Origin of the sequence: Enterococcus sp. 1001283B150225_161107_E12 (assembly GCF_015556925.1) — a bacterium.
In the GTDB taxonomy this organism is placed as follows: domain Bacteria; phylum Bacillota; class Bacilli; order Lactobacillales; family Enterococcaceae; genus Enterococcus_B; species Enterococcus_B mundtii.
In genome coordinates, this window is record NZ_JADNNI010000005.1 from 57,672 (window position 1) to 115,342 (window position 57,671).

The window sequence follows — 57,671 nt, forward strand, 5'->3', positions numbered from 1 at the left end:
TTGTATCCACGATTCGAAAAATTCGAGAAACTAAATTCCCGGATTCTAAATTGATATATTTCTCAAATTTTAATGTATATATTTTAGATAATAGAGTGGAAAAGGAAGTTAAATTGAACTTTTCTGCAAAGTTTTCCCGATAAATGATCAGACAGACTTGGAAAATATATGAAAGTGTCATAGCACCGATTATTAGGAAAATAATAGAAAATATAGAGGAAGCTTGGTAGCTTTGGATACTGTTCAGTATAAATGGTGCAATCAAGGTGGTTAGTACAGTTACTAAGACTAACAACGTTGATATAAAGATATAAATATAGCTTTTCTTTGTAAGGAAGTTCATTTTTTTCCGCCCCTTAAGTAAATGTTTGACAAAATTTTATAAAACATATTATACTTTAGTTAGGAAAAAAAGTGAACTATATTTTCATTTTTTTTCTTAAAGCAGAAGGTAAGTGGTAGATTAGAAATTTAATCTGAAAAAGAAGATAGTTTCTGTTACTCCTTATTCTTGTGTTTATTGTATGTCACTAGTTCATAACATAAAGGAGGGGTGCAAATGTTTAAAAAACCTGAATTGAAAAAAATTGTGGGAGCATATACAGCTCCATGTGCTTGTGGTGTTATTTCTGGTCAAGGATCATAAGTGAAAAAGAGAACATGACAGTGATGTCTCTTCCAGACAAGCAAGCTGAGGTCTGCGAAATTTTTTGTGGATTTCAGCTTTTTGAAAGGGCTTTTATCAACACTTCCTACTTATTTTTGGTGCAGAAAGTGGGCGCTCCCTTCGGTTTACCCTGCGAAAACGAACTTGTGGTTTAAAAAATGAGGTGATTTTATCCGAATCAAAGAGAATCTTCATGCCTATCGATTCAATGAACAATTTATCGTACATAATGTCCTACGTAGTACATGGATATTAGTTGATCAAGAAGAATTAAACAAAATAAAAAAGCAAGATTACAAGCATCTACCAATGGCGACCCAGAAAAAAATGGATCTGTTTCAAATCCTTTTAGAGGACCCGATTGAAGTAGAAAAAGCGGAGCATGGAATACCAGAGACAGCTTATTTAGTTATGACCCATCAATGTAATTTGAAGTGTGTTTACTGCTATGCAGAAGCCAGTCCTGAAAAGGAATATGAGGATAGTTTAAACTTTGTCGAATGGATTGACGTTCTCAATCAATTGAAGGATTGTGGTGTAAAGAAAATTATCTTTACTGGCGGTGAGGTTGGGTTAAGTAAGGATGCGCTAAAATATATCGATTATGCCAAAAAAATTGGTTTAACTATTGGTTTGATCACGAATGGGACTTTAGTACGGAATGCAAAAGATGCAGCATTTCTAGCTGAAAGATGTGATTCGATCACCATCAGCTTAGATTCGATCGACCAAGTCGCAAATGATAAAAATAGAGGAAAAGGTTGTTATCGCATAGCAATGAGAGGGATTCAAAATCTATTAGACTTGAATTATCCAAATATTGCAGTCAATACGATTATTACCAATAATAATTTCAATAATATTGATGAAACGGTGGCATTTTTAAAGAAGAATAACATCAATTATAAATTAGGCGGATTCAGTGAACTAGGACGTGCAAAAATGGCAGAGATTTCTTTAACTGAGAGTGAGAGAACGGAAATCGAGTTAAAACAAAAGAACAAAAATCGGTCGCCATTTTTAAAACCCTTCGCCATCAAAGAATCCTGTGGACTTGGTGTTGGAGAATTTGCAATCAATCCTGTTGGTGATATATTTGCCTGTAAACTGTTAGAAACTGCTGACTACAAACTGGGAAATATTAGAGAAAAGCAACTTAGCAAGGTTTTTGGCGAAGAGAATATTGCTTTTATTCGCTCTCAAAGCATCAATCATTTAACAAAATGTAACGATTGTTCATTCCGCTACTTATGCGGTGGAGGATGTCGTGCACATCATTATTATGCAACCAATGATACCCAAGGTGTAGACGAAGCCGAGTGTAATTTGATCAAGGAAATCCTAAAGCATCAAATGGTTCGTAGCTGTACAAATGAATAACGAAAAGAGTGGAAGACATGAAACTCAATGAGAACATTACTTATGAAAAAATGGGGAATGACTTATACATCATGGTTGAGAGTGAACGTTTTGTTTTAGACAATGACGTAGCAATTGATATATTTGATTTGTTAAAGGCTGAATCGACGAAAGAAAACATAAAAGCCTTTGTGCGAAACAAGTATCGTTTAGATAAAGAATTTACAGATGAAGAAAAAGATGCTTATGTAGAGGAATTTTTGACCGTACTTAAAATTAATGGAATTATGACTGGATCTTGACGATCGTTGAATCTAGCAAAAAAAGCAGCAGCCTATCAAATTTGACGGGCTGCTGCTTTTTTTCGAGAGTAAACAGTTTTGTTCTGCTCTCGTTTTTAGTGTTGCTAAAAGTGGCACATCATTAACACTGTATGGACGAAAAGTACTAAAAACTACTTCCCCAAACAATTTTCAGTCCCGATTATTTCATCCATAATAATTGTATCCAGGATAGCTGTCATTCGTTCATGTATCAATAATCTAATTTTTGATACCATATAAGATAACGAACCAATCTATAGTGTATCATTAAATAAGCCATCCAATATCCAAATTATAACATCTTTTTACTTTCGCTCTATTTATTATTTTTTCTCAAATTAAAAAAAATAGTATACTAAATCAATTTGTTTTTAGATTTGATAAATTATGGAGTTCACCCATAAAAAATATATTTTAATCTCAAGATAGACTGGTCGAAAATGAATAAGTAAGCTATCTTTTATGAGCTTACTAGTACAGAAATAAAAACAGTACATATTTATTGGTGAGTAAAAAAGTTGCTTTTTGCTTTCTTTTAATAGATTATAAAAATAGAAGTTTTTGTACTTTATTTACTCTTTTAAAAATTCAGATAAATCTTTGGTTAACAATAAAATTAATACAGTTTTTTTCTTTGTGTTAATCTTTTAATTGCATTTATAGACTGGAGGAAAAATGTGATCGAGCTAGTAAATGTGTCGAAGCAGTATGAAAAGACCAAGTCGTTGCATAAGATTAGTTTTACGGTGAAACAAGGGGAAGTGATCGGGATTGTTGGGAAAAGTGGTTCTGGGAAATCGACCTTGTTACGTTTATTGAATTTGATGGAAACGCCTACTGAAGGTACGATCAAACTAAATGGTGTAGATGTTCAGTCATTATCAAAAAAAGAGCGCCGACAGCAACAACAGAAAATAGGTATGATTTTTCAACATCATAACCTACTTGAAAATTTACGTGTTTACGAAAATATTGCATTACCTTTAAAGTTACAAAGGAAGAAAGAGCCTAAAAAAATCAATGATCTACTCGATTTTGTTGGCATGAGTCATAAAGCAGAAAGCTATCCAGTCAAACTTTCTGGAGGTGAAAGACAACGGGTTTCTATTGCAAGAGCGTTAAGTAGGGATCCACATTTGTTACTTTGTGATGAAGCAACGAGTTCTTTAGACGAAGAAAATACAGAAAGTGTAGTTCGTTTATTACATAAAACACATGCCGAGTTTCAACCGACTATTTTTTTTGTTAGTCATGAACTGGAAACCGTCAAACGCTTATGTAAACGGATCTTAGTCATGGAAAATGGGCATCTGATCGGTGAATTGACGAATGACCCAAAACAGTACGAGGAAGAGGAACTAACCTATTTTGAAAAAATAAAAAGGAGTTTGACTGATGAACTTGCCCACAGCATTGATTGAATATTGGCCGTCTCTAATCAATAGTTTGAAAGAAACGGGCATCATGATGGCGATTTCCATGTTCGTTTGTGTGTTGGGAGGTTTGCCAGTAGGATTAGGTCTATATTTGACAAATCCTAAGGTTAGAGGGACCCATCCTTGGTTATACTGGTTGCTCAACTTCATCGTGACGGTCGTTCGCTCGTTTCCATATCTTTTATTAGTGATTGCGTTGATCCCAGTGACGCGATCGATTTTAGGAAAGGCCTTTGGACCTGTTCCTTCATCTATACCACTTAGTATTGTGGCAGTCGCAATTTTTGCTCGTTTAGTGGAGCAAGTGTTGTTAGATGTACCGGAAGAGATCTATGCCTTATCAAATTCATTAGGCGCTTCCCGATTTCAATACATCTGGCACTTCTTATTTGTTGAAGCGCGAAGCGGCTTAGTGTTGGCTTATACCACGACAACAGTTAGTATGATCTCTTATTCTACCGTCATGGGCGTCGTAGGTGGGGGCGGGATCGGTGATTTTGCTGTCCGTGTCGGCTATCAACGGTATGAGTATGGAGTCATGTATGTTGCTATTGTGATCATGATCGCTTTGGTCTTTATTTTACAAATGTTTGGAAACTTTGTCGCACAATCATTAGATAAACGAAAGTAGGAGAAAAGTTATGAAAAAGTTTTATTTATTTGCATTTGCTTTAGTTGGTGTTCTAGGCTTAGCAGCCTGTGGTGGAAGTAATGAAACCGCAGAAAGTAAAAAAGAAATCACTGTAGCGGTTCAATTGGAATCCTCAAAAGATATTCTAGAAATTGCTAAAAAAGAAGTAGAAAAATCAGGCTACACGATCAATATCATGGAAGTCAGTGATAATGTTGCTTATAATGATGCCGTCCAACATAAGGAAGCAGATGCAAACTTTGCGCAACACGAACCCTTTATGGAACGATTCAATCAAGAAAAAGACGCTGATTTAGTAGCTGTCCAACCAATCTATTATTTTGCTGGCGGATTTTATTCAAAAGAATATGATGATGTCAATGATTTACCAGAAAACGCTAAAGTGGGCATTCCTAGTGATCCAACAAATGAAGGTCGTGCGTTAGCGATTTTGAATGAGAATGGGGTCATTCAATTGAAAGACGGAATCGGTTTTGATGGTACAGTCGCAGATATTGTAGAGAATCCTAAAAATCTTACCTTTGAAAGTATTGATCTTTTGAATCTAGTAAAAGCTTATGATGAAAGTGACATTGCGATGGTCTTTTGTTATCCAGCATATTTGGAACCAGCAAACTTGACGACAGAAGATGCCTTGTTACTCGAAGACGAAGCAGCAAGCAAACATTATGCGTTGCAATTAGTTACTCGAGAGGAAGAAAAAGATAGCGAGAAAATCAAGGTGTTGAAAGAAGCGATGACTACACCAGAAGTCGCTGACTACATCAAAAATAATTCAAAAGGCTCAAATATCCCAGCATTTTAAACAACGTACTAACCATAACAAATAATATTATGAGTGACACCTTCATGCGTTATGTTCTGATAGATGACCTTCTTGAATGATCTCTAAAATAAAATTCAAAAAAATACAGCTTTGTGCTGTATTTTTTTATTTTATCCAAGAAAAAGAATAATTGAAATCATTCGATAAATCTATTGGGCTATTGATTTTTTTGCAATTATTATCCATTACATATTTTTGTTCAGTGTTATGTTTCCATAAAAATATTTTTCCGGAAAAAAGTGTTTTCTTGTTGAGATATTTATCAGTTATTCTTTTTAGAGAGCGAGATAGATTATGTTTTATGGTTCACTGTATAACGAATTATCCGCTAAAAAAATAAATAAGGAGCTTGAGATGAAAAAAAACAACTTGAAAAAAATTGCAGCAACAAGCATGTTACTTCTTACGTTAGGAGGACCGGTCGTGACATCTGCGACAAGCCAATCAACAGGCGATTCGGCGAATGTCAGTAATCAGGTAGAAGAACAGTTAACAATCAAAAACGGTGACTTCAATGATGGTTTGAACCATTGGATCGTGTCTAGTCCAGGTACACAGAATCCAACAATCGAAGAGTTAAGCGGAAATAAATATGCAGTTGCTACTTATGGAGAAAACATTCATCAATATTTGGCACTGAAACCAAACACGACCTATACATTCGGCTATGATGTAGCAGGTAGCGCTGATTTTCCAGCAAAAGTTGAATTTGGTACGATGAATCATGATGAAGGTTTTATTTCGTTAGAAGAAACATCACACAACAATGAAAACTGGACACGTAGAGAATTTACATTTACTACCCCTGATACAGAGAATACATACATCATTCGTTTTTCTTCGACAGGAAATGGTTGGGCGAAATTTGACAATATTCAAGTAGAACCAGAAAAAACAGAAACGAGTTTATTGACTGTAGGAACACAAGATCGTGAAGCTTATGCGTATTTAAATTTAGATGCAGAACGTTTTAACAGTTCAGAACGATTGATGGTCTATGTTGATGGTCGTTATCATTTTGAAACCTATAAAGGTAAAACTTACTATTCATTTACAAGCAAAACCGATGAAGGTACTCAAGTACGTCGTAGCATTTCCGGTGTCAAAGGACAAGTAATCGAAGTCTATACCGCACCAAATTCACCTGGTCACAGCTCAACAGGCAAGCGCTTGTTAGAATCGATCACATTAGAAGAAGATTTAGCAGTGGACACTTCTTTATTAGAACATGCGGTGAAGAATATTCAATTAACAGGAAACAGATTAGACGTTGATTTTGATCGTGCAAGTTTCGAAGGAAACAACCGAATGTTCATTCGTAAAAATGGTGCCTATGTCGCAGAAATCTATAAAGGTAAAGTTTATTATGGATCAGTTCGTGAAAGAGCAGAGGACAACGTAAAAGTTAGTAAAACAATTGATTATAAATCTGGCGATGTAATCTCAGTTGAATTAAGCAGTGGAACACCTGGTGGTTCATCGAATGTGTTGCAAGTATTAGCAACGTATGAAGTAGAATAAATCGATCAGAAGCTGAAACAATAGGAGGTATCCTCCAAACAATAGGCGGCAACTACAAAATCTTTGTAGTTGCCGCCTTATTTCTCGGGAAATGTGAACAATTGTAATGATATAGGTAGCTTATAAAAGCAAGTGTCCAATGGATTTACTGTCATTATTTTGTCGGAAAATCAATCAATGACGCAAACCAAAATAAAAGATAAGGGAGTCAATCGAAGACTAATGCGTAACTGGAAGTTTAAATTTTATTGAATTAAAATCTTGGCTATTTGGGTTAAGTAAATCAAGTAGTTTCATTTCAAAATAGTTAAGTGTACATGTAAATTTCTTCGATTAGTTAAACTAAAAAGTTATTAATAATATACGTTATAATAATACTGATAAATTAAATAGAGGTGTTCAATATGAAAAAAATAGTACCAATCAGTATTTTATTATTAATTCTTCTCACAGGATGTGGCTCAAAAAATAATGAAACCGTTCAATCCACCAATGGTCAAATAATTGAAAGTAGGAATAAAAAAGAATCTTCATCTAATACAAGTGAGAATCATTCACAACAATCAACTGTTCAAAAATCAGAAGAAACAACTTCTACTCTTTCAGAAAGCAAGACAATAGAGTCTACTGTCTCAGAGAGTGAAATAACTGAAAGCGAACAGTCAACAACGATTCCAGAGGATTCAGCAACATCCTCAACAGTACCCTCGGAATCCATAAATGATCCGTTAAGTGTTTACTCAGATGAACAAATTGAATATGCACGCGTCTGGTTAACTACTAATGGTACAGCTTATAAAAATGATTTAGGTAATGCAGGTTTTACATTAACTGTTAACCATTCTCCAGCGGGTACAAAAATTAATCCTTATGATGAGAATAGTATAGTTTATCCTCAAGAGACGGTAAGCTTAACGGGAAAATATGGGTATCAAGGGTTAGTTGTTTATTCTAGTAACCATGATGGTTCAATAATGTATTATCCTGTACCAAGTCACTTTCAACAGTCAGATGATCCAGTTATTATGAAGCAGGAAGAACAGAAAATACTCGATAATGCGCAGAGAATAAATATACCTACGGGAAATACAGAAGATATCCAGATGTTGATTAGTGCGATGAACATCTTTAACTAATTAAAAAATATCCTATACTAGCTTTACTGATATATTAAAAAATAATATATATAAATATAAACAAGTACCTTGTTAAAGAACAAGGTACTTGTTTATTGTTTGTTAGCTTAAGTGAGATTTTATTCATAATATCAATGCGTAACTGGAAGTTTAAATTTTATCGAACGAAAATCTTGGCTATTTGGGTTAAGTAAATCACGTAGATAATAGTATTCGATATTAATTGTTTGGACATTAGTGTTTTTCATATCTTCATCTAGCACAAAGTAGGCCTCGACAACACCTGTTGCGCCAACTTCTAATGGATCAGTTCCCGGTTGATTGCCTGGTTGGTTCTGCATTGTGGGATCGACATGGATGTTCTCTTCTGTAGTAATCTCAAAGTTTCTGTAGAACTTCGATCCATTATTAAAATCTTTTATTGAATGGTTTGTCATGCGAATATCAAGTCTAATGATAGTATCTATAGGGTAAGCCAAGTACTCTTGTTCTTGAATGATATCATTAGGTTGCGCACTAGCTTTAATAATTTCGATAGTAACTGCAGGTTCTCCATTTAAGTAGATTGTGGCCGGATCGTTTAGACCGTGAAGTGTTGTCGTATCGTTTGTCGATTTGCTCTCTGAATCTGAGTGATCAGAGGGTGTTGCGGATGGTTTATCTGCTGTAGTTACTGTACTAGCGATTACCGAAGAGTTTGTATTTGTGGTACTTGTTGATTTGCAGCTTGTTAACGTAAACAAAAAAAATAAACTAATCATTGCTAAAAAAAACTTGTTTTTCATATACTTGTTAACTCCTAAGTGATAGATATAGTTTGAATACATATTATTATAACATCAATAATTTAAAGTAAAGAATAAACTAGGATGCTCACATCTGGTAAATGAAGAGAAATAAATAAGTATTATCCTAGATTATCTATAAAAGAAATATCGACTAAAAAACTTTCTCCAAGTTTTAAGTCGATATTTCTTTATATTCAGTAACTATCTATGAGAGTTGTCCTAGTCTTTTCCACTATCGTTACTGTATGAGGTGAAAAAGCTGCTGGTAACAATCAAGAGATAGACTCATATATTGGTGAAATCGCACATTTTTTTCCGATAACCTGTCGGAGTCATTTGCGTTTCGCGTTTAAACAGGCTAGTGAAGTAATTAGGGTCTTCAAAACCGGCTTCCAAGGCAATATCAATGATTTTCAAATCTGTATGCAGTAACAGGTACTCGGCTTTTTTGATGCGCATTTGATTTAAATACGTGAAAAAAGTCATACGAAAATGTTTTTTAAAAAAACGACAGAAATGCTCTTTGCTATAGCCAATATGACGACTGATTGCTTCAAGAGTGATCGTGTTTTGGTAATTTTCTTCAAGGTATAGAATGATTCTTTTACAGCGATAGGTGTTGAGTTTATTTTTACTAGCAACTAATTTTGCAGGATTTACCTGAGTACTACAGCGCGAAAAATGTTTGATCAGTAAGAATAATTGTGCTTTGATCGTCAGTTCAAAGCGAGATTCTTTCAAGGCAAATGTATCAATGATCGTGATCACAAGTTGTTGGATCTCCGCAATACTTGAGCAATCATTTGTAAAATGGATCGCTACTTGTTCTGGTGAATGGAGCAATGGATCAAGGTAAGTTTGCTGGATATGATCGGAAACGCGACTTTCAATGAATGAAGCATCAAACACGATGGCAAAGAAAGCACAGGCATTCATTTGATGATTGAGTGCTTCATGTAATTGATTCGCAGGAATAAACATGACCTCTCCTTCGTGAACAACGTAAGATACTCCTTCTATTTTGACTTCCATGAGTCCTTGATAAACATAAAGAATCTCTAGTTCTCGATGCCAATGGGGGTGGATCATATTTTCTTGATGGGCGGGGTGATTCGTATAGTGAACGGCAATTGGAAATAAACTATCCCCATGTTCGGTCATTTCCTTTAGTGTCATATCAATATCTTGTTGACTGGGATTGGGGGTAAAAATATCGTTTGGTCTAAACATCACATTTCCTCCATTTTGATCAATATTACAAGGTATTTCGATTAAGATAGCGATTACATACCGTTGTAAATATCAATATAATCAATTTGTGAATAAGAGGAGGAATGGTGATGAAGAAACAACGAAGATTTTTGCTACTTGCTTTTGTTATGGTGTTAGGAATTACTGGTTGCGGTACGGCACAAAGCGGGTCTTCAGATGATGGTAGTGTAACATTAGAGATTTTCAATATCAAGACAGAAACAGCCGAGCAAATGGATGCTTTGGTAGAGGATTTTGAAAAAGACCATCCGCAGATCAAGATCAACTTGACGACGGTTGGCGGGGGAACCGATGCGACAGCAGCGTTGCAATCAAAGTTTTCCTCAGGGGATGAACCAGATATCTTTATGTTGGGTGGATTAGCAGATACGCAGATTTGGCAACATAAACTCTATGATCTTGGGGAAACGACGTTAGCTAAACAAGCAATTGAGGGAACATTAGAGGGGGCTACACTCGACGATACGGTCTATGGGGTGCCGATGAATATCGAGGGATATGGCTGGTTGATCAACCAGAAGATTTTTAAACAAGCTGGCATCGATAGTGGATCGATCAACTCATTTGAGGCATTTGAAGAAGCCGTTCAATTATTGGATAGTAAAAAAGATGAACTTGGGCTACAAGGCGTATTTGGTTTTAGCGGGGCAGAAACGTGGGTATCCAGTCAATATAGTTCAAATTTTCTTGCTCCGGAGTTTGATAACAGCTTAGAAATGACCTATGAGGCACCGGAATTAAGCATAGATTATGCCGAGCAAATGAAAAACTACACCGACTTGGTCATTAAGTACAATGCACAACCAATGGAGGCAATGGATTACAGTACATCTGTTGAAGAATTATTTGCCAGTGAAAAGGTGGCTATCATCCATCAAGGAAATTGGATCGTACCGACATTGGATAGCTTAGATGAGACGTTCACGAAAGAAAAACTAGGGATTCTTCCTATGCAGATCGAAGCATCGGGAGAAAGCAACATCGTGGCGGGGCCAGCTTGGTATTGGGGGGTCAATAAAGACAAAGACCAAGAAGTCATTGATGCGTCGATCGAATTTTTAACGTGGATGTATACGGATGATCAGGCGATGACAGCAATCATCGATGAGTTTCAATTCATTCCGGCGTATACCAACTTTTCGAGCGAAGCGATCAATGATCCGTTATCTAAGGAAATCTATACGTATTTAAGCGAAGGTAAAACCGTTCCATGGGTCCATAATTCCTATCCAGATGGGTTTGGACAAAATATATTTGGTGTCCAGATCCAAGCGTATGCAGCCGATCGAATCTCTTGGGAGGAATTTATTGATACCTTGCAAACCAATTGGGCACAAGAAAGGAAGTAAGCGGTGAACGGTTGGTTTTTATCTAGTGAGATACAAGGAGGGTTCTCATGTTAACAAATCGCACAAAAGCTTTTTGGTTATTACTTGCACCAGCGTTATTGGCGTTAGCGATCGTTTTGTTCATTCCATTACTGACAGGTAGTTATTATTCACTGACAAACTGGAATGGCAATACAGTAGGTGAATTCGTTGGATTTGAAAACTATCTTCGGGCATTTAATGATCAAGGATTTATCGACAGTTTACTGTTTACCGCAAAATTCTCATTTTTCAGTGTGATTTTGATCAACATCGTGGCTTTAGGTCTAGCGATGTTCGTGACACAAAAATTAGGTAGATGGACGACTTTTTTCCGTACGATCTTTTTCATGCCAAATTTGATTGGAGGGATCATCCTAGGATTTATTTGGCAGTTTATTTTCAATAAAGCATTTGAAAGTCTGGCGACTATGACGGGCATTGATTTTTTTGCCGGTTGGCTGAACACGCCGGAAACGGGGTTTTGGGGGCTCATTATTTTATTTGTTTGGCAAATGAGTGGCTATATGATGCTGATCTATATCTCATTTCTCAACAATATTCCAGAAGAGATTTTGGAAGCGGCAGATATGGATGGGGCGAATCCTTTGCAAGTCTTTTTCCGTATCAAATTACCCATGTTGATGCCAGCTTTCACCGTCACTTTGTTCTTGACGTTGTCCAACGCATTTAAAATCTATGATCAAAACTTAGCACTGACACAAGGTGGTCCGTTCAATTCCACGCAAATGGTGGCGATGAATATCTACAATGAAGCATTTGGGATGCGAAAGATGGGGTATGCACAGGCGAAAGCGGTGATTTTTCTTGTCATTATTGTGATCATCTCAGTGGTTCAAATCTCACTGACACGGAAAAAGGAGGTCAGCGCATGAAGCAATCAAAAGTGAAACATCCACGACAGGTTAAGAAGTCTCTACTGATTTTTAGTGGATTGGTGCTTGCAAGTCTGTGGTTTTATCCGTTTTTCTTAGTGGTGATCAATTCATTCAAAACCAAAGCAGAGATATTCCAGAACACACTCACTTTACCAACTGGGCTAACACTTGATAACTATATCGAGTCGTTCGAGCGATTAGATTTTTTCAAAAGTGCAGCTAATTCGTTACTGATAACGATCGGATCTTTAGTATTGATTGTGTTTGTTTCTTCCATGGCGGCCTATGCGTTATCGAGAAACACGAGTCGCTTAAGTTCATTTCTTTATTTTATTGTCGCAATTGGCTTATTGATTCCTTTTCAGGGAATCATGATTCCCTTGATTTCACTTTTTGGGCAAGTCAGTATGCTGAATCAACCAGGCTTGATGGTGATGTATCTAGGATTAGCAACAAGTATGTCGACCTTTTTATATTACGGTGCTTTACGAGGGATTCCGAAATCATTAGATGAAGCGGCATTGATCGATGGGGCAAATACCTTCCAAATCTATTGGCAAGTCATTTTTCCTTTGCTGAAGCCTACGACAGTGACAGTGATCGTGTTGAACGCCTTATGGTTTTGGAATGATTATCTGTTGCCTTCATTAAGCATCAACAAAGCAGGGATGTATACAATTCCTTTACAGATGTTTTATTTCTTCGGCGAATTCAATAAGCAGTGGCACTTGGCACTGGCTGCGCTAGTGATCGTCGTCTTACCGATTATTATTTTATTTGTTGTCTTGCAAAAACATGTCGTAAAAGGCATTTCAGATGGCGCAGTGAAGTAGGAGGAAAATAAATGAAGTTTACAAACGGCTATTGGTTGGCAAAAGAAGGGTTTCATCTTGAACACCCGAACCATGTCTATGAAGCTCAAGTGAAGGAGGATAAGTTAACTCTTTTCTTGCCTTATAAACCGATCCAGACAAGAGGGGATACCTTGAATCTAGGGATGACGACCTTGTCTTTTGAATCACCAAGAGAAGATATTATCAAAGTACAACTGGTGCATCATGACAAAGCACAAACCGGTCCTCATTTTCAACTCAACAAGCAATCATCTTCGGTCATGATCGATACAGAAAATGAAAAATTTTATACGTTCCAATCAGGACAATTAGTCGCACGAGTGCCGAAAAACGCCGCATTCCAAATTGATTTTCTCGCGGAAGGGAAATGTTTGACTTCTTCTTTGCCAAAAGCACAGGCGTTGGTCAAAAGTAGTGACGGCCTGTATTACATGCGAGAACAGTTATCATTAGATCCGTATGAATATGTCTATGGCTTAGGTGAACGTTTCACCCCATTCATCAAAAATGGGCAAATCATTGATTGTTGGAATCAAGATGGCGGTACTGGTAGTGAACAAGCGTATAAAAATATCCCATTTTATTTAACGAACCAAGGGTATGGTGTCTTTGTCAATCATCCTGAAAATGTCTCATTTGAAGTTGGTTCGGAGAATGTTTCACGCACACAATTCAGTGTAGTAGGTGAACGATTGGAATACTATATCATCTATGGACCCGATATGAAAACGATCTTAAGAAAATACACTGATTTAACGGGCAAACCCGCATTGCCACCTGCATGGTCGTTTGGTTTGTGGTTATCAACTTCCTTTACGACGGACTATCGTGAAGAAACAGTCATGGGATTTATTGAAGAAATGCAGACACGAGAGATTCCGTTTGATGTCTTTCATTTTGATTGTTTTTGGATGAAAGAATTCGAGTGGTGCGGTTTTGAATGGAATCGCGAGCTGTTTCCAGATCCGCAACAACTGATTGAAAAAATCCATCAGAAGGGCTTGAAGGTCTGCGTATGGATCAACCCGTATATCGGACAAAAAGCGGCGGCCTTTCAAGAGTGTAAAGAGAAAGGCTATTTCATCAAAGATAAACATGGCGAAGTTTGGCAGTGGGATCTTTGGCAAGCGGGTCAAGGAATCATTGACTTTACAAATCCAGAAGCGCGTCATTGGTACAAAGAAAGGCTGAAAGAACTCATAGAAATTGGCGTCGATTCCTTCAAGACGGATTTTGGTGAACGTATACCTACGGATGTGAATTACCACGATGGTTCTGACCCGCAAAAAATGCACAACTATTATGCGTATCTTTATAACGAAGTCGTCTTTGAATTATTAGCAGAATTACGCCCAGATGAAGCGGTCGTATTTGCTCGTTCTGCTTCGGTTGGTTCACAAAAATTCCCAGTTCATTGGGGTGGGGACAACTTATCGGAATACCCGTCCATGGCGGAATCACTGCGGGGTGGACTCTCATTTGTGTTATCCGGCTTTGGCTTCTGGAGCCATGACATTGGTGGATTTGAAGAGAATGCGACAGCGGATATTTATAAACGTTGGACACAATTCGGATTATTATCTACTCATAGTCGCTACCATGGTAATATTGAATACCGAGTACCGTGGAACTTTGGGGAAGAAGCGGTATTGGTCAGCCAACGATTTTCAAAATTAAAAAATCGCTTGATGCCTTATATCTATGAGCAAGCGGTAGAAACAGCGCAAACAGGTATCCCGATGATGCGTCCAGTGATGCTGGAATTTCCAGAAGACTATACGACGCATACGATCGATAAACAGTATATGTTCGGTGAACGGCTGTTGATTGCACCGATTTTCAATGGGCAGGGAAAGGTCACTTTTTATTTACCAGAGGGACGTTGGACGAATTATTTAGATAATCATGTATATGAAGGACAACAATGGTACACACAGACCTATGATTACTTCCACTTACCCCTCATGGTCCGTCCTAATTCATTGATCATCGAAGGTTCCGTGGATACGACCGCTGCATACGACTACACGAAAGACTTGACTGTGCACGTTTTTGAACTGACTGAAAAAGTGACGCAACAAGTGGTAGATCAACAGGGGCTTGCAGTTGGTACGATCACTGTCATACCCGAAGATGAGAGCTATCAAATCAAGACAGAAGGGTTATCAAACGTCCAAGTGGTGTTTAGAAATCGAAAAGTTCAAGGAGCAAACGATCATCCGCTGGGGTGTTCCATTCTCGTTGACCACTAGAAGAACCATTTGATTTCAGACAACAAAAAAGACGAAACGACACCTTCACATCAACCAATGGGAGTAGGTAGGATGTGCGTGCTGTTTCGTCTGTTTTGTTTAGCCATCAATGGTGGTTCCGAATGAATGGGAAATCGAAAGCGAGAAGTTACTCTCCCATCACCATGACGTGACAGGTTCGGTTTCGTACACGGTTTTGGTCAAAGTCTACGAAGTAAATATAGCCAACAGAGCCAATCTCTAATTTTCCTTCGCTCAAAATAAAACTTTCGCTTGCACCGAAAAAGGAAGAGCGGATGTGAGCATCGCCATTTAAAATCGTTGCAGGATCGGTTGGATAGTTAGGATCATCCAGACCCATCAGGAATTCTAAATGCTTCGGTCCTGGATAACGATAATTCGTGTTCTCAGATAGCTCTCTCGGAATGATTTTATCTAAAATACGATTTAGGTCTACTTGTAGAAATTCATCGCCATTAAAATCGGTATCGTGCATATACTCTTCAAAAATCACTGAGCAAGTCGTATGAGGAGATTGAACGAGACAAATACCATTCGTGATTTGACTTTTCTCAACGATTGCTTTGACCTGTTCAGTAATATTATGATAAGACACACGATTACCATTTGAAGTCAAAGTTAATTGATCTTTTGCGAATTTCATCTATTTAAGCTCCTTTTTTAGTTCTGCTACTTTCTGGATCATATTCGTCAATGTTTGAGCAGGGTCGTCAGCCGCCACTATACCGCTTGTTCCCCCAGTACCATCTGCACCGGATAATAACGCTTTTTCTACATCTTCAACAGTAGAAATCCCCGCTGCTTGTAAGAGCTGGATGTCTGGATTGATTGCGCGAACCGCATCATTGGTTGCTTTCATGTAAGAAATATCACTGGATTGACCAGTGCCAATCAACTCCGTCGGTTCACAGACCATCACATCAGGATGAAGTGTTGCCACTGCTTGTGCTTCTTCAATGGAATCTGCACAAACGATCGTAAGGATGCCTAATTCATCTGCACGTTTTACTGCTTTTGTAAGTTCATTGACAGTCATTGGATGTTCCGCATGATTTAAAAACGTAGCAGTAACCCCAGCTTCAGCAACTGCTTCAGGAAGAATATATCCCATGCCACGACCGACTTGGAGGCCATCCAAATGTTGGACAGTAATAAATAAATTAGAAGTTTCGTTTTTGATTCGGGCAGCATCGACATGCTGGACAGTGAATAAAATGTCAATATCGTGTGTAGCAGATAGTTCATCTGCTACCTTGGCTAAGGCAAGTGCTTGGTCGCCATATAAATAAGCTTTCGGATTAACAACAAAGAATGGGGTACGTAAGGTTCTTTTTTGCATAATTACACTCCTTTATTCATGAGAAGCTGTGTGGAAGACATTAAAATATTGCTCTAGAGTTTTAGCGATTGCTTCGTTTGCATCATGGATCAAGTCAAAGTAATTTTCTGGTTGCTCTTCACGGATCTTATCCATTGCTGCTGTGATAAAGTCGGTAAAGATATTGATTTTACGAATCCCGTTCAGCGCACATTTCTCAAGATTTTCATCCCCAGAAGAAGAACCACCGTGTAACACTAAAGGAATAGCTAATGCCTCATACAGCTGTTGTAGAACATCGAAATTGATTTTAGGTGTACCTGTATAGTGACCGTGGGCGGTACCGATAGATACTGCCAATGAGTCTACGCCAGTTGCTTCTGCAAATTTCACAGCTTCACTAAATTCTGTATAGATGGAGTCACTTTCCTCTGATTCCAAGCTATCTCCAGCGCCGACGTGACCGATTTCTGCCTCAACAACCACACCGAAAGGATGAGCATAATCAGCGATCGCTTTTGATCGGCGAACGTTCTCTTCGAATGAATCTTCTGATGCGTCGATCATGACCGAAGTAAATCCTAGATCGATTGCTTGCTTGATGATTGCTTCGTCTTGACCATGATCTAAATGTAAGGCGACAGGTGAAGTACTTTTTTCTGCTAAGAATTTACCAATCAAAGCGGCTTCTTCTAACGACATCATATTCATATGAGACTGGGCAAACGCCAAGATCAATGGTTTCTTTAATCGTTCAGCTGTTTTTACGTACGTTCTTGCGCTATCTAAATCGAAGAAATTGGCAGCAGGGATCGCGTAATTGTTTTTATCTGCCTGTTCAAATAATTCTTTTGTGGTAACCAGCATGTGGATTCTCCTTTATTCGTTGATTTTCTTCTCGATTTCAGCATACATCGCTTCGGTACCGATACCTGTCAACAAAGGCAGACCCATAATGACACGATCTTTGATTGAATCTGGCACGACTGTCGTACTGACAACAATGTCATATTCATCGATTTTATTCATTTCGTCGGCTACTTTTGATTGATACAACTTTACTTGCTCCGTTAGCCCATTTTCTTTTAACCATTCTTTTACTTTGTTCGTTACAACGGTAGAAGTTGCAACACCTGTACCACACATAATCAATAATTTTTTCATTCTAGTTTCCTCCTATTCAGCTGTTTTAGCTGCTTGTTTTTTTGGTAAAATTTTGTTGACGTAGATCAATCCGAAAAGAACAACTGCACCGATGATCGCTAAACCACCCCAGCTTAAAACTTTTGTTAGTCCGACATACATCCAAGTGGTCCAAAGACCGCCTTCTGCCATCGCAGTAATCGTTGAGTTTCCTTGTAAATCAAAGTTTGCCGAACGAGCAGCTGTTGTGACTAGTGGGGCAACCCAAGATGTGATGTAAAGAATACTTACCATATAGAGTGTTCCAGCGATTACTGTTCGAATAATGTTTCCTGCAAAGACTGCAGCCATCAAACAGATCAAGAATGGAATCGTTGCTAAGTCACCAAAAGGCAAAGTTGTATTGCCGGGTAGGATAACCGCTAATAAGATCGTAATCGGCACGAGTAATAAGGAAGAAGAAAGAACAGCTGGATGACCTACAGATAACGCAGCATCCATTCCGATATAAAGTTCTCTTCCTGGGAAACGTTTTTTGACAAATTCATTGGCAGCTTCTGATATTGGAGTAAGCCCTTCCATTAATAAAGCAACCATTTTAGGCATGATCACCATAACTGCTCCTGTTTGAACCGCCAATTGACCAGTACCTGCAACATCATAGCCAGCTAAAATCCCCATCACCAAACCAATCAGAAAGCCCATTACAGTTGAATCACCAAAAACACCGAATTTCTTTTGAATCGTTTCTGGGTCAGCTTTCCAATCTTTCAATCCTGGGATACGGTCAAAAATCCAGTTCATTGGTAATGCAAAGACAAATCCTGGAGCTGCTGTTCCATGAGGGAACGTAATATTCGGGAATCCATAAAATTTGTTGATAATCGGACCTAAAATATCGCCCATCAAAAGGATCATCATCAAATAAATCACCGTTGCAACGATTCCCATAGCGAAATCACCGGTCAAAGCAAAAATAAGTGAAGAAATAAATGCAGCATGCCAGATATTCCAGATATCAACATTCAATACTTTCGTCAAGCCGAGTAAAATCAGTACGATATTCAATACCACACCGATTGGAATAGCGAGACTCCCCAAAATCGTTCCATAAGAAATTGCTGCGGCTGCTGGCCAACCGACATCGATCGTGGTCAAGTTTAACCCTAAACGCTCAACCATGTGCTGTGCCGCTGGTCCCAAGCTGTTTCCTAGTAAGTCAATTACTAGATTCAATCCGACAAAACCAACACCAACTGTCAACGCCGAAGTAAATGCTTTTCCTGGTTTTGTTCCTAAAATGATTCCGAAAATAAAGATAAGGATAGGAAGGACAACAATCGAACCTAAATCAACAAACCACTGTAATGCGTCTAACATAAATGTTCCTCCTTAATGTAAGCCATATTTTTTGATAATCGCTAGATATTCTGTTTCTGTAGTGAGTGTTAAGAGTTCCTCTAAAACGCCAGGTTTCTGGAACATCTCAATCAATTGTTGCAACATTTCCAACTGTTCATGAGGTTCTTTCAACGCAAGCATAAACAACAATGAAACATCTATCTCTTTATCATTGGTGCCCATTTCAATAAATGGTAATGGTTTTTTGAGTGACATGAACGCCACTTGTGATTCATTGACATACTGGCTATCTGTATGTGGAATCGCAACGCCTATACCGTTGATGGCTAAACCTGTCGGAAATACTTCCTCACGTCGAATAATATTTTGATAGAAATCATCCGTGACACATTGTTTCTTTCGTAGTTCTTCTGATAGCTTTTGCAACGCTTCTTCTTTCGTTGCGAATGATTGATTCAATAGTGCAAGTTGATGATCAAAAAACAAGCTCATTCCCTCCTCTTAAAAGTCTGTGATAAAGTTCATCTGGTGTTTGACTCGCTACAATCCACTGGATTTCTTCTGATGAATTGAACAAGTCATAAATTGAAGCGATCAATTCTTTTGCTTCGGTCATATTTTCTTCAGCGATTGCTAATAAAACAATCAATTGGATCTTTGTGTCTCCCCAAGCAATCGGTGAAGCAAGTGTGACAAATGCCAATTTTGTTTCTTTCACTGTATGTGGATCAGCATGAGGGATGGCCACCCCGGTTTTTAGTCCTGTACTACCTAATTCTTCTCGATCAAATAAAGAGCGTTTAAAACCGTGGCTAACTAAGTCTTTTTCCAAGTAATCATTGGCTAAAAAAGACAAGATCGCTTCTTTTGTTGAAAAGGGCTTTTGTATATAAATGAAATCTGGGTCAAGATATTTTTTTAGTAAAGTGGGCGATTGATATTTTTTTGAATGGAATTTTTTTTCATTTTCATTCAAATTAGAAATTCTTGCTGAAATGTTTGTGATTTCCTCGGTAGTTGGTAAAGCAGACACGTACATAACAGGCGGTTCTACTTCTTCTAAAGGGATTGTTGAAATGATTAGATCAACCATTTCCAAAGAAGTATGAGAGAGTTTGTTTGATTGAATGATTTCTAAAACCGTATTCGCCGAAATGGTCTGCTTGATCCGATTGAAAATCAATTCTGAAGTGGCAAGGCCAGAGCGACAAACGATGAGGATATGATTTGTCATCTTTCGCTTTTCAAAAGCCAGTTGGAAATGAATCGTGAGAAAAGAGACTTCATCCTCTGTTAAAGAACAGCGGAATTCTTTCTCTAACTCGCTAATCGCATACTTGGTCAATGTGAACATCGTCGAATATTGTGTTTTGATACTTTTAAGCAAAGGGTTCTTGATCAACATACCAGTTTTCAGACGATGGATCATGGGTACGATATGTGAGAGCAAAGCTTGTAACAACAGTTCATCTTGTGTCAGATCAATTTTCAATAAAGTCGACATTTTATCAATGATTTGTTTTGTGGAAACAGTGATGACTGAATCAGGCTTATCCGTACTTTGGACATAAGGTTCGATCCCATGAGCAAGTAAGAGCGAACAGATATATTGGATATCTGACTCCTGTAATGAAATAGACAAGGATTCATTAACCATTTCGGCAAATGAACGGGCAATCATATACAGTTTCATTCGTTTCAATTCATCAAAGACTAGCTGTTCTTGCTTTTCGATGTGATGATCTAAAAGAAGCCTAGATAAAAAAATCTGTAAGGATAAAGATAATGATTCTACAAAATAGTTATTAATTTGCCGTCCAATTTGCTGGATCATCCCATAAATAAACTGTTCTGTCAGGTCAATAATTCGCTCATCAAACAGCGAAGGAATAGAAGTATGTTGACTTCCTTCAGTTTCCATATATGGTTCTAAGAATGATTTGAAAACATTTTGTTGAACAGACTCATCTGCGATCAATTGCAATCCATGTGACGTTACTTTTCCTGTGATCTGTTTGGATTGGCAAAATCTTACGATGTCATCTACATCATTTTTGATTGACTGCTGGCTCACAAAAAAGTATTCAGCAAACTCATGATAACGCATGGCTTTTTCTGAAAAAAAATAGTTCCCGAATATAAACAAGCGTCGGTATTCTGGGGAGTATTCATCAAGAATGAGTTGCTCATATACCAACAAAGAACGTGCATTTTGTTTCGCTGATTCAGTACCTTCTAAGCGAATACCCTTGCGAGGTAGCTTAGTGATCACGGTACCAGTTTCTTTTATTTTTTCTTCCAAACTTGTTAAGTCGTTGTAAACTGTCTTAGGAGAGACATACAACTGTTTTTGGAAAAATGCTGCTGGTTGATACTTTTCTTGGTCTAAAAGTAGACGTAGCAACAACTTTTCCCTTTTGCTTAAACTCATCGAACCCACCTCCGGAAGCGCTTCCTTAATTCTATCTTAATGAAATTTTGTTATGTAGTAAATGATAATTAATTACCACATTAATGTGGTAGTCCTTGGTATAACAATGTTTTTTCGGTTTCAACAGACAGTTTATGAGTGAAACAAGGTAATGATAAAAGGGTACTAATTAAAGTTTAATGTTTAGCAGAATGTTTAAAAGGGAGGAGTGAGTAAAAGAGAAGGTATTGTTTCAATATTGATTTTTAGTTGTCATTGTTTGGCTTAAATAAATGCTAATAGAATTCAAGTGTATGAAAAACAAAGGCTTTAGAATGAAAAAGAGAATCGGCAAAGTGAGAAAATTAGTACTAATTTTTACTAAGAGAATTTGGACAAATCGATGTACTTATTCAAGTGGATTTTATTTTGAGCGTTCTGATGTCATACCTAAAGCTATGCGAGCGGAGCTAGAAAACATAAAGAGGAGATAGCTATTATTTTAGAGAGTGATTATCCGTACAGAAGTAGTGGTCTTTTTATGAATGATAAAGAAATCAGCGGGGAGTTGCTAAAAGAGACAGTTATCAGTGTCAAAGTTTGGGAAGAATCAATGTAATAGTTGGAATCAAAGAGATATTTAATAGAATTGGTACTTAAAGTAGCATAAAAAATAGTCTAGATGACCTATTTAGAATTGAAGTGAGCATTCAAAATAAGCCATCAAAGCTAAAAAGTATTTTTGGCTTTGATGGCTTATTATTGAAAAAATTACTTTTGGTAAATTTCATGAGGTAAAAAATTGCTAGAAAGTTTAACTGTTCCTATTTTCGATTAGGTGAAAAATGGATGATATTCGAATGATAATAGTCTGTTCGAACCGTATCATTGAATTTTGTTAAAAAGTCTTCATCAACACTGAGTAGGTTAGCTAGAAAAGAAAGCTCAATATTGTATTTATCCAAAAAATCAGTTAATAAAAGAAGTTGATTTTCAAAAACAAAATGAAGAAGTGCGCGTATTTTACCAGGTTGAACAATTGGAATGTCTTCATCTAGAGGTTCTTTATCGCGCATATTGTATTTATTGAGTGAAGCATAAAAATATCTGTTTTCCTCGAAACTAAGTAAGCCCAACTTATACGCACGGTACTCTAAAGCAATGATTGAAACCATATATTTCATTTTCAATTCCACATAAGAGTATGGGTTCGATTTCTTCTTGATTTGCTTAAAATCGTTGATAAGTTCTTGTTCCGGAAGTAAGAAATAAGAGGCGAAGTCATTTGCTTCTTTTTCAATGACCTTATGTTCCTCTTTAGAAAGACTATCCATATCAATCAATCGATGCATTAAAAGGTGTCCTAGTTCATGTGCCAAATCAAAATTTCTTCTGACAGAGGATTTTTTTCGATTTCCTAAAATGATAAAGGGGCGGTTTTCTTTCGTCCAAACACTATAGGCATCAATCTCTGCGCCCATATTTTTTTCAAGTATCGAAATTCCAGACATTTCTAATTTATACAATAATTCTTTATTGTTCTTTATATTTAATTCAATTCTAGCTTTTTCTGCTAGATGTTGAATGATCATTTTTTTATCAGTAGTTTTAGAAGCGTTATAATAATCCTTTTCAGATGCTTGTCTTAAGTGATAGATTGTTTTTGGCGGTTCTTCCACATTCGCTTCAAATACTAAAATAAAATGGCTAACAAAATCTAAATACGTTGTTTCCATCTTTGCTTTTTTTCTAGCTTCACGATCTTCTGCTCTATAGGCAATCTGTTCGATTGTGGCTATGTTTTTGATAAAAGCTTCAGTATAAAAGAATTGCGGTTTCACAAAAAAAATTTGTTTAAATTTATTTACGATCTCAAATTTAGGAACCGTATATCCATTTTCATACTGCCATATCGCTTGCTCGCTGACATTGACCAAATCAGCGAGCTCTTTTCTGGAGAGACCTTTTAACTCTCGAACAGCTTGTAATTTCTCTCCGAAAAACATGGTTAACACATCCTAACTTTTTAATTTCATTAATTCTCTTTTTCCTCTATCTCTACAGCGACAGAGAGCCCAAAAGCATTTGGTTCTCCGGAAAAGATTGTTTGATCGGTCGTTTTTTCTTCTTTGATGATCGCTACATCTTCATATGTAATCTCATAAGGGCTAGTAGCCATATAAGTGGATAAATCTTTTATCAAAACTAAACTCATTGTCTCACTATTGGGCATCATTAAGTGGATAGAGTCAATTATTTTGGTGTCGTCATTGATTTCGTATGTAACTATGTAAAAACGAGAACAAGCATGTTCAACCGCTAAAGAGCGACCTTCTTGGATCGCTTTTATTTCTTCGGGATAATTTAATTCTAATTCGATTTGCTCGGTTTTTTCTAAAAGCGTCAATCCTGTTTCTTTGAATGCGGGAAGATTAAGATCGGCTAAGTCTGTTAGGTAGTTTTTTTCTTTTTTTATCACGCCATCAAATGTTTGGCGGATTCGCCGAGAGTTCTTGACGATCAACATAAAAGTATCGGCTTCTTCATTTAGGGTGAACTGTAAATATTCCCAGGTATAGCCAGCTTTTTCAACTGTAAAATCAATGCCAACACTTTGTCCGATTTTTGCTACTTGATCATCAATATGATTCCCTTTCGTCCAAGCGTATGCACCGCTAACCAACATTTCCTTCTTCTTTGCTTTACGTTCATCAAGATAGTGTAATTATCCTTTCAAAGTGCCATCGACGATTGCTTGATAAATGCCTTCATTTAACTGGAATACGTTCATAAAACCTCCCATTTTTCAATTGATATGAGTATTATACAATAATTTAAAAAGTAAAAACATTGATTTTTCTTTTTTTTTAAAGTGAATGGGAAATATGATGAACAATTCTTTTTTGAGGTTATTTCTCGAATTTGAGAACTTTTGTCAAAACCTCATGTACGATTATGACTTCAAAAAGGTATATTCTGACTAATATCGAAAACCATCGACAGAAAATGGTATAAGTGATGTATATCCACTTGTAAGAAAGTTAAATAGTTAGCCTATGCAAAACATCTATTTTGGAGTTGATGCGAACATGAAAATCATATTAAGTAATATATTAAGAAACGTGTTACTTGCTTCATATGTGAGTTTAATTGCTGTTGGAATTGCAAAAATATTTTCAAAACAAGAATTTGTTATATTGTACCCAAGTACTATTGGATTGATTTTAGGACTAGCTACATTAGGTGAACGAAGTATTGAACAAAAACTTGGCAAGCTCAAAGTGTTTTTACTGATGTTTCTTCTGTCATATACATTTGAAAAGACATTGGAATACCTGGATAGTATAAAAATCAGTATACCGCTTCATGAGTATCTATGGATAATGTTCGCAGCCTCTTTAGGGATGTGTTTTTATTATCTAAGGAATTACTTTATAAAGCAGAGCAAAAATTTTACCTAATTTTTAGAGCGAACTAGTCAAAGATGTTAAAAAAAAGAGCTGTTTCTGGAATAGTATATATTCGGTTTTGATGGCATAAAATGATTATTGCTCCAGAGGCACCTTTATTAGATCATCAACAATAGAGCTGGAGTAACGAGTACCGCCGCGATCACTGTTAGAGAGAAAGAAAAAAATGGAACTACAAGCAAGGATAATAAAGTTGCACATTCTCAAAATACAAACAATAAAACAAGCAACAAAAATAATAATAAAAACTTACTCCACACTGGAGAGCAAACAAACCACATATGACAACTGGTTGGAGTAGTAACATTTCTTGTTTCATTAATCTATTTAACAAGAAGAAAGAAAGTCCAATAAGATGATCTAAGTAGATAGAATATTCAATCAGCTGCTAATAGACTAAAGTTGATTTCTATTTTTTGATCAAAAAATACCAGCATGAAAATGAATTTTGTTAGAAAAAATCAAAATTTGTTGAGCTGATTAAGTGGTTCTGATATGTATAGATTCACCTTTTATGTAAAAATTAGGTAGTTGAAGTGATTGAGATGCTTAGTGAGAAAATTTAAATATGATTGAAGACTGAGAGCTTAGATACCTCTCAGTCTTTTTGTTATTCGATCCAACTTTTATTCAGCTGATTTGACAAGGTATCCATTGTTTAAGAAAAATTTTTTGAAAGGGAACTTTTTGCATGTTTTTTTGCTCTAATAGAGTAGATAAAGGTGGTGAATTTCTATTGTCAAGTGAAAAATGGCTAGTTAAAAGAGCTCAAAAAGGGGATGGGGAAGCCTTTGTAAAGTTAATAGAGCAGTATGAAAATGTTCTTTATGGGATAGCCAAAAGATATTTAGGTATAGAAGATGCAGCCGATGTTTTACAAGATACTATTTTAATTGCTTTTGAAGAAATTGGGAATTTGAAACAGCCTCAATATTTTCATACGTGGATAACAAAAATATTAATTAATCAGAGTTATAACCTGATTAAGAAAAATAATAAATTTTCCTATAACTATTCTGACAATCATCAAAAATTATTAGTAGAAGATTGTGAAGAAGGATTGGAACTTGAAAACCTTATTTCAAAGCTAGATCCGGTGTATAGAGTACCGATTTTACTTTATTATTACAGCGGTTTTTCATACAAAGAGATTAGTATTATTATTGGAGAACCATTAGGGACTGTGAAATCAAGAATTTTTAGAGGTAAAGCCTGGTTGAAAAAAGAATACACGAAAGGTGATTAAAAATATGAATGAAGATTTTGAAAAAGAATTAGCTAATCTAAAAAATAATGAAGAAAAAATACCTAGGGAAGTAAAAGAAAAAATAGATGTCGCGTACCAAAAAATCAAAACAAGTAGAAATAAGAAAAGAAGACTTGGAACAATACTAATAGCTAGTATAGCTGCGTTGGTTTTGATAGTTGTTTGCATCTCCCCAATAACACAAGCTGTTGGAAATTATTTGAAATTTGGGCAATTTACATCAAAAAAGTTAGTGGAAGAAGAATTTGTTCATCAACTAAATAGTGTTGTTAAAGACAACGAAATTGAAATCAAATTAGAAAAAGCTTACATAGACCAGAAACAATTAGGACTATATTTCATTATCAATCTTCCTGAAAAATCCAAGCTTGTGTCCTCAAGAATAGATTACTATAACCTAGGATTTTCGATCAAAGAAGATGGTAAAGTACTGTTTACAAACAACTCTACAGAAGATTCTCAAGTTGACTCGTATACATTTAATCAATATTTCGATGATTCCACAAATACTTTAGAAATTTCTTATCTAATAAATAGTTTCGAAAATGATTTTGATACTATGGAGGAACTGTCAGTTGAAATTAACAAAATAAGTGGAGTAAATCAAGGTGAAAAAGGAGCTGGGAAAGGATTTTCTAAGGTTGAAATATTAACTACGGAAGGTAATTGGCCTTTACCTGTAAATGTACAAGAAATGAAAAATTTTCAACCAATTGGTTTTACAGGTAATGTAATAGAAACTGGCAATAAAGCCTTTGGCAAAGCTTATCCTACAATGTTTGTTGTAGAAGCTGATCAGTTGAATGGTGCAAAAAATAGTATGGACATAAAACTCACCTATGAAAGTGAAGGTAAACTGAAAGAATCTAACTTATTGGAAAGTCGTTTATCTAATGAGGGTAAAGTACTTTGGTATTTTGATTTTATTGGATACGATGAGCAAGGTGTATTAAATGTCCAAATTGATGGTAAAGATGTCATTGTATTAAAAAAATAGGTGAATGAATTAGCCTTACTTTTTTACAAAGCTATATTTTTCAATAAAAACAGTGTTTTAAAAAGATAGATTATTGGTCTCATTTTTCAATGGACTTCAATTTGTGTGTTGAGTAGAACCTTTCCCATAAAATAAAGCAAGACAACAGCTATAAAGACATATCTTTATGGTATAAACTTCTTGTTCAGAAATTTAGCTATGACACAACTATAAATAGTACATCAAAGAAACAAAGTTATTAAATGTACCTCTTTTTGTATTCCTTTAGTTACAAAACAAAAAAACCGTGGATCCCTTCATTAACAAAGGATTCACGGTTATTTTGATTATTCTATTCCCACTCCACAGTTGCTGGTGGTTTAGAGGTAATATCGTACACGATACGGTTCACGTGTGCGACTTCATTGACGATACGTACAGAGATTTTTTGTAGCACATCCCATGGGATACGTGCAAAGTCAGCTGTCATACCATCGATCGATGTGACCGCACGGATACCGACTGTGTAGTCATACGTACGACCGTCGCCCATGACACCAACAGAACGGATACCAGGTAAAACAGTGAAGTATTGCCAGATGTCGCGGTCAAGACCGGCAGCGGCGATTTCTTCGCGTAAGATCATATCTGATTCACGGACGATCTCCAATTTTTCTTCAGTGATTTCACCTAAGACACGGATACCAAGACCTGGTCCAGGGAATGGTTGGCGCCAAACGATTGAGTCAGGCATACCAAGCTGTGTCCCTAGTTCGCGGACTTCGTCTTTGAATAGTGTATTCAATGGTTCGATCAATTCAAATTGCATGTCCTCAGGCAAGCCACCTACGTTGTGGTGTGATTTGATCGTTTGGGCAGTTTCTGTTCCACTTTCGATTACGTCGGTGTAAAGTGTTCCTTGTGCTAAGAAAGACACGCCTTCTTCGCCGGCAAGTTTTGTTGCTTCGTCGTCAAACAAGTAGACGAACTCGTTACCGATGATTTTACGTTTTTGTTCAGGATCAGAGACACCTGCAAGTTTATTTAAGAAACGTTCTCTTGCATCTACTTTGATGATGTTCAAGCCGAATTTTCCGCCTAAGCTTTCCATGACTTGATCCGCTTCGCCTTTACGCAATAGACCATGGTCAACGAAAATCGATGTTAATTGATCACCGATCGCTTTTTGTAAAAGGACACCAACGACGCTTGAATCTACTCCGCCAGATAAACCAAGTAAGACTTTTTTATCGCCAACTTGTTCACGGATTTTTTCGATCTGCATGTCGATGAAATTGTTCATTGTCCAATTGCCTTCACAGTGACAGATGTCAAAAGCAAAATGACGTAATAATTCGATTCCGTATTCTGAATGACGGACTTCTGCGTGGAATTGAATACCGTAGAAGTTACGTTCTTTGTCTTGGATCGATGCAATTGGGCAATCGCTACTTGTAGCAACAGTTTCAAAACCTTCTGGTACTTTGGTTACTAGATCCCCATGGCTCATCCAAACGGTTTGTTGTTTTGGTGTTTGGCTGAATAGTGCCGCATCATCGGCTGTTACTTCAAGCAATGCTTTGCCGTATTCACGGTTTTTCGCAGGCTCAACAGAACCGCCAAGTTTGTACGTGATCAATTGCATACCATAACAAATACCCAACACTGGAATGCCTAAATTGAAGATTTCAGGATCAATGCCAAAAGCATTCTCATCATAGACACTGTTTGGTCCTCCAGAAAGGATGATCCCTTTCGGATTCATGGCTTTCACTTCTTCAGCTGTAATACGGTGGCTCAATAATTCAGAAAAAACACCTAAATCACGGATGCGTCGTGTAATCAATTGATTATATTGACTACCGTAATCTAGTACGATGATTTTTTCAACGTTTGTCATATCGGCAACGTTCGTCACATTTATTACCCCTATCCCTTTAAAATTTATCTCAAAATAGTTGAACTATTTTAAAATGCTAATATTTTCGCATGAAAATCGAATCGATAATATGATTTTCAGTTTTATGGAGAATTATATCGGCTCTTCCACGAGTAGGCAAGATATATTCGTTTAAATTCTTCAAATTCACATTTTTCCATACATCTCTTGCCATTTTAAACGCATCTTCACGATTACCAATGGCAAATTGGTAGTAATAGTTTTGTGGATGTTGAAAAGCTGTATCAAGTAACGCGCCAAAGCGATCCAAATACCATTTTTCGATCAATTCAGAATCTGCATCAACGTAGACAGAGAAATCAAAAAAGTCACTGACGTAAATTTGTTGATTAGCTGGTAGTTGAAGCGTGTTGATTCCTTCGACGATCAAAATGTCCGGTTGTTGGATCAGTTCATATTCATCGGGAATAATATCATAGACATCGTGAGAGTAGACTGGAACTTTGGTTGTTTCTTGACCGGATTTCACTTGATTAAGAAAATCGATCAACCTTTCCATGTCATAGCTTTCCGGAAATCCTTTCCGGTCCATGATACCACGTTCTTTTAAGACTTTATTCGGATATAAAAAACCATCTGTGGTGATCAGCTGGACATTTCTTCGTTTGAATGTCCGAGACAAAATCATTTGCAATAAGCGCGCGGTGGTGCTTTTACCGACTGCGACACTTCCGGCAATCCCGATAATAAACGGTGGGACTTGAGTGTATTTATGAAGGAATAACCCTTTGCTCAGAGAGAGGGATTCAAACTCTTTCATATGCAGAAAAATCAAGTGCGCAAGTGGTACATAAATGTCGCGAACATCTTGCATGGAAATACGGTCATTCAAACTTTTTATACTATCTAGTTCATCTTGTGTCAATGGAGCTTGACCATTTCGGTAAAATTCGCGCCACTCTTCTCTTGCCACACGGTAATAATTCATTGGATCATTCATACATAGCCTCCTGGATTCTCCCATCAATGGACCTATTTTAACATAAATGCGTGTCAAACCCTACCACTTAGGCGAGAAACTAAATGGTTTTTTCTCATATCAAAGGATGGAAGAATAGGCGTTCTTTCTTTTTTGATAACTGAAAAGAGGCGAAGAGAATAGAGGATTGTATAAGAAAAAAGTAACAGTTTAACTCAAAGTTAGCTGAAATAGTAGGAATAGAAGTAACATTCTGGGAAATAAAACGACACCCACCAAAAATTGAAGAACAAATTCAGTGGATGCCGCCTTACTTTTCGAAGATAAATCTCTCTATGATCTCTTATCAATGTTCATTTACGACATTGAAATACTTGTTTTATTTTGATTTCAGTATTTATCGTTTTGGTAAGTAATAGGTGCCAGTATCAGCAGCGCCCATCATTTGTGTAGTGTGACATGTTTGATTGAAAATCGCTTGGATTTCTTTTTCAACCTCTGGATAGAAGTAAAAGTTTTCTGATTCACTGTTTTTATAAAGATAAAAATGAATGGTTGGAAATGTTGGCAGAGAGACAAAACAAACAGGTTCAATAGCTAAAAGTTCTTGCGCAAAGGTATTGGCTAATAGCATTCCTTTTCCTTCTGTAATCATTTTCGTTGCTCCTAAACTATCTGGACAGACGACATATTTTGGTTCATTGGTCAGCTGTTTGACTACTTTTTTCGTAATCACTTGATGTTCGACATGGTCGAGTAAAAAGATAAAAGGTAACTCTTCTAGTACTTCCGCGGATAATATCCCATCTGGTTTTACAAAATAGCTACTGATTGCAACTTTAAGTTCCAAAGTGGCTAACCTTGTTTGAATGAATTTGGGGTGATCTAAGGTAGCAGAAGTAATGGCAAAGTCGATTTCTTTCTGACTTAGTTTATTTAGCAGATCCAATGAAGGAATATAACGGTAGTCGATCGTAAAGTTTTGATGCCGGCTTGGATATTTGTTTGCTTCAAAGATAAACGAAGCATCGCTTGTGCCGACACGCAAAGAAGGATAGTCTACTGATTCATTTAATGAGATATTCAATTTCTTCGCTTCCGCCAAAATCAATTCTACGGAAGGAAGGATCGCCTTTCCATGGGTACTCAATATGATCTTTTTCCCGTGACGCTCAAACAGATCTGTCCCGATTTCTTGTTCTAAACTTTTTAACGAACTACTTAACGAAGAAATACTAACATGGAGCTCTTTTGAAGCTTGTGAGAGACTATTGAAACGGGCAATCATATAGAAATATTCTAATTTTTCGATCGACATACAGCTATGCCTCCTTTATCATTCTATTCTCCTCATAACTGTCTCATGGGCCTCTTAAGAAAACAACAGTTATCTTGAAGTGCACGTAGAGATTAAACAATCCTTAATATTTTGTGAAATAAATCACTATATAATTGAATAACAAATGAATCCTTACAATTGATCGGTTGCTGATGGAATTGGATATAAGTTGGTAATTCATAAATTTTTGATGGAAAGGCAGTCATTGATTTGTTGCACGGGATGAAGCAAATCTCAACTAGGCAAGGAAATCGAAATCGCCGAAAACAGAAAGGGAATGTCGAGTCTGACATTTTTACCTAAAGCGGTTTGTCATCGTTATTTTGGTGGTGCGATTTTTGCTGACAACATAAAAAAGCCTCCTTAATACATAAAGGGCGGCGTACTCAAATAACCATTGGAAAGTGTAATTTGCAATTGTAGTGCGCAATTGTAATCACGTTAATTGAGCTTTGGCTTTCTGAGACGTAAGAAACAAGTTCTAGTTATCTTGGTAAAGCCTTAATTCGACAATCCCTGCTTTACTCGTTACTGTCTCTCGACATTTCCGAGCGATAACCTATGTTCTTCAGAGTAACCTCACCTAATATGATTATTTTTTCAATCACATCATAAAGGTCAGCGGAAGTAAGAGTCAATAATACTCATTCTTTTAATCAAGTGATCATCTCGCGGTTTGTCATCATAAAGGCGATAATATCAAGGGTTATGCTCGTCCTATTCACCCTGTTCCTACTTTCACGAAACAGATTACGCAAATACCGAAAAAGGGTAAATAGAGAAATTCTAAGGAATGCGATTTTTCCTTCTATATTGCATTAAATAGCTTCATTCGGTAAAAGAAAACCGAAGACATACAGTTTCACTTGCACCTTCTCATAGAACACGTTAGACTATGAACAACTAACAGATAAGAAGGATGGAAACTATGACGAATCATTATTATTCCGAACACCCAGAGACTGCTCATGAGTTTGACGAATGGTCATTTGAGCTAAGAGGGAAAACCTTTCAGTTCGTGACGGACTCCGGCGTGTTTTCACGTGAAACAGTCGATTATGGCTCACGTGTATTGATCGATGCCTTTGAATGGGCACAGTTACCAGAAGGCAAAATTTTGGATGTTGGCTGTGGCTATGGTCCGATTGGGCTTTCTCTTGCCTATGCGAGTGAGCGTTTTGTTGAAATGGTAGACATCAACGCCAGAGCGGTTGATTTAGCCCAAGGAAATGCGAAGCGAAATCAAATCAAAAATGTAGCGATTCACCAGTCAAACATTTATGAAGAGGTGCCAGAAACAGACTACGCTGCGATCGTCAGCAATCCGCCAATCCGTGCAGGCAAAAAAGTCGTACATGAAATCTTGACGGGTGCGTATCCTCGTTTACGTACGGGCGGTACTTTAACGATCGTCATTCAGAAAAAACAAGGTGCACCTAGCGCACAAAAGAAAATGCAAGAAACATTTGGGAATGCAGAAATCGTGATCAAAGATAAAGGCTATTATATTATCCGAAGTGTAAAAGAAGATTGAACATAATCGAATGAAAATAACGAAGCAGTCGAAGAAATAAGTAAGATTTCTTTGACTGTTTTTGTTTGTTCACATATGAAGAGGGGAACTGGATAGGTAGGATAAACGGCAGAATAAATAAAGTGAAAATTGCAAAAGACAAGAAACGAAAAATAAAAAAATTGGAAATAAAATAACTTGTTTCTGATTTTTTGTTGTTTTAAAATAAAATTGATTTAATAGATATACAAGCAATTTTTATTTTGTTTTAAATAACGTTGGATAGTTCTGTTGGAAGCAGGTGTATGGTTATCGATATAGCATAAACAGATAGGAGAACTAGACAGGAAATAAAATATTTTATGTTAACCATTTGTTGAGAGTTACAGCGAGAAGTTATTTAAGAAGTAGCGGAGGAGGAAAGAGGATGGAGTTTTTTAACAAAGAAGAAATGGAGAAACTTATATATAAATGGAGCAATAGAATGGGGAAGTACAAAATACTATATTTGGATCATGCTTTTTTTCGTACAACAGACTATCAAGAGGAACAGAGCCATAAACAAGCAATTTTGCAATTTTTAAATAATAAGGATCATCATTTCAACAAAAAAGACAGCAGCTCAATAGAGAATATCATTTTTAGCGAACTTTTATCGTTTGATCACCTAGAGCAGTACCCGATTTTAGTCAATCCTGCGTTGATGCGAGGATCTAATCTTAGCTATAGCGATTTTTTTGCTGATTATGGACATTATACCCATGCTTTTCTTTATGGTAGGGAAGATCATTCTAGTGCAGAGAAGGATTTTTATCGTTTAAATAAAGAATTATTTCCAGAGCAAGAGCGTTTAGTTATTAAAGAATGGAATGATGATTGGTCGACATTTTTTCGTATGGGTAGAAGGCATAAAGGAAACCGCTTATTCACAGTATACGATCCACAACAAAAACGTATAACTGTTATTTACATACCACTAGTAGAGGAGGAACCATATGAAATTATTGGATAAGGAGACGAATCGATTTGTATTGACCATGGTTGAAAAAAACATTTGGATGAAAGATTTAGCAATCAACTATGTATTTTTCCAAGAAAAGAATGATCAAGGATACGAAAGCCATAGAAAAGCAGCCCTAGCATTTGTTACGTTCATCAATCAGAGACGAGGGCATGATCGAATTGAGTATACAGATAAACTTGATTTCCCAGTCAATATAACAGCATCCTATTCCATAAACCCAAGTGTAATGGAAGCAGAACGAATTTCATTCGACGCTTTTTTTTCTACATATAGTGACTTGAAAGGGCAGTATCTTTCAGATTATGCCTACGCTTTTTTTAAAATCCCTTTTTTCTATAAAGGAAGTAAAAAAGATTTTATTGAACTAAATGATTACTTGTTTCCTAGGAAAGAAACGTTAGTCATTTATCAATGGAACAACACGTGGTCAGATTATTTTGCTTATGGAAAACATTCCGGAAAAGGAGCGTATCTGTGGACGATTTATGATCCAACAAGAAAAAGATTTACGGTATGCGGGGCATCTACATTGAATTGAATGAGGAGGACAGAATGAAATTCTTAAAAGAAGAGACGTTTCAGTTTGAAAAGAAGCTTTGTTCAAAAAAATTTCCAAGAGCTAGGCTTGGACTCGATTATGTATTTTTTGAAGAAACAGATTATCGTGGATGGCCCAGTCATCGTAAAGCTGCCCTCGAATTCATCAAAGTGAAGAATGATGAAAGAGGTGTTCCAGGAATTCTCTATACAGATGTACGTTACTTTGATGATTTACCTATCATATGTAGTCCGATTAAATTGATATATGCAGTGAATCCGGAGTTAATGTATGGGAAACAGATAGAGGTAGATGCTTTCTTTTCAGTTGAAAAAGCAGATAAAAACAACTATGTTTCTGGTTACGCCCAAACATTTCTTTGTTCTATGTATTCTAATATTGGAGATGAAGCAGATTTTATTTTTTGGAATGATGTATTATTTCCTGATAAAACTGCGTTAACGATATACAAGTGGAATGATAATTGGTCGAATTATTTTTCTGCGGGTAGGGAATGGATGGGTACTTTCTTTTGGACAATTTCTGATACTGCATCAAATAAACTGATAGTTATCGGTTGTTCTTTGACTGATTGAGGAGAAGTGGATGTCAAAACACCAATTAGCTCAGAAATGTTGAGTTCAATTGGTGTTTTATTGTATAGATCATTTAGTTAAAAGGAGGTGTGTTCCGCACCTATATAGCCAGTGGAGGTGGGTAAATAAAGTTGGACTGGGGAAAGTGAGAGCGAACTTCGAAAAATAAATCGTTGTTTATAAAATTTAGCTGGCAAATATTTATCTGAGACGCATTTACTTTTGACCAAGCCTTTTTTCCCTCTATCCATTTCGAAAACCATTTGGTACACTGTTAGGGAATTTACATATATAAAGGGGGAACAAAAGTGAAACTGACAATTCGAGATATTGCTGAGATGGCGGGTGTTTCAGTGACGACTGTGTCACAGATTTTAAATAATAAAGGCAGCCGTTTTAGTGAAAAGACACGAAAAAAAGTGTTGTCGATCGTAAATGAACATCATTACAAGCCAGATTATTTTGCTTCCAATGTGATCAATCGTCACTCAAAAACGATTGGCATGATCGTGCCAGATGTGACGGATTTCTTCTTTTCCAAAGTGATCGAAGGGGTTGAAAGTTATTTAAATCCCTTAGGATATGTCATCATTCTTTGTAACTCCAGACATAGTCAAGACAATGAACTGAAGTATTTAAGGGAGCTTTCTCATCGATCCGTGGATGGTTTATTGTTAGCGACGCCGAATGTATTGCCTCAAGAGTATGCCCTTGATAGTGGTTTTTATAACAACATGCCGATCATCCTGATCGATCGTGGGTTGAATCGTCGGGATAACGGTCGCTTGATCGTGAAGGAATATGAAGGCGCTTATCAAGCTGTCTCGTTATTGATCAAAAATGGTCATACTAAAATTGGTATGCTAAAAGAGACAACTGGCTATTATCAGTTAGAAGAGCGATTCAATGGTTATCGTCATGCCTTAAAAGATCATGGATTAGCGTTCAACGGTAAGTTTGTAGAAGAAGGAGATCTGACTGTTCAAGGAGGGTACGAAGCAAGTAAACGCTTGTTACGGCACAAAGATGTGACGGCGGTGTTTTGTGGCAATGATGCCATGGCGATTGGTTGTTACCAAGCAATCGATGAAATGGGCAAGCGTATTCCAGAGGATATTTCGGTCATCGGCTTTGATGGATTAAAATTGTCTGAGTATATGATCCCTAAGTTGACAACGGTCAAACAACCGAGTTTCGATATTGGTTTTTATGCAGCTCGCTTTTTGATTGACACGATTGAATTTCCACAAAGAAAAGTTCCGAACAAAGTCTTTGAAACAAAATTAATTATTCGTGAGAGCGTAAAAACATTGACAAAGGTCTAGTAGGGCGTTATATTGCTTATGTAAGTGTTTACAAAGCTGGTAAGATACATTGCGGGAAAATAGTAAACCGGTTTACTAAAGTGGTTTACCTTTTTCGAAATTCCTGTATAATACCGAATGAAGAACGAGGAGGATTACGGCATGCGGATGGTCGATTTGATCGAAAAAAAGAGAGATGGACACCAATTATCAAAGGAAGAGATTGCGTACATTGTCACGAACTACACAAATGATAACATTCCTGATTACCAAATCAGCGCATTATTGATGGCTATCTTCTATCAGGATATGACCGATGAAGAAATCACTGATCTAACGTTGGCAATCGCTCATTCTGGCGATGTGATCGATTTGAGTTCCTTAGATGGGATCAAAGTCGACAAGCATTCTACCGGAGGGGTAGGGGATACAACCACCTTGATTTTAGCACCTTTAGTAGCAAGTGTAGGCGCAACTGTGGCAAAAATGTCAGGGCGTGGTCTTGGTTACACAGGTGGTACATTAGATAAGTTAGAGGCTATTCCTGGATTTCGGATCGAACTATCAGATGAAGAATTCATCCGCACCGTGAACGAAAGTAAAGTAGCGGTGATCGGCCAATCGGGCAATCTCGCTCCAGCAGATAAAAAATTGTATGCCTTGCGTGATGTGACGGCAACGGTCAACTCGATCCCATTGATTGCTAGTTCGATCATGAGTAAGAAAATCGCCGCAGGAGCGGATGCGATCGTGCTAGATGTGACGACGGGTGACGGTGCCTTCATGAAAAATATCGAAGATGCAAGACGCTTGGCGAAGACCATGACGCGGATCGGCAAATTAGCCGGTCGCCAAACAGTAGCAGTGATTTCTGATATGTCTGAACCGTTGGGCGAAGCAATCGGCAACAGCTTAGAAGTCGTTGAAGCTATTGAGACACTTCAGGGGAACGGACCGGAAGATTTAGTGGAAATGTGCTATGCTTTAGGTAGTCAAATGGTCGTTTTAGCCGAAAAAGCGGCATCGATCGAAGAAGCGCGTGAAATGCTGAAAGAAGCCCTTGAATCAGGAAAAGCTTTAGCTAAATTCAAAGAAATGATCCAGAACCAAGGGGGCGACCCAACAGTTGTCGATGAACCTGCGCGGTTGTTAACTGCTCGTTACATTTATGAACTGCCAGCGAAGACAACAGGTGTCGTGACAAAAATCGTTGCGAACGAATTAGGGATCGCAGCAATGATGCTTGGTGCAGGACGTAAAACGAAAGAAGATTCGATCGATCATGCTGTTGGTTTACGATTGAATAAGAAAATCGGTGATAAAGTAGAAGCTGGCGAATCGCTATTGACGATCTATAGTAATGAAGAAGACATTTCGCCAGTGATCGACTTGTTATATAAAAATATTGAAATCGGTGATACGGCGGAGAAGCCTATCTTGATTCATGACATCATTACAGAGTAAAAGGAGAAGAGACATGGAATTAAATCGAATGATCGACCACACAATTCTAAAAGCAGATGCAACAAAAGCAGATGTGATGCGCATTATTGAGGAAGCAAAAAAACATCATTTCTATTCAGTATGTATCAATCCAACATGGGTTGCCTTGGCGAAAGAGGAATTACAAGGTGAGCCAGTCGCTGTTTGTACCGTTATTGGTTTCCCATTAGGAGCAAATACAGCCGAAACAAAGGCATTTGAAACAACGAATGCGATCGAAAATGGCGCAGATGAAGTGGATATGGTCATCAATATCGGTGCCTTGAAATCTGAACAAGACGATGTCGTGAAAAAAGATATCGAAGCCGTAGTCGAAGCTGCAAAAGATCGTGCGTTAGTTAAAGTAATTATTGAAACAGCCTTGTTAGAACAGGCGGAAATCATCAAAGCTTGCGAATTAGCGAAAGCTGCAGGAGCTGATTTTGTGAAAACATCTACTGGGTTCTCAACAGGTGGCGCGAAAGTGGAAGATATCCGCTTGATGCGTGAAACGGTTGGTCCAGAAATGGGCGTCAAAGCTTCAGGAGGTATCCACAATGAAGCAGAAGCCATTGCGATGATCGAAGCCGGTGCAACACGAATCGGTACAAGTGCTGGTGTGTCAATCATGTCCGGTTCAACTGGCGAAGGCTATTAATATTCTAAGGAGAAAAAGATGTCAGAAATCAAACAAGAATGGATCGCTATCGCTATCGACGCTTTGGATAAAGCGTATGTGCCTTATTCCAAATTTCCAGTAGGTGCTTGTTTAGTGACAGCATCTGGGAAAACCTATCAAGGATTGAATATCGAAAATGCGTCATTTGGCTTAACGAATTGCGCAGAACGTACTGCGTTTTTTAAAGCAGTATCTGAAAAAGAAATGGACTTTACACATCTAGTCGTTGCAGGTCATACACCTGAGCCGATTTCTCCATGTGGTGCTTGTCGCCAAGTAATGGCAGAATTTTGTGACCCAGAGATGCCAGTCACGTTGGTTGGCGACAATGGTGTGGCGAAAACGATGACGGTAAGAGAGTTATTACCTTACGCATTTTCAGAAAAAGATTTATAAATTATGTTCAATTCAGTCAGCTGACTGTTGAAAAAACAACTACTTTTAGGGGGCTTTACAGAAATGAAAAAAGCAAAATTATTTGGTTTAGGTGCTATCGCACTATCAGCAGGCTTACTTTTAAGCGCATGCGGTAACGGCGGTTCAGATTCTACTGATTCAACCGGTGGAAACAGTGCATCAGGAACAGCAACTGCAGCATTGATTACAGATACAGGTGGCGTCGACGACCGTTCATTCAACCAGTCAGCTTGGGAAGGGTTAGAAGATTGGGGTAAAGAGCAAGGCTTGTCACGTGGAAACGATGGCTTCCAATATTTCCAATCTGCCAATGAATCAGACTATATCCCAAATATCGATCAAGCGTTAAACGCTGGCTTCAAAACAATTTTTGGGATTGGGTTTAAATTGAAACCTGCAATCGAAGAACAAGCAACAAGTAACCCTGAAACAAACTTTGCAATCATTGATGATGTGATCGAAGGAAAAGACAACGTCGTTTCAGCAACATTCAAAGATAACGAAGCTTCTTATCTTGCTGGAGTTGCAGCAGCTTACACAACTGAAACAAATGTGGTTGGATTTATCGGTGGTGTTAAAGGTGAAGTAATCGACCGTTTTGAAGCTGGTTTTAATGCCGGAGTTAAAGCAGGTGCTGAAGCGTTGAACAAAGAAATCGAAGTATTGAACCAATATGCAGGTGATTTCTCAGCTCCAGATAAAGGACGTTCAATCGCACAAGGTATGTACGCACAAAATGCTGACATCATTTTCCATGCTTCAGGTGGTACAGGTAACGGTGTCTTCCAAGAAGCAAAATCATTAAATGAATCAGGCGACAAAACAGTTTGGGTAATCGGTGTTGACCGTGACCAATCTGACGAAGGAAACTACACATTGAATGGTGAAGACAAAAACTTCACATTGACATCAACACTTAAAGGTGTAGGAACAGTTGTAAAAGATTTAGCTCAACAATCAGCAGACGGTAACTTCCCTGGTGGCGAACACACTGTTTATGGTTTGAAAGAAGATGGTGTCGGTATCACTGAAGGCCAACTTTCTGATGAAGCGAAAAAAGCAGTAGATGAAGCAAAAGAAAAAATCATTTCAGGTGATATCGAAGTTCCTGAAACTCCTGAAAGCTAATAAATACCATTTCTATAGCCTTGTTGGACAATTGTTTAACAGGGCTATCGTTTAGTTATCTACTTAATGTTGTTTTTTTATGCAAGTTGCTAGGTACCCCGATTTGGATAAGGGAACAACTTGTAACAAGTAGCTTAGCTCCTTGGATTTTGGTTACTCGATGAGCGACGTTTTGTGAACGATCGTCATCGTCCCTTTTATTTTTTAAACAATGTCGTCTGGATATAAATTGTTAGGATGTGAAAAATGTGGATCAAGAAAATATTGTCATCGAAATGCGAAATATCACGAAACAATTCGGTACTTTCAAAGCAAATGACAACATCAACCTTCAAGTGAAAGCAGGAGAAATCCATGCCTTGCTTGGTGAAAATGGTGCAGGTAAATCAACGTTAATGAATGTTTTATCCGGTCTTTTAGAGCCAACATCAGGTGAGATTTTGATGCACGGCAAAGAAGTAAACATCACGAGCCCGACGAAAGCCAATCAATTAGGGATCGGAATGGTGCATCAACACTTTATGTTAGTCGATGCATTCACAGTAACAGAAAATATCGTACTAGGTAGTGAGCCAAGTACAGGCGGTATCTTGAACCGCAAGAAAGCCCGTGAAGAAATCAAACGATTATCTGAGCAATACGGCTTAGCAGTGAATCCGGATGCGTACGTTCGTGATATTTCTGTCGGTATGGAACAACGTGTGGAGATTTTAAAAACACTCTATCGTGGGGCAGATGTCTTGATCTTTGATGAGCCAACAGCCGTACTGACGCCGCAAGAAATCGATGAATTGATCGTGATCATGAAAGAGTTAGTCAAAGAAGGAAAGTCGATCATTTTGATCACACATAAATTAGATGAGATCAAAGCAGTTGCCGATCGTTGTACGGTCATTCGCCGTGGTCAAGGAATCGGAACGGTCAATGTGAAAGATGTTTCTTCGCAACAGTTAGCCGATATGATGGTCGGAAGAACCGTCTCATTCAAAACAATGAAAAAAGAAGCACGTCCACAAGAAGTGGTGCTTTCTGTTGAAAATCTTGTAGTTAAAGAAAACCGCGGATTAGAAGCAGTGAAAGATTTGAGTCTGGAAGTCCGAGCAGGTGAAGTCTTAGGTATTGCTGGAATCGATGGAAATGGACAATCGGAGTTGATCCAAGCGTTAACTGGTTTACGTAGAGTAGAAAGTGGAACGATTCGTTTGAAAGACGAAGAGATCACGAATAAAAAACCACGTAAAATCACTGAATCTGGGCTAGGACATGTGCCAGAAGATCGACATAAATATGGCTTGGTCCTTGATATGACTTTATCTGAAAATATTGCCATGCAAACCTACTATCAAAAACCGTATAGTAAAAATGGTCTGTTGAATTATGGTGTGATGAATGAACATGCGAGAGATTTAATCGATGAGTATGATGTGCGGACAACGAACGAATTAGTTCCAGCGAAAGCTTTATCTGGTGGGAACCAACAAAAAGCCATCATTGCACGTGAGATCGATCGTGACCCTGATCTACTGATCGTTGCGAATCCAACACGTGGATTAGATGTTGGTGCGATCGAGTTTATCCATAAACGTTTGATTGAGCAACGTGATAAGTTCAAAGCAGTTTTATTGGTTAGTTTTGAATTAGAAGAAATTTTAAATGTGTCCGATCGTATTGCGGTAATCCATCAAGGAAAAATCGTGGGGATCGTTGATCCAAAAGAAACATCTGAAAACGAGCTAGGTCTATTGATGGCGGGTTATACTTTAGAAGAAGCACGTAGAGAGTTAGAAAAGGTTGGTGACACACATGAATGATCGTAGCGAAAGGTTCCGTAATCTGCTAGTGCCTATATTTTCGGTTATTTTAGGGTTGATTCTAGGTGCTATTTTGATGGTTGCCTTTGGTTACCATCCAATCCAAGGATATTCTTCCATGTTGAATGCTTCGTTAGGTTCACAACGAAGTATCGGTGAAACATTAAGACAAGCAACACCTTTGATTTTTACAGCCTTAGGTTTTTCTGTTGCAAATTCAGCCGGATTCTTTAATATCGGGCTTTCTGGACAAGCACTTTGTGGTTGGATCATAAGCATTTGGACCGCATTAGCTTTTCCAGATCTACCAAAAATCATTCTCTTGCCAATGTGCGTGATTTTAGGTGCACTTGCTGGGGCAATGGCCGCAGCTATTCCAGGATTGTTACGTGCGTTCTTTGGAACAAGTGAAGTTATCGTAACAATCATGATGAATTATATTTTGCTCTATTTAAGTACGTATACACTTCATGAAATAATGCCTGAATCTTATCGTTCAAGTTTAGACTCTTCAAATATGATCAGTGAGAATGCTTCCTTACGTATTCCTTGGCTAACGCAGATGTTTGGAGGCTCTCGTGTGAATGGCGGACTCTTCTTGGCACTGATTGCGTTAGTGGTTGTATGGATCGTTATGAAGAAAACAACCTTAGGCTTTGAGATCCGTTCTGTTGGATTGAATCCATACGCCTCTGAATATGCGGGAATGAGTAGTAAACGAACAATTGTCTTATCCATGGTTATTTCTGGTGGATTAGCTGGACTAGGTGGTGTGGTCGAAGGACTAGGAACATACCAAAACTTCTTCGTTCAAACAACTTCATTATCCATCGGGTTTGACGGTATGGCCGTGTCATTATTAGGTTCTGGTTCTGCCATTGGGATTTTGTTATCTGCGCTATTATTCAGTGTCCTAAAAATCGGTGGATTAGGGATGCAGACCGGTGCTGGGGTACCGTTTGAAATCGTCAATGTATCGATTGCCTTGATCATCTTCTTCGTGGGGATCAACTTCTTGATTCGTTTCCTTATGGCGAAATTCTTCCAAGGGAAAAAACAAGAGGAAATCGTCGCAACGATTGAAACGAAACCAAATCATCAAAATCAAGAAGGAGGAGAGCTGTAATGTCAACAGTAGAACTGATTTCCTTGATCCTTACATCAACACTTGTTTATTCAACACCGTTGATTTTAACCTCCTTAGGCGGAACGTTTTCTGAACGAAGCGGGATCGTCAACGTTGGGTTAGAAGGCATCATGGTGATGGGGGCGTTTAGTGCGGTCGTCTTCAACTTGACGATGAGTGACACATTAGGCTCAATGACTCCTTGGATTGCTATTTTAGTCGGTGGCGTGGTTGGTGTTCTCTTTTCCTTGATCCATGCAGTCGCAACGATCAGCTTGCGCGCAGACCATATCATCAGCGGAACGGTCATCAATTTGATGGCACCTGCTTTAGGTGTATTTTTGATCAAAGCATGGTATGGTAAAGGACAAACAGACAATATCTCACAAAACTTAGGTTACTTTTCATTTCCTGGATTATCTGAGATTCCAGTGATTGGTCAAATTTTCTTTAGAAATACATTTTTACCAGCGTATTGTGCGATTTTAATTGCTGTTATCGCATGGTTCGTCATCTTCAAAACTAAATTTGGTTTACGTTTACGTTCTGTTGGGGAAAATCCTCAAGCTGCAGATACACTAGGGATCAATGTATATGCGATGCGCTATTCAGGTGTCTTGATTTCTGGTCTTCTTGGAGGAATGGGTGGAGCTGTTTTTGCTCAATCGATCTCTGGGAACTTTTCAGCAGGAACGATTGTCGGTCAAGGGTTCATCTCAATGGCTGCAATGATTTTTGGTAAGTGGAATCCACTAGGTGCGATGGGTGCATCCTTATTCTTTGGTTTTGCACAAAGTTTGAGTATCATCGGCGCGCAATTACCAGTTATTTCTTCAATTCCACCAGTTTTACTACAGATTGCGCCTTATCTATTAACAATTATCGTTTTAGTGGCGTTCTTAGGTAAAGCATCTGGACCAAAAGCCAACGGTAAGAATTATATAAAATCCAAATAATCGTTTAGTGATTAAAAAGGGCGGGTTACGGGAAGTTTTTTTCGGCTCGCCCTTTTTACTTTATAAAGAAAATAAATAGAAAGAAGGAATACTCATGTTTAAACGCGTACATTTGATCGTCATGGATTCAGTCGGAATCGGAGAAGCACCTGATGCTGAAAAATTCGGAGATAAAGGTTCGGATACATTAGGTCATATTGCTAAAGAAGCTGGGTTGACGATACCGAATTTGGAGCAACTTGGATTAGGAACGATTCGTCCTTTAGAAGGGGTCGAAGCAGTGCAAGATCATCAAGGGTATGCGACAAAATTGGAAGAAGTTTCTGTCGGCAAAGATACAATGACAGGACATTGGGAAATCATGGGCTTGAATATCAAAACACCATTTCGTGTTTTTCCAAACGGCTTCCCTGATGAATTATTGAAGAAAATCGAAGACTTCTCTGGACGTAAAATTGTTTGTAACGAACCTTATAGCGGAACAGCAGTCATTGACGACTTTGGTGAACATCAAATGAAAACCGGCGACTTGATCGTTTATACGTCAGCTGATCCAGTGTTACAAATTGCTGCACATGAGGAAATTATTCCTTTAGAAGAACTTTATCGGATTTGCGAATATGTTCGTGAAATTACAAAAGATGATCCTTATATGATCGGTCGGATCATTGCCCGTCCATATCTTGGTGAGCCAGGTAACTTTACGCGAACAAGCAACCGTCACGATTACGCATTAGATCCATTTGGACATACGGTTTTAGACTCATTGAAAGAAGCCGGCAAAGATGTTATTGCAGTCGGTAAGATCAATGATATTTTCAATGGTCAAGGCATCACCGATTCTGTTCGTACGAAAAGCAATATGGACGGTGTGGATCAATTATTGAATGTCATGAAACAAGACTTCACTGGGTTGAGTTTTACAAACTTAGTCGATTTTGATGCGTTATACGGTCATCGTCGCGATGTGGTTGGTTATGCGCGTGCCATTGAAGATTTTGATTTGCGTATTCCAGAATTATTAGATGCAATGGCTGATGATGATCTATTATTGATCACCGCTGACCATGGGAATGATCCAACTTTCACTGGTACCGACCATACTCGCGAATATGTGCCACTACTTGCTTATAGTAAACAAATGAGTGGGCAAGGTAGTTTACCACAAGGTTATTATGCGGATATCTCTGCAACGATTGCCGAAAACTTTGACGTAGCAGCAACTGAAAATGGCGAAAGCTTTTTAAAACTATTGAAATAACGACGTGCATCATCCATCAATGAATCATCATTGGCTTTATTATGTAAGATAGAATAATCAAAATTTTATATATAGGAGAAAAACAATGAAATTAAATGAGAAGTTACAAGAGACGACTGCGTTTATCAAAAGCAAAGGTGTCGGAACGATCGATTTTGGCATGATCTTAGGTTCAGGTTTAGGTGAATTAGCAGAGGAGATTGAAGAAGCAATCGTGATTCCTTATGATAAGATTCCGTTCTTTCCAACTTCGACAGTCGTTGGACATGCAGGTCAACTTGTTTACGGAACGCTTTCAGGCAAAAAAGTATTGGCGATGCAAGGACGTTTCCATTTTTATGAAGGTCATTCGATGCAAACAGTCACTTATCCTGTACGAGTGATGGCTTCGTTAGGCGCGCATTCAGTTGTTGTGACCAATGCGTGTGGTGGCGTGAATGAATCATTTGCACCAGGTGATTTGATGCTGATCACGGATCATATCAACTTTACAGGTCAAAATCCATTGATTGGACCTAATGATGAAGAAATGGGTCCTCGTTTCCCTGATATGAGTGAAGCTTACACAAAAGCGTATCGTGAAATGGCAAAAGCAGCAGCGACATCATTAGACGTAGAATTAAAAGAAGGCGTGTATATGGGCTATTCTGGTCCAACTTATGAAACACCCGCTGAGATTCGTATGTCTCGCGTGATGGGAGCAGATGCAGTGGGCATGTCGACTGTACCAGAAGTCATTGTTGCAGCTCATAGCGGGTTGAAGGTCTTAGGAATTTCTTGTATCACCAACTTGGCTGCTGGTATGCAAGCAAACTTGAATCACGAAGAAGTCGTTGAAACAACTGAGAGAGTCAAACAAACATTTAAATCATTGATCAAAGAAACACTTTCTTTACTATAAAAAATTGATTGAGAGGTCTGGAAATGAGTGTTCATATTGAAGCAAAACCAGGAGAGATCGCAGACAAGATTTTACTTCCTGGCGATCCACTAAGAGCGAAGTATATTGCAGAAACTTTTTTAGAGAATCCCGTTTGCTATAACCAAGTACGCGGTATGCTTGGTTATACTGGAACGTATAAAGGCGAAAGAGTCTCTGTTCAAGGAACAGGAATGGGTATGCCTTCAGCGATGATCTATGCGCATGAGTTGGTCAATTCCTATGACGTAAAAAAATTGATTCGTGTTGGCACGTGCGGTGCCTTGTCAAAAGACGTACACGTTCGCGACTTGGTGTTAGCACAAGGAGCTGCGACTAGTTCTTCCATGATTGAGAAGGATTTCAACGCCTTCCACTTTCCACCAATCTGTGATTTTGACTTGTTGTTAAAAGCATACGAAGTAGCGAAAGAAAAGGGTTTTACTACACACGTCGGCAATGTACTATCAGAAGATTCTTTCTACAAAGACGATTTGACAGAAACATTCAAGTTAGCAGAACTTGGTGTGATGGGCGTGGAAATGGAAGCTGCTGCGTTGTATTATCTAGGTGCAAAATACCACGTGCAAACACTAGCGATCATGACGGTCAGTGACCATCTGATCACCGGTGAAGAAACAACTGCCAGCGAACGTCAGACAACATTCAATGACATGATTGAAGTAGGATTGGAAACGGCGATTCAAGGATAAAGTAATAATTAAACAGCAAGAAAGTGTGACTGCCTAAACTTCTATTAATAGAAAATTGGCAGTCACATTTTTTCGCAGAAACTGTCTCACATAACCTGAAATCAATGGCAACCGTTGTCTCAGTTACTTCGAGAGTCCTTCTAAAGTCAACCATTTGAATGTCTAAAATGTGAATCGACATTCCTTCCGTTGCAGACGAATGGCACAATCTTAACCAAATAAAAAAGAACAGAAAGAAGCGAGTTACGCTCTTTCTGTTCCGAACTAGGCACCAACAGGATGTGACAAATGAGTCATATCCTGTTGGTGGCTTCGTCTAGATGAATACCTTAATCATTTATTTGCTCACGTAATATGGTATGATTTATGGTCATTTATGATTAAAACAAATCTGCTCCAATAGTATATGATTCTAACAATACTCGTCCTGGTAAATGTTGTCCTGGGTGTCCAGGTACTCTATGAACTTGGATGACTTGACCTGCAGTACCAGCAATGGTTTGTCGTATTTGGATGTTGCCATCAATGAATCTTCTAGAGGAATAGTAATTGATTCCATTATGTGTCTCAAAAAGATATCTTCCATCAACAGTTACGACTAGTCTTTCTCGGCTGTTGAAACGGTCCTCATCTAAAGTTAAGTAGGCAAATGCCAGATGGCCTTCTCTCCCTACAGATAACAAGCTTGTTTCTGTTACGCCTGTTTCCACTTGGATATTGTCATATTTCGCCCAACCAGTCCATGTAGAGGCGAAGCGCACAAGGTATGTATTTTCAGCGTCTGGAGTCGTAAAGGTAAGTTTGCCACGTTCCCAGTCCTCATTATTATGTTCAACGCGCTCTAATACATCGAAACCGATACCATGATTCATGATCCCTAATTCAACACGTCCTGGTGCTGATTCGCTTGCTGCAACATCATAACTGAATGTATACGTTGTATTTGGTTTTAGAGTGACATACTGATGAACGTTTTCACCATTTGTTGCTAATGCAAAGTTATTACCATTAACTGTTTGAAGTGTGGGATTATTTGAATCTGGATCACTAACGATCCAACGATCAAACCCGTCATTAAAGTCACCATTATGGATATATAATTGTTGCTCAATGGCCTGTTTGCTTGTACTAACGATGTCAGTTGTTGATAGACTTGTTGCGAATGTCGAAACTGGCCCTCCTAGACTTAAAACTACCATTCCTGCTGCCATCATTTTCTTGAAATTGTTTGTAATCATCTTGTATCTCCTCACTATATATATTTTTTTATTTTGTATTTTCTATGTAAGATTCAAATACGATCATCTCTTTGTATCTTACAAATTAATCATAACCGAGAAAATAGCGACTGTGTAAACGCTTTTTTCTCGATAACGTTGATTATTAGAAAAAAATGATAAAATAAAAAGAGTTATAAGGTTGATTTTTATCTAAATTTCATTTATTAGTAACATAAGAAAAGATGGAGAGTTGTGGTGATAGCTCATACAAATGAAAACTTCCTCTTAGAAATAGGATACAAGAATGAGAGGTAAATAATCTTCTACAAAAGCTGTTCACTCCACATATGAACGATTGTCTGGCTGATTCTTCAATGGACATTAGGTTAAAGGGCATTGAAATGGAAGCAGTATTGTGATGCTGTCTAGATATAAACTACAAAGTACAAACATTAGCGATCATAACTGTCAGTGGAAAAAAGTGGAATATTCTTACATAGTAAGTGAATAAATTAAAGGAGAAAGATGAGAAGGCCACAAAATGATGGTGTTGTTATTTTCTGTCATAGTGATTGCCCCAATAAGAGAAGAATTAGTTTACCGTTACCTATTTTTGAGTATAACTGATTCTAATTGGTTAAAATTAGTGTATGGGCTGGTTTCAACAGGATTCTTTTTCTATGGGCATAGCTTTACATATGGCGGAAATCTATTAGCAATGGTTCAAGTTCTATTTTTGACTTTAGCTACAACCTATCTATACGTGAAAACCAACAATATATTACCTGCCATGATGTTACATAGCTTATATAATCTATTTGTTCTCTCGCTATCTATTGCTCAATAAAAAGCCCAACCTAGAAAGAATAGCTAGGCTGGACTGTTAGTAAAATGTCTTACATAACGAATAAGGTATACAGAACTAATTGGAGTCTACTATATTTTGTCTCCTTGCCACGCTTTATCTTATAATAGTAATAGTTGTATGGTGCGAAGAGATAAACTACCACTATTAAAATCGTTCCTAAGATCATAGCTTTTGAAAAAGGAGTTGCTCAGAATTTGTCCATTGTTCATGCGCAATTGGTATGACAGGGAATAAACTAAACGTTCTTTTTTCTCTCCATGCTACGCCTTCCCTCTTAATTTATTCAAACAGTACTTACTATTATAATCATTAGTTATTATGTAAATTGATGTCACTCGCATTAGATAGCTAAGACTGCCATCTATCCAATATCTAAAAAAAACAGCCCCTTCATCTCTTACAATAATAGGAGGTGAGGGGGGCTGTCATACTTATAATAGATTATCTATTATAAGTAGTATTTTTTGATGACAGTCAAGTCGTCGTTTAATTCATAAACAAGTGGTTGACCTGTTGGGATTTCAAGATCCATGATGTCTTCATCAGAGATTCCTTCGATGTGTTTTGCTAATGCACGTAAAGAGTTACCATGTGCAGCAACTAAGACAGTTTTGTTGTCTAACAAAGCTGGTGCAATTTCGTCTTGCCAGAATGGCAATGCGCGTTCTAAAGTAACTTTCAAGTTTTCTCCACCAGGTACGTCGCGTTTGTCTAACATTGCATAACGACGATCGTTTGCTGCTGAACCTTCATCAGTTGCTTCCATTAATGGAGGAAGAGTGTCATATGAACGACGCCAGATGTGAACTTGTTCGTCACCGTATTTTTCTGCTGTTTCTTTTTTATTTAATCCTTGTAATTTACCATAATGACGTTCGTTCAAGCGCCATGATTTGATTTGTGGTACCCAAAGTTGATCTGAGTATTCTAAAATCAAGTTACAAGTTTTGATGGCACGAGTTAATACAGAAGTATAAGCAACATCAAATTCGATTCCAGCTTCTTTGATTTTACGTCCGCCTTCTTTTGCTTCTTCGATTCCTTCTGGTGCTAGGTTTACATCTGCCCAACCAGTAAATTGGTTCAATGCATTCCATTCGCTAAGACCGTGACGAGAAAAAACTAATTTTGGCATGTTTAACTCTCCTTTAAAATAAGTGTTATTTCTGAAAATTTCAGTTCTGCCTTATTGTACAATGTTTTTCATAAGATTTCCATTGTAAAATGAAAGCTGTTTGTTTAAAAGACCACAGACGAACTAAAAAAAGGCTGTAAACAAGCGTTATTACAGAGCTTTCACTCAAAAAACTTGTTTGACAACCTTTTTATCTATTAAGTAAAATAATTTCTGTTTGTTAAGTGTGGGTTCTTTCGATCAATTATTGAAATCAACGGGTTTATACTTGCTAATTAATTGAATAATTGCTGAAGCTCTTTTTCAGGTAGGTTGATATATTTGTAGCAAGTACCGACTGAAACCCCACATTTTGAAGAAATAAATTGGATCGTTTCTTTCTTTTCATAGTAGAGCCGACGAATTTTTTTGATTGTTTTGGCATCGATTTTTGGTCGTCCGCCGATTTTTCCTTTTTTGCGTGCTTCATCTAATCCGATCAGCGTGCGTTCTTTGATCAATGCACACTCCATCTCAGCTAATCCTTCCATTAATTGGAAGTAGACCGTCCCCATAGGTTCGCGAGTATCGATTTTTTCTGTGATGCTGACTAGATGTAACCCACGGTCTTTAAATAATTTCGTGAATTCTGTTAGTTGTCTTGTCGATTTTCCTAGATGATGAAGCTGGCAAATCACTAATGTATCGCCTTGCTCCATTTTTTCGATGACTTTTTCTAAACAAATGGCGTCAGATAAACTGTCTTTTTGACCATACGTTTCGTGAAAAATTTCGTGACAACCAAAATCAGAGAGTTTTTGCATTTGAGCCGTCAAATCGACATCATTGATAGTTGTACGTGCATAACCGATAATCTTCATGGTGATTCCTTTCTAGCAAAGTTTTCTAAGTGTTTGAGACAAGTAAAAATGTAGCATAAAGTAACTGAAAAAGATAGTTTTTTTAGGCATTTTCAACGAATCTCTTTCGCATTATTTTTGAAAGGGAGTATCGAGTACAGACACGCCATTTTCAGAGGCAACGACAACCTTTGAAACCATATTTAAAAACAAGCCGTGTTCGACGACGCCGACTAATTGATCCAAATAAGTCGCTAATTTTTCAGGATCTTCGATTCGTTCTAAATGAAGGTCAATAATATAATGCCCGCTATCTGTTACGACGGTCTCCCCAGTTTCTGTTTGACGTAATACAGGCTGATAGTTTTTTTCTTTAAAAAGACGCATCAGTTGTTGAGAACCATAAGGGATGACTTCGACAGGGAGTGGAAAGCGCCCAAGTTGATCCACCATTTTTGATCCATCAACGATCCAGATCGTTTGTTTTGAATAAGATGCAACGATCTTTTCAAATAAAAGAGCAGCACCGCCACCTTTGATTCCCTGAAAATCGGCACTGATTTCATCGGCACCATCGATCGTCAAATCGACGACTGGGACTTCATCAATACTTTTCAAAGGGATACCTAAGCTTTCTGCTTGTGCTTTTGTACCGCTAGAAGTAGTGACACCAGTGATTTTCAATCCTTCTTCTCGCATGCGTCGGCCAATTTCTTCTACCATATAATAGGCAGTAGAACCAGTTCCAAGTCCAACGATCATGCCATCTTCAACAAATTCTGCAGCTTTAATGCCTACTAATTGCTTTAAGTTCATTTCTATCCCTCCAGCATTTTTATAGCTCTGTAACTGCTATTTTATCTTGATTTAATCGAAAAAGATAGGGAGCATAACACAATTTTTATAGGATCGAAAAAAATGTATATGTTTGGTTGACATTCTTTTTTATCCGTGATATTCTAACCAAGGTGCTTTATCTACAGGTCTCTGTTAAGAGACGTGCTGACTGTTTATCAAAGCATATTTGATAAAGATGCATAACTGCATTTATTTTTTATCGCAAAAAAAGAACCACCTGGATGTGTGGAACTAGATGTGAATCGTGGGAAGGAGGAACTAGGAATGCCTACAATTAACCAATTAGTACGTAAACCTCGTAAATCAAAGGTGGAAAAATCTAATTCACCTGCTTTGAACAAAGGATATAATAGCTTTAAGAAAACTCAAACAAACGTGAACTCTCCTCAAAAACGTGGGGTAGCTACACGTGTGGGAACAATGACACCTAAAAAACCGAACTCAGCTTTACGTAAATATGCTCGTGTTCGTTTGTCAAACTTAATTGAAGTTACTGCTTATATCCCAGGGATTGGTCACAATTTACAAGAGCATAGCGTGGTACTATTACGCGGTGGACGTGTAAAAGACTTACCAGGGGTACGTTATCATATCGTTCGTGGTGCACTAGATACTGCTGGTGTGAACGACCGTAAACAAAGCCGTTCTAAATACGGTACGAAAAGACCTAAAGCTTAATTTTAATTATTTACTACAAATGAAAATCGAACCTACTATATAATAGTCGTTCGATCAACTATGAAGAATATTTCGGAAGGAGGAGTTACGGATGCCACGTAAAGGTCCTGTTGCAAAACGTGATGTTTTACCAGATCCTATTTATAACTCAAAATTAGTAACTCGCTTGATCAACCGTGTAATGGTTGATGGAAAACGCGGTGTTGCTGCTAATATTATCTATAATGCCTTTGATTTGATCAAAGAATCTACAGGTAACGATCCATTAGAAGTGTTTGAACAAGCAATGAACAATGTTATGCCTGTTCTTGAAGTTAAAGCACGTCGTGTTGGGGGTTCAAACTATCAAGTACCAGTTGAAGTTCGCCCTGAACGTCGTACGACTTTAGCGCTACGTTGGGTAGTTAACTACGCTCGCTTGCGCGGTGAACACACAATGGAAGAACGCTTAGCGAAAGAAATCATGGACGCTGCAAACAATACTGGAGCTTCTGTTAAAAAACGCGAAGACACACACAAAATGGCAGACGCGAACCGCGCATTTGCTCATTATCGTTGGTAAGATCCTCTCTGTCTGTCGGCTAACCCCACAGCAGAAAGTCAATTTACAATCGATTTAAACAAAGAGAGGAGTAAGAAAATGGCAAGAGAATTTTCGCTAGAAAAAACTCGTAATATTGGTATCATGGCTCACGTTGATGCAGGTAAAACTACAACAACAGAGCGTATCTTGTACTATACTGGTAAAATCCATAAAATCGGTGAAACTCACGAAGGAGCTTCACAGATGGACTGGATGGAACAAGAACAAGAACGTGGTATCACGATTACATCTGCTGCCACTACTGCGCAGTGGAAAGGTTACCGCGTAAATATCATCGATACACCAGGACACGTAGACTTCACAATCGAAGTTCAACGTTCTCTACGTGTATTGGATGGTGCTGTAACTGTACTTGATGCACAATCAGGTGTTGAACCTCAAACTGAAACTGTTTGGCGTCAAGCAACTGAGTACCGAGTACCTCGTATCGTATTCTGTAACAAAATGGATAAAATCGGTGCAGACTTCTTATACTCAGTAAAATCATTGCACGATCGCTTACAAGCGAACGCGCATCCAATCCAATTGCCAATCGGTTCTGAAGATAACTTCACAGGTATCATTGACTTGGTAACGATGAAAGCAGAGATCTACACAAACGATCTAGGCACAGACATCCAAGAAACTGAAATCCCTGAAGAATATGCAGAACAAGCACAAGAATGGCGTGAAAAATTAGTCGAAGCTGTTGCTGAAACAGACGAAGAACTAATGATGAAATATCTTGAAGGTGAAGAAATCACTCAAGAAGAATTGATTGCCGGTATCCGCCGTGCAACAATCAACGTTGAGTTCTTCCCTGTGTTAGCTGGTTCAGCATTCAAGAATAAAGGGGTCCAATTGATGTTGGATGCTGTTCTTGATTACTTGCCATCACCACTAGATATCGAAGCAATCAAAGGTATTGACTCAAAAACAGACGAAGAAACAACTCGTCCTGCAGATGACGAAGCTCCTTTTGCTTCATTAGCATTTAAAGTAATGACTGACCCATTCGTAGGTCGTCTAACTTTCTTCCGTGTCTACTCTGGTGTCCTTGAAAGTGGTTCATACGTATTGAACGCATCAAAAGGCAAAAAAGAGCGTATCGGTCGTATTCTACAAATGCACGCAAACACACGTCAAGAAATCGACAAAGTGTATTCAGGTGATATCGCCGCTGCTGTTGGATTGAAAGATACTACAACAGGGGACACATTGTGTGCGTTAGATGCACCAGTTATCCTTGAATCAATCGAATTCCCAGAACCAGTTATCCAAGTCGCTGTTGAGCCTAAATCAAAAGCTGACCAAGATAAAATGGGTGTTGCGTTGCAAAAACTTGCAGAAGAAGATCCTTCATTCCGTGTTGAAACAAACGTTGAAACAGGTGAAACAGTTATCTCAGGTATGGGTGAGTTGCACTTGGACGTATTAGTAGACCGTATGAAACGCGAATTTAAAGTTGAAGCAAACGTTGGTGCGCCTCAAGTTTCTTACCGCGAAACATTCCGTGAAGCAACAAAAGCGGAAGGTAAATTCGTACGTCAGTCTGGTGGTAAAGGTCAATACGGTCACGTATGGGTTGAATTTACACCAAACGAAGAAGGAAAAGGCTTCGAATTCGAAAACGCAATCGTTGGTGGTGTGGTTCCACGTGAATACATCCCAGCAGTTGAAAAAGGATTAGAAGAATCAATGAATAACGGTGTTCTTGCTGGATACCCATTAGTGGATATCAAAGCAAAACTTTACGATGGTTCATACCATGACGTCGATTCAAATGAAACAGCGTTCCGTGTTGCTGCATCAATGGCTCTAAGAGCTGCTGCAAAACACGCACGTCCTGTGATCCTTGAACCAATGATGAAAGTTACGATTACTGTACCAGAAGATTACTTAGGTGATATCATGGGACACGTAACAAGCCGACGCGGACGTGTTGAAGGAATGGAAGCACACGGTAATTCACAAATCGTTAATGCAATCGTTCCATTGGCAGAAATGTTCGGATACGCGACTACATTGCGTTCAGCAACTCAAGGTCGTGGTACATTCATGATGGTATTTGACCACTACGAAGACGTACCGAAATCTGTTCAAGAAGAAATCATTAAGAAAAACGGCGGAAAAGCTGAATAATTTCTTAAAGCAAGGTAGTCTCGTGAAGAGATTTATCTAGAGACTGTATTTTTTATGCAGTTTCGTGTAAAATAACTTTTGATGATACGGGCATGTGATCGGCAATTTTGTCTATCACATACCTATCAGACAAATAAAAATTAAACTGTAATTTTAGGGAGGATATTTTAAAATGGCAAAAGAAAAATTTGACCGTTCGAAACCACACGTTAACATTGGTACTATCGGACACGTTGACCATGGTAAAACAACTTTAACAGCTGCAATCACAACTGTACTATCTAAGAAAAACGGCGGCCAAGCAATGGCTTACGATCAAATCGATGGTGCTCCTGAAGAACGCGAACGCGGAATCACTATTTCAACAGCTCACGTTGAGTACGAAACTGACGCACGTCACTATGCTCACGTTGACTGCCCAGGACACGCGGACTACGTTAAAAACATGATCACTGGTGCTGCTCAAATGGACGGAGCAATCTTAGTTGTTTCTGCTGCTGACGGCCCTATGCCTCAAACTCGTGAACACATCCTATTATCTCGTCAAGTTGGTGTACCATACATCGTTGTATTCTTGAACAAAGTAGATATGGTTGATGACGAAGAATTACTTGAATTAGTTGAAATGGAAGTTCGTGACCTATTAACAGAATACGAATTCCCTGGTGACGATGTTCCTGTAATCGCTGGTTCAGCTTTAAGAGCTTTAGAAGGCGACGCTTCATACGAAGAAAAAATTCTTGAATTGATGGCTGCAGTTGACGAATATATCCCAACTCCAGAACGTGATAACGACAAACCATTCATGATGCCAGTTGAGGACGTATTCTCAATCACTGGTCGTGGTACTGTTGCTACAGGACGTGTTGAACGTGGACAAGTTCGTGTTGGTGACGTTATCGATATCGTTGGTATCGCAGAAGAAACAGCTCAAACAACTGTAACTGGTGTTGAAATGTTCCGTAAATTATTAGACTACGCTGAAGCAGGCGATAACATTGGTGCGTTACTACGTGGTGTTTCACGTGAAGACATCCAACGTGGTCAAGTTTTAGCTAAACCAGGTACAATCACACCTCATACAAAATTCTCTGCAGAAGTATACGTGTTGACTAAAGAAGAAGGTGGACGTCATACTCCATTCTTCACTAACTACCGTCCACAATTCTACTTCCGTACGACTGACGTAACTGGTGTTGTTGAATTACCAGAAGGAACTGAAATGGTTATGCCTGGCGACAACGTAACAATGGAAGTTGAATTAATCCACCCAATCGCTATCGAAAATGGTACTAAATTCTCAATCCGTGAAGGCGGACGTACAGTTGGTGCCGGTGTCGTTACAGAAATCAAAGCTTAATTCATTTTAAGCCTAACAAAGTAACATTTATTCGGACGTTGAAGTTCGAGGTAAGGATCTTGATCCTTTGCCTCGAACTTTTTTTATTTGAGCAAACGATTCGTTAGGAGAGAGGCTATGAAATAGGGGAATATCCAAAAATATTCTTAATATGTAGTGAATTTTCTTTTTTATCTAAATAGGTGAATGAAAATCGGAAGGAAAACAACAAATCCTCCTATAAATAGAGAAGGATTTCTCGTTTTTTAGCTAAATGAAAACTTATGAAAATAAATTGTTTTTTACAGCAAAAAAACCTTGCGTTGTGAATTTAGATATATTATAATGACAAAGGTGCGTTTACCTTAGGTGAATGGCACAGACGAAATCAAAATGATTTTGTCGGCTAAGAAACGAGAGGTTGCGACACGCCCGGACGCTTTGCCACGAACGAGCGTGACGGAAATTTTCGTGGAGCTATGTCTACTTTTCAAAATAGGCGAAGGAGGGAACAAGATGGCAAAACAAAAAATTCGTATCCGTTTAAAAGCGTATGAACACCGTATTTTAGATCAATCAGCGGATAAAATCGTGGAAACTGCAAAAAGAACTGGAGCTGGCGTTTCTGGTCCAATTCCATTACCAACTGAACGCAGTCTTTACACAGTTATTCGTGCGACTCACAAATACAAAGATTCACGCGAACAATTCGAAATGCGTACACACAAACGTCTTATCGACATTGTGAACCCAACACCAAAAACAGTTGATGCTTTAATGAAGCTTGACTTACCATCAGGTGTTAACATCGAAATCAAACTATAAAAACTAAACTAATAATAATGGAGGTGTACTCATGACCAAAGGAATCTTAGGGAAAAAAGTGGGAATGACACAAATCTTCACTGAATCTGGCGAATTAATTCCAGTTACTGTTGTAGAAGCTACGCCAAACGTAGTACTACAAGTAAAAACAATGGAAACTGATGGCTACGAAGCTATTCA

54 protein-coding genes and 1 riboswitch (1 of these 55 only partly in view) are annotated in these 57,671 nt (G+C 38.0%); of the genes, 36 read left to right on the forward strand and 18 right to left on the reverse strand.

Features of this window, described 5'->3' with window-relative positions; translation table 11 throughout:
- Nucleotides 1-976: 976 nt before the first annotated feature.
- From I2F89_RS05620 to I2F89_RS05650, 7 genes are all read left to right on the forward strand, one after another.
- A complete protein-coding gene (locus I2F89_RS05620) occupies nucleotides 977-2,047 on the forward strand; it encodes a radical SAM/SPASM domain-containing protein (protein ID WP_115357067.1) in 1,071 nt (356 codons plus the stop codon).
- Nucleotides 2,048-2,064: 17 nt separating this feature from the next.
- Nucleotides 2,065-2,328, forward strand: a complete 264-nt coding sequence (locus tag I2F89_RS05625; RefSeq protein ID WP_071867635.1) for a hypothetical protein — start codon at nucleotides 2,065-2,067, stop codon at nucleotides 2,326-2,328.
- Between the two features lie 698 nt (nucleotides 2,329-3,026).
- Complete coding sequence (locus I2F89_RS05630) at nucleotides 3,027-3,770, forward strand: ATP-binding cassette domain-containing protein (protein WP_074801101.1); 744 nt, start codon at nucleotides 3,027-3,029, stop codon at nucleotides 3,768-3,770.
- Entirely contained in the window at nucleotides 3,745-4,416 is a 672-nt protein-coding gene (locus I2F89_RS05635; protein WP_062805922.1) for a methionine ABC transporter permease, read from the forward strand. The genes I2F89_RS05630 and I2F89_RS05635 overlap by 26 nt, the downstream gene beginning before the upstream one ends.
- 10 nt (nucleotides 4,417-4,426) lie before the next feature.
- Nucleotides 4,427-5,242 carry a MetQ/NlpA family ABC transporter substrate-binding protein gene (locus I2F89_RS05640; RefSeq protein ID WP_195513721.1) on the forward strand — a complete coding sequence of 272 codons (816 nt, stop codon included), beginning with the start codon at nucleotides 4,427-4,429 and terminating at the stop codon, nucleotides 5,240-5,242.
- A 375-nt stretch (nucleotides 5,243-5,617) separates the two neighbouring features.
- Complete coding sequence (locus tag I2F89_RS05645) at nucleotides 5,618-6,784, forward strand: carbohydrate binding domain-containing protein (protein ID WP_195513723.1); 1,167 nt, start codon at nucleotides 5,618-5,620, stop codon at nucleotides 6,782-6,784.
- Nucleotides 6,785-7,188: 404 nt separating this feature from the next.
- Nucleotides 7,189-7,920, forward strand: coding sequence for a hypothetical protein (locus I2F89_RS05650; RefSeq protein ID WP_195513725.1), 732 nt, complete (start codon nucleotides 7,189-7,191; stop codon nucleotides 7,918-7,920).
- 131 nt (nucleotides 7,921-8,051) lie between these two features.
- On the opposite strand, the gene I2F89_RS05655 is transcribed toward I2F89_RS05650, so the two are convergent.
- Together I2F89_RS05655 and I2F89_RS05660 are read right to left on the reverse strand one after the other, a co-directional pair.
- Nucleotides 8,052-8,705, reverse strand: a complete 654-nt coding sequence (locus tag I2F89_RS05655) for a hypothetical protein (protein ID WP_195513727.1) — start codon at nucleotides 8,703-8,705, stop codon at nucleotides 8,052-8,054.
- 288 nt (nucleotides 8,706-8,993) lie between these two features.
- On the reverse strand, nucleotides 8,994-9,938 hold the full coding sequence (locus I2F89_RS05660; RefSeq protein ID WP_195513729.1) for a helix-turn-helix transcriptional regulator: 945 nt from the start codon (nucleotides 9,936-9,938) through the stop codon (nucleotides 8,994-8,996).
- A gap of 110 nt (nucleotides 9,939-10,048) precedes the next feature.
- Between I2F89_RS05660 and I2F89_RS05665 the strand changes: the two genes are divergently transcribed.
- From I2F89_RS05665 to yicI, 4 genes are read left to right on the forward strand one after another with little or no spacing between them, the layout of a single operon-like run.
- Nucleotides 10,049-11,329 carry an ABC transporter substrate-binding protein gene (locus I2F89_RS05665; protein WP_195513731.1) on the forward strand — a complete coding sequence of 427 codons (1,281 nt, stop codon included), beginning with the start codon at nucleotides 10,049-10,051 and terminating at the stop codon, nucleotides 11,327-11,329.
- A 47-nt stretch (nucleotides 11,330-11,376) separates the two neighbouring features.
- Nucleotides 11,377-12,243 (forward strand): carbohydrate ABC transporter permease, encoded by an 867-nt coding sequence (locus I2F89_RS05670; protein WP_071867759.1) that lies wholly within the window; start codon nucleotides 11,377-11,379, stop codon nucleotides 12,241-12,243.
- Nucleotides 12,240-13,079 carry a carbohydrate ABC transporter permease gene (locus I2F89_RS05675; RefSeq protein WP_142433319.1) on the forward strand — a complete coding sequence of 280 codons (840 nt, stop codon included), beginning with the start codon at nucleotides 12,240-12,242 and terminating at the stop codon, nucleotides 13,077-13,079. The genes I2F89_RS05670 and I2F89_RS05675 overlap by 4 nt, the downstream gene beginning before the upstream one ends.
- An 11-nt stretch (nucleotides 13,080-13,090) precedes the next feature.
- Nucleotides 13,091-15,352 carry an alpha-xylosidase gene (gene yicI / locus I2F89_RS05680; protein ID WP_195513740.1) on the forward strand — a complete coding sequence of 754 codons (2,262 nt, stop codon included), beginning with the start codon at nucleotides 13,091-13,093 and terminating at the stop codon, nucleotides 15,350-15,352.
- Nucleotides 15,353-15,500: 148 nt separating this feature from the next.
- Here yicI and I2F89_RS05685 read toward each other — a convergent pair whose 3' ends face one another.
- The 9 genes from I2F89_RS05685 to I2F89_RS05725 form a co-directional block, all read right to left on the reverse strand.
- On the reverse strand, nucleotides 15,501-16,016 hold the full coding sequence (locus tag I2F89_RS05685; RefSeq protein ID WP_019722787.1) for a YjbQ family protein: 516 nt from the start codon (nucleotides 16,014-16,016) through the stop codon (nucleotides 15,501-15,503).
- Entirely contained in the window at nucleotides 16,017-16,712 is a 696-nt protein-coding gene (locus tag I2F89_RS05690) for a triose-phosphate isomerase (RefSeq protein WP_195513749.1), read from the reverse strand. It abuts the gene before it with no gap.
- Between the two features lie 12 nt (nucleotides 16,713-16,724).
- On the reverse strand, nucleotides 16,725-17,558 hold the full coding sequence (locus tag I2F89_RS05695; RefSeq protein ID WP_195513751.1) for a class II fructose-bisphosphate aldolase: 834 nt from the start codon (nucleotides 17,556-17,558) through the stop codon (nucleotides 16,725-16,727).
- Between the two features lie 12 nt (nucleotides 17,559-17,570).
- Entirely contained in the window at nucleotides 17,571-17,855 is a 285-nt protein-coding gene (locus I2F89_RS05700; protein WP_195513753.1) for a PTS sugar transporter subunit IIB, read from the reverse strand.
- A gap of 12 nt (nucleotides 17,856-17,867) precedes the next feature.
- Nucleotides 17,868-19,214, reverse strand: a complete 1,347-nt coding sequence (locus I2F89_RS05705) for a PTS galactitol transporter subunit IIC (RefSeq protein ID WP_195513755.1) — start codon at nucleotides 19,212-19,214, stop codon at nucleotides 17,868-17,870.
- Between the two features lie 12 nt (nucleotides 19,215-19,226).
- Nucleotides 19,227-19,682: a PTS sugar transporter subunit IIA gene (locus tag I2F89_RS05710; protein ID WP_071867753.1), complete on the reverse strand. Its 456-nt coding sequence runs from the start codon at nucleotides 19,680-19,682 to the stop codon at nucleotides 19,227-19,229.
- Nucleotides 19,672-21,627, reverse strand: a complete 1,956-nt coding sequence (locus tag I2F89_RS05715) for a BglG family transcription antiterminator (protein WP_195513757.1) — start codon at nucleotides 21,625-21,627, stop codon at nucleotides 19,672-19,674. Before I2F89_RS05715 ends, I2F89_RS05710 begins: the two co-directional genes overlap by 11 nt.
- 803 nt (nucleotides 21,628-22,430) lie before the next feature.
- Nucleotides 22,431-23,612: a helix-turn-helix domain-containing protein gene (locus I2F89_RS05720; RefSeq protein WP_195513759.1), complete on the reverse strand. Its 1,182-nt coding sequence runs from the start codon at nucleotides 23,610-23,612 to the stop codon at nucleotides 22,431-22,433.
- A gap of 29 nt (nucleotides 23,613-23,641) precedes the next feature.
- Complete coding sequence (locus I2F89_RS05725) at nucleotides 23,642-24,292, reverse strand: hypothetical protein (RefSeq protein ID WP_229078052.1); 651 nt, start codon at nucleotides 24,290-24,292, stop codon at nucleotides 23,642-23,644.
- 403 nt (nucleotides 24,293-24,695) lie between these two features.
- Between I2F89_RS05725 and I2F89_RS05730 the strand changes: the two genes are divergently transcribed.
- From I2F89_RS05730 to I2F89_RS05740, 3 genes are all read left to right on the forward strand, one after another.
- Entirely contained in the window at nucleotides 24,696-25,067 is a 372-nt protein-coding gene (locus tag I2F89_RS05730; protein WP_195513760.1) for a hypothetical protein, read from the forward strand.
- Nucleotides 25,068-25,812: 745 nt separating this feature from the next.
- Nucleotides 25,813-26,322: an RNA polymerase sigma factor gene (locus I2F89_RS05735; RefSeq protein ID WP_071867763.1), complete on the forward strand. Its 510-nt coding sequence runs from the start codon at nucleotides 25,813-25,815 to the stop codon at nucleotides 26,320-26,322.
- A gap of 4 nt (nucleotides 26,323-26,326) precedes the next feature.
- Nucleotides 26,327-27,340, forward strand: coding sequence for a DUF4179 domain-containing protein (locus I2F89_RS05740; protein WP_074799958.1), 1,014 nt, complete (start codon nucleotides 26,327-26,329; stop codon nucleotides 27,338-27,340).
- Nucleotides 27,341-27,671: 331 nt separating this feature from the next.
- Here the strand turns inward: I2F89_RS05740 and guaA are convergent, their stop codons facing one another.
- The 3 genes from guaA to I2F89_RS05755 all read right to left on the reverse strand — a co-directional run bounded on the left by guaA (nucleotide 27,672) and on the right by I2F89_RS05755 (nucleotide 31,516).
- Nucleotides 27,672-29,237 carry a glutamine-hydrolyzing GMP synthase gene (guaA, locus tag I2F89_RS05745; protein WP_071867748.1) on the reverse strand — a complete coding sequence of 522 codons (1,566 nt, stop codon included), beginning with the start codon at nucleotides 29,235-29,237 and terminating at the stop codon, nucleotides 27,672-27,674.
- 58 nt (nucleotides 29,238-29,295) lie between these two features.
- On the reverse strand, nucleotides 29,296-30,219 hold the full coding sequence (gene coaA, locus I2F89_RS05750) for a type I pantothenate kinase (RefSeq protein WP_019723173.1): 924 nt from the start codon (nucleotides 30,217-30,219) through the stop codon (nucleotides 29,296-29,298).
- 376 nt (nucleotides 30,220-30,595) lie between these two features.
- Complete coding sequence (locus I2F89_RS05755) at nucleotides 30,596-31,516, reverse strand: LysR family transcriptional regulator (RefSeq protein ID WP_195513762.1); 921 nt, start codon at nucleotides 31,514-31,516, stop codon at nucleotides 30,596-30,598.
- Between the two features lie 451 nt (nucleotides 31,517-31,967).
- A riboswitch (M-box (ykoK) riboswitch) is annotated at nucleotides 31,968-32,135 on the reverse strand.
- Nucleotides 32,136-32,465: 330 nt separating this feature from the next.
- Here I2F89_RS05755 and I2F89_RS05760 point away from each other — a divergent pair.
- The 15 genes from I2F89_RS05760 to deoD all read left to right on the forward strand — a co-directional run bounded on the left by I2F89_RS05760 (nucleotide 32,466) and on the right by deoD (nucleotide 47,004).
- Nucleotides 32,466-33,071: a class I SAM-dependent methyltransferase gene (locus tag I2F89_RS05760; RefSeq protein ID WP_195274006.1), complete on the forward strand. Its 606-nt coding sequence runs from the start codon at nucleotides 32,466-32,468 to the stop codon at nucleotides 33,069-33,071.
- Nucleotides 33,072-33,477: 406 nt separating this feature from the next.
- Entirely contained in the window at nucleotides 33,478-34,062 is a 585-nt protein-coding gene (locus tag I2F89_RS05765; RefSeq protein WP_104872642.1) for a hypothetical protein, read from the forward strand.
- On the forward strand, nucleotides 34,046-34,612 hold the full coding sequence (locus tag I2F89_RS05770; RefSeq protein WP_108144368.1) for a hypothetical protein: 567 nt from the start codon (nucleotides 34,046-34,048) through the stop codon (nucleotides 34,610-34,612). Before I2F89_RS05765 ends, I2F89_RS05770 begins: the two co-directional genes overlap by 17 nt.
- 14 nt (nucleotides 34,613-34,626) lie before the next feature.
- The gene (locus I2F89_RS05775) at nucleotides 34,627-35,208 is read left to right on the forward strand and encodes a hypothetical protein (RefSeq protein ID WP_161642265.1); all 582 of its coding nucleotides are present in this window, start codon (nucleotides 34,627-34,629) and stop codon (nucleotides 35,206-35,208) included.
- 308 nt (nucleotides 35,209-35,516) lie between these two features.
- Complete coding sequence (locus I2F89_RS05780) at nucleotides 35,517-36,533, forward strand: LacI family DNA-binding transcriptional regulator (RefSeq protein ID WP_071867745.1); 1,017 nt, start codon at nucleotides 35,517-35,519, stop codon at nucleotides 36,531-36,533.
- 141 nt (nucleotides 36,534-36,674) lie between these two features.
- Nucleotides 36,675-37,976 carry a pyrimidine-nucleoside phosphorylase gene (locus I2F89_RS05785; RefSeq protein ID WP_195513764.1) on the forward strand — a complete coding sequence of 434 codons (1,302 nt, stop codon included), beginning with the start codon at nucleotides 36,675-36,677 and terminating at the stop codon, nucleotides 37,974-37,976.
- A 13-nt stretch (nucleotides 37,977-37,989) separates the two neighbouring features.
- Nucleotides 37,990-38,652, forward strand: a complete 663-nt coding sequence (gene deoC, locus I2F89_RS05790) for a deoxyribose-phosphate aldolase (RefSeq protein WP_115357086.1) — start codon at nucleotides 37,990-37,992, stop codon at nucleotides 38,650-38,652.
- An 18-nt stretch (nucleotides 38,653-38,670) separates the two neighbouring features.
- Complete coding sequence (locus I2F89_RS05795; RefSeq protein WP_074799972.1) at nucleotides 38,671-39,069, forward strand: cytidine deaminase; 399 nt, start codon at nucleotides 38,671-38,673, stop codon at nucleotides 39,067-39,069.
- Between the two features lie 63 nt (nucleotides 39,070-39,132).
- A complete protein-coding gene (locus I2F89_RS05800) occupies nucleotides 39,133-40,218 on the forward strand; it encodes a BMP family lipoprotein (RefSeq protein WP_071867741.1) in 1,086 nt (361 codons plus the stop codon).
- 248 nt (nucleotides 40,219-40,466) lie between these two features.
- Entirely contained in the window at nucleotides 40,467-42,029 is a 1,563-nt protein-coding gene (locus I2F89_RS05805; RefSeq protein ID WP_071867740.1) for an ABC transporter ATP-binding protein, read from the forward strand.
- Nucleotides 42,022-43,155: an ABC transporter permease gene (locus I2F89_RS05810; RefSeq protein WP_071867739.1), complete on the forward strand. Its 1,134-nt coding sequence runs from the start codon at nucleotides 42,022-42,024 to the stop codon at nucleotides 43,153-43,155. The genes I2F89_RS05805 and I2F89_RS05810 overlap by 8 nt, the downstream gene beginning before the upstream one ends.
- Nucleotides 43,155-44,111 carry an ABC transporter permease gene (locus I2F89_RS05815; protein ID WP_010734484.1) on the forward strand — a complete coding sequence of 319 codons (957 nt, stop codon included), beginning with the start codon at nucleotides 43,155-43,157 and terminating at the stop codon, nucleotides 44,109-44,111. Before I2F89_RS05810 ends, I2F89_RS05815 begins: the two co-directional genes overlap by 1 nt.
- A gap of 94 nt (nucleotides 44,112-44,205) precedes the next feature.
- On the forward strand, nucleotides 44,206-45,372 hold the full coding sequence (deoB, locus tag I2F89_RS05820; RefSeq protein WP_071867738.1) for a phosphopentomutase: 1,167 nt from the start codon (nucleotides 44,206-44,208) through the stop codon (nucleotides 45,370-45,372).
- Between the two features lie 85 nt (nucleotides 45,373-45,457).
- Nucleotides 45,458-46,273: a purine-nucleoside phosphorylase gene (locus I2F89_RS05825; protein WP_195513766.1), complete on the forward strand. Its 816-nt coding sequence runs from the start codon at nucleotides 45,458-45,460 to the stop codon at nucleotides 46,271-46,273.
- A gap of 23 nt (nucleotides 46,274-46,296) precedes the next feature.
- Entirely contained in the window at nucleotides 46,297-47,004 is a 708-nt protein-coding gene (deoD, locus tag I2F89_RS05830; protein WP_019723069.1) for a purine-nucleoside phosphorylase, read from the forward strand.
- Nucleotides 47,005-47,384: 380 nt separating this feature from the next.
- Here the strand turns inward: deoD and I2F89_RS05835 are convergent, their stop codons facing one another.
- Nucleotides 47,385-48,242 carry a carbohydrate binding domain-containing protein gene (locus tag I2F89_RS05835; protein WP_195513768.1) on the reverse strand — a complete coding sequence of 286 codons (858 nt, stop codon included), beginning with the start codon at nucleotides 48,240-48,242 and terminating at the stop codon, nucleotides 47,385-47,387.
- Nucleotides 48,243-48,765: 523 nt separating this feature from the next.
- On the opposite strand from I2F89_RS05835, the gene I2F89_RS05840 reads away from it, so the two are divergent.
- Complete coding sequence (locus tag I2F89_RS05840) at nucleotides 48,766-49,071, forward strand: CPBP family intramembrane glutamic endopeptidase (RefSeq protein WP_195513770.1); 306 nt, start codon at nucleotides 48,766-48,768, stop codon at nucleotides 49,069-49,071.
- A gap of 469 nt (nucleotides 49,072-49,540) precedes the next feature.
- Here I2F89_RS05840 and I2F89_RS05845 read toward each other — a convergent pair whose 3' ends face one another.
- From I2F89_RS05845 to rpiA, 3 genes are all read right to left on the reverse strand, one after another.
- A complete protein-coding gene (locus tag I2F89_RS05845; RefSeq protein ID WP_010734478.1) occupies nucleotides 49,541-50,227 on the reverse strand; it encodes a 2,3-diphosphoglycerate-dependent phosphoglycerate mutase in 687 nt (228 codons plus the stop codon).
- A gap of 275 nt (nucleotides 50,228-50,502) precedes the next feature.
- A complete protein-coding gene (locus tag I2F89_RS05850) occupies nucleotides 50,503-51,087 on the reverse strand; it encodes a recombinase family protein (protein ID WP_019723066.1) in 585 nt (194 codons plus the stop codon).
- 111 nt (nucleotides 51,088-51,198) lie between these two features.
- Nucleotides 51,199-51,882 carry a ribose-5-phosphate isomerase RpiA gene (gene rpiA / locus I2F89_RS05855; RefSeq protein ID WP_010734476.1) on the reverse strand — a complete coding sequence of 228 codons (684 nt, stop codon included), beginning with the start codon at nucleotides 51,880-51,882 and terminating at the stop codon, nucleotides 51,199-51,201.
- 306 nt (nucleotides 51,883-52,188) lie between these two features.
- On the opposite strand from rpiA, the gene rpsL reads away from it, so the two are divergent.
- From rpsL to rplC, 6 genes are all read left to right on the forward strand, one after another.
- Complete coding sequence (gene rpsL / locus I2F89_RS05860) at nucleotides 52,189-52,602, forward strand: 30S ribosomal protein S12 (protein WP_010734475.1); 414 nt, start codon at nucleotides 52,189-52,191, stop codon at nucleotides 52,600-52,602.
- A gap of 91 nt (nucleotides 52,603-52,693) precedes the next feature.
- The gene (rpsG, locus tag I2F89_RS05865) at nucleotides 52,694-53,164 is read left to right on the forward strand and encodes a 30S ribosomal protein S7 (RefSeq protein WP_010734474.1); all 471 of its coding nucleotides are present in this window, start codon (nucleotides 52,694-52,696) and stop codon (nucleotides 53,162-53,164) included.
- Nucleotides 53,165-53,242: 78 nt separating this feature from the next.
- Nucleotides 53,243-55,327 carry an elongation factor G gene (gene fusA / locus I2F89_RS05870; RefSeq protein WP_010734473.1) on the forward strand — a complete coding sequence of 695 codons (2,085 nt, stop codon included), beginning with the start codon at nucleotides 53,243-53,245 and terminating at the stop codon, nucleotides 55,325-55,327.
- 172 nt (nucleotides 55,328-55,499) lie between these two features.
- On the forward strand, nucleotides 55,500-56,687 hold the full coding sequence (tuf, locus tag I2F89_RS05875; RefSeq protein ID WP_010734472.1) for an elongation factor Tu: 1,188 nt from the start codon (nucleotides 55,500-55,502) through the stop codon (nucleotides 56,685-56,687).
- 495 nt (nucleotides 56,688-57,182) lie between these two features.
- Nucleotides 57,183-57,491 (forward strand): 30S ribosomal protein S10, encoded by a 309-nt coding sequence (gene rpsJ / locus I2F89_RS05880; protein ID WP_010734471.1) that lies wholly within the window; start codon nucleotides 57,183-57,185, stop codon nucleotides 57,489-57,491.
- Between the two features lie 31 nt (nucleotides 57,492-57,522).
- Nucleotides 57,523-57,671, forward strand: the 5' portion of a protein-coding gene (gene rplC / locus I2F89_RS05885; RefSeq protein ID WP_010734470.1) for a 50S ribosomal protein L3. 481 nt of this gene lie beyond the right edge of the window; the window shows 149 of its 630 coding nt (coding positions 1-149); it begins with the start codon at nucleotides 57,523-57,525; its stop codon lies beyond the right edge, outside the window.

Bases quoted from the DNA above. Each gene is read 5' to 3' on its own strand.
- I2F89_RS05720 (WP_195513759.1), bottom strand. From the start codon at position 23,612: ATGTTTTTCGGAGAGAAATTACAAGCTGTTCGAGAGTTAAAAGGTCTC.
- I2F89_RS05835 (WP_195513768.1), bottom strand. From the start codon at position 48,242: ATGATTACAAACAATTTCAAGAAAATGATGGCAGCAGGAATGGTAGTT.
- I2F89_RS05665 (WP_195513731.1), top strand. From the start codon at position 10,049: ATGAAGAAACAACGAAGATTTTTGCTACTTGCTTTTGTTATGGTGTTA.
- I2F89_RS05650 (WP_195513725.1), top strand. From the start codon at position 7,189: ATGAAAAAAATAGTACCAATCAGTATTTTATTATTAATTCTTCTCACA.
- I2F89_RS05815 (WP_010734484.1), top strand. From the start codon at position 43,155: ATGTCAACAGTAGAACTGATTTCCTTGATCCTTACATCAACACTTGTT.
- deoD (WP_019723069.1), top strand. From the start codon at position 46,297: ATGAGTGTTCATATTGAAGCAAAACCAGGAGAGATCGCAGACAAGATT.
- I2F89_RS05700 (WP_195513753.1), bottom strand. From the start codon at position 17,855: ATGAAAAAATTATTGATTATGTGTGGTACAGGTGTTGCAACTTCTACC.
- I2F89_RS05725 (WP_229078052.1), bottom strand. From the start codon at position 24,292: ATGTTGGTTAGCGGTGCATACGCTTGGACGAAAGGGAATCATATTGAT.
- I2F89_RS05640 (WP_195513721.1), top strand. From the start codon at position 4,427: ATGAAAAAGTTTTATTTATTTGCATTTGCTTTAGTTGGTGTTCTAGGC.
- I2F89_RS05775 (WP_161642265.1), top strand. From the start codon at position 34,627: ATGAAATTCTTAAAAGAAGAGACGTTTCAGTTTGAAAAGAAGCTTTGT.
- I2F89_RS05740 (WP_074799958.1), top strand. From the start codon at position 26,327: ATGAATGAAGATTTTGAAAAAGAATTAGCTAATCTAAAAAATAATGAA.
- I2F89_RS05620 (WP_115357067.1), top strand. From the start codon at position 977: ATGGCGACCCAGAAAAAAATGGATCTGTTTCAAATCCTTTTAGAGGAC.
- I2F89_RS05685 (WP_019722787.1), bottom strand. From the start codon at position 16,016: ATGAAATTCGCAAAAGATCAATTAACTTTGACTTCAAATGGTAATCGT.
- I2F89_RS05795 (WP_074799972.1), top strand. From the start codon at position 38,671: ATGTCAGAAATCAAACAAGAATGGATCGCTATCGCTATCGACGCTTTG.
- I2F89_RS05675 (WP_142433319.1), top strand. From the start codon at position 12,240: ATGAAGCAATCAAAAGTGAAACATCCACGACAGGTTAAGAAGTCTCTA.
- I2F89_RS05625 (WP_071867635.1), top strand. From the start codon at position 2,065: ATGAAACTCAATGAGAACATTACTTATGAAAAAATGGGGAATGACTTA.
- I2F89_RS05770 (WP_108144368.1), top strand. From the start codon at position 34,046: ATGAAATTATTGGATAAGGAGACGAATCGATTTGTATTGACCATGGTT.
- deoC (WP_115357086.1), top strand. From the start codon at position 37,990: ATGGAATTAAATCGAATGATCGACCACACAATTCTAAAAGCAGATGCA.
- I2F89_RS05840 (WP_195513770.1), top strand. From the start codon at position 48,766: ATGATGGTGTTGTTATTTTCTGTCATAGTGATTGCCCCAATAAGAGAA.
- tuf (WP_010734472.1), top strand. From the start codon at position 55,500: ATGGCAAAAGAAAAATTTGACCGTTCGAAACCACACGTTAACATTGGT.
- I2F89_RS05760 (WP_195274006.1), top strand. From the start codon at position 32,466: ATGACGAATCATTATTATTCCGAACACCCAGAGACTGCTCATGAGTTT.
- deoB (WP_071867738.1), top strand. From the start codon at position 44,206: ATGTTTAAACGCGTACATTTGATCGTCATGGATTCAGTCGGAATCGGA.
- I2F89_RS05690 (WP_195513749.1), bottom strand. From the start codon at position 16,712: ATGCAAAAAAGAACCTTACGTACCCCATTCTTTGTTGTTAATCCGAAA.
- I2F89_RS05670 (WP_071867759.1), top strand. From the start codon at position 11,377: ATGTTAACAAATCGCACAAAAGCTTTTTGGTTATTACTTGCACCAGCG.
- I2F89_RS05705 (WP_195513755.1), bottom strand. From the start codon at position 19,214: ATGTTAGACGCATTACAGTGGTTTGTTGATTTAGGTTCGATTGTTGTC.
- I2F89_RS05850 (WP_019723066.1), bottom strand. From the start codon at position 51,087: ATGAAGATTATCGGTTATGCACGTACAACTATCAATGATGTCGATTTG.
- rpsL (WP_010734475.1), top strand. From the start codon at position 52,189: ATGCCTACAATTAACCAATTAGTACGTAAACCTCGTAAATCAAAGGTG.
- coaA (WP_019723173.1), bottom strand. From the start codon at position 30,219: ATGAATGATCCAATGAATTATTACCGTGTGGCAAGAGAAGAGTGGCGC.
- I2F89_RS05765 (WP_104872642.1), top strand. From the start codon at position 33,478: ATGGAGTTTTTTAACAAAGAAGAAATGGAGAAACTTATATATAAATGG.
- I2F89_RS05825 (WP_195513766.1), top strand. From the start codon at position 45,458: ATGAAATTAAATGAGAAGTTACAAGAGACGACTGCGTTTATCAAAAGC.
- I2F89_RS05755 (WP_195513762.1), bottom strand. From the start codon at position 31,516: ATGTCGATCGAAAAATTAGAATATTTCTATATGATTGCCCGTTTCAAT.
- I2F89_RS05810 (WP_071867739.1), top strand. From the start codon at position 42,022: ATGAATGATCGTAGCGAAAGGTTCCGTAATCTGCTAGTGCCTATATTT.
- I2F89_RS05645 (WP_195513723.1), top strand. From the start codon at position 5,618: ATGAAAAAAAACAACTTGAAAAAAATTGCAGCAACAAGCATGTTACTT.
- I2F89_RS05695 (WP_195513751.1), bottom strand. From the start codon at position 17,558: ATGCTGGTTACCACAAAAGAATTATTTGAACAGGCAGATAAAAACAAT.
- rpsG (WP_010734474.1), top strand. From the start codon at position 52,694: ATGCCACGTAAAGGTCCTGTTGCAAAACGTGATGTTTTACCAGATCCT.
- I2F89_RS05785 (WP_195513764.1), top strand. From the start codon at position 36,675: ATGCGGATGGTCGATTTGATCGAAAAAAAGAGAGATGGACACCAATTA.
- I2F89_RS05800 (WP_071867741.1), top strand. From the start codon at position 39,133: ATGAAAAAAGCAAAATTATTTGGTTTAGGTGCTATCGCACTATCAGCA.
- I2F89_RS05660 (WP_195513729.1), bottom strand. From the start codon at position 9,938: ATGTTTAGACCAAACGATATTTTTACCCCCAATCCCAGTCAACAAGAT.
- I2F89_RS05635 (WP_062805922.1), top strand. From the start codon at position 3,745: ATGAACTTGCCCACAGCATTGATTGAATATTGGCCGTCTCTAATCAAT.
- I2F89_RS05845 (WP_010734478.1), bottom strand. From the start codon at position 50,227: ATGCCAAAATTAGTTTTTTCTCGTCACGGTCTTAGCGAATGGAATGCA.
- rpiA (WP_010734476.1), bottom strand. From the start codon at position 51,882: ATGAACTTAAAGCAATTAGTAGGCATTAAAGCTGCAGAATTTGTTGAA.
- I2F89_RS05715 (WP_195513757.1), bottom strand. From the start codon at position 21,627: ATGAGTTTAAGCAAAAGGGAAAAGTTGTTGCTACGTCTACTTTTAGAC.
- rpsJ (WP_010734471.1), top strand. From the start codon at position 57,183: ATGGCAAAACAAAAAATTCGTATCCGTTTAAAAGCGTATGAACACCGT.
- fusA (WP_010734473.1), top strand. From the start codon at position 53,243: ATGGCAAGAGAATTTTCGCTAGAAAAAACTCGTAATATTGGTATCATG.
- I2F89_RS05730 (WP_195513760.1), top strand. From the start codon at position 24,696: ATGAAAATCATATTAAGTAATATATTAAGAAACGTGTTACTTGCTTCA.
- I2F89_RS05655 (WP_195513727.1), bottom strand. From the start codon at position 8,705: ATGAAAAACAAGTTTTTTTTAGCAATGATTAGTTTATTTTTTTTGTTT.
- yicI (WP_195513740.1), top strand. From the start codon at position 13,091: ATGAAGTTTACAAACGGCTATTGGTTGGCAAAAGAAGGGTTTCATCTT.